46 protein-coding genes (1 of these 46 running past the window's edge) are annotated in these 57,671 nt (G+C 53.7%); 13 read left to right on the top strand and 33 right to left on the bottom strand.

All coding sequences use genetic code 11. The annotated features are described in order from the left end of the window. Both V5T82_RS13965 and V5T82_RS13960 read right to left on the bottom strand, forming a co-directional pair. Positions 1-221 carry the start of a MurR/RpiR family transcriptional regulator gene (locus V5T82_RS13965; RefSeq protein ID WP_332896272.1) on the bottom strand. The gene continues 679 nt to the left of window position 1, outside the view, so the window shows 221 of its 900 coding nt (coding positions 1-221); the start codon lies at positions 219-221; its stop codon lies off the left edge, out of view. A 180-nt stretch (positions 222-401) separates the two neighbouring features. Then, the gene (locus tag V5T82_RS13960) at positions 402-1,151 is read right to left on the bottom strand and encodes a FadR/GntR family transcriptional regulator (protein WP_332896271.1); all 750 of its coding nucleotides are present in this window, start codon (positions 1,149-1,151) and stop codon (positions 402-404) included. A gap of 454 nt (positions 1,152-1,605) precedes the next feature. On the opposite strand from V5T82_RS13960, the gene proS reads away from it, so the two are divergent. Together proS and V5T82_RS13950 are read left to right on the top strand one after the other, a co-directional pair. Beyond that, positions 1,606-3,114, top strand: coding sequence for a proline--tRNA ligase (gene proS / locus V5T82_RS13955; RefSeq protein WP_332896270.1), 1,509 nt, complete (start codon positions 1,606-1,608; stop codon positions 3,112-3,114). Between the two features lie 9 nt (positions 3,115-3,123). Beyond that, positions 3,124-4,308: a BaiN/RdsA family NAD(P)/FAD-dependent oxidoreductase gene (locus V5T82_RS13950; RefSeq protein WP_332896269.1), complete on the top strand. Its 1,185-nt coding sequence runs from the start codon at positions 3,124-3,126 to the stop codon at positions 4,306-4,308. Positions 4,309-4,380: 72 nt separating this feature from the next. On the opposite strand, the gene V5T82_RS13945 is transcribed toward V5T82_RS13950, so the two are convergent. The 3 genes from V5T82_RS13945 to rsmI form a co-directional block, all read right to left on the bottom strand. Next, a complete protein-coding gene (locus V5T82_RS13945) occupies positions 4,381-5,562 on the bottom strand; it encodes a flagellin N-terminal helical domain-containing protein (RefSeq protein ID WP_332896268.1) in 1,182 nt (393 codons plus the stop codon). A 97-nt stretch (positions 5,563-5,659) separates the two neighbouring features. Then, the gene (locus tag V5T82_RS13940) at positions 5,660-6,643 is read right to left on the bottom strand and encodes an RsmB/NOP family class I SAM-dependent RNA methyltransferase (RefSeq protein WP_332896267.1); all 984 of its coding nucleotides are present in this window, start codon (positions 6,641-6,643) and stop codon (positions 5,660-5,662) included. Next, a complete protein-coding gene (gene rsmI, locus V5T82_RS13935; RefSeq protein WP_332896266.1) occupies positions 6,643-7,464 on the bottom strand; it encodes a 16S rRNA (cytidine(1402)-2'-O)-methyltransferase in 822 nt (273 codons plus the stop codon). Before rsmI ends, V5T82_RS13940 begins: the two co-directional genes overlap by 1 nt. A 169-nt stretch (positions 7,465-7,633) precedes the next feature. Between rsmI and V5T82_RS13930 the strand changes: the two genes are divergently transcribed. From V5T82_RS13930 to V5T82_RS13920, 3 genes are all read left to right on the top strand, one after another. Continuing rightward, complete coding sequence (locus V5T82_RS13930) at positions 7,634-8,512, top strand: DNA/RNA non-specific endonuclease (RefSeq protein ID WP_332896265.1); 879 nt, start codon at positions 7,634-7,636, stop codon at positions 8,510-8,512. Between the two features lie 82 nt (positions 8,513-8,594). Then, a complete protein-coding gene (locus tag V5T82_RS13925; RefSeq protein ID WP_332896264.1) occupies positions 8,595-9,884 on the top strand; it encodes a nucleotide sugar dehydrogenase in 1,290 nt (429 codons plus the stop codon). A gap of 7 nt (positions 9,885-9,891) precedes the next feature. Next, complete coding sequence (locus V5T82_RS13920; protein WP_332896263.1) at positions 9,892-11,472, top strand: acetate--CoA ligase; 1,581 nt, start codon at positions 9,892-9,894, stop codon at positions 11,470-11,472. Here the strand turns inward: V5T82_RS13920 and V5T82_RS13915 are convergent. Beyond that, positions 11,459-14,260, bottom strand: a complete 2,802-nt coding sequence (locus tag V5T82_RS13915; protein WP_332896262.1) for a bifunctional diguanylate cyclase/phosphodiesterase — start codon at positions 14,258-14,260, stop codon at positions 11,459-11,461. The two genes, V5T82_RS13920 and V5T82_RS13915, sit on opposite strands and share 14 nt — an antisense overlap. A gap of 508 nt (positions 14,261-14,768) precedes the next feature. On the opposite strand from V5T82_RS13915, the gene V5T82_RS13910 reads away from it, so the two are divergent. Beyond that, positions 14,769-14,978 (top strand): cold-shock protein, encoded by a 210-nt coding sequence (locus tag V5T82_RS13910; protein WP_332896261.1) that lies wholly within the window; start codon positions 14,769-14,771, stop codon positions 14,976-14,978. Positions 14,979-15,054: 76 nt separating this feature from the next. Here the strand turns inward: V5T82_RS13910 and V5T82_RS13905 are convergent, their stop codons facing one another. Next, the gene (locus tag V5T82_RS13905; RefSeq protein WP_332896260.1) at positions 15,055-16,584 is read right to left on the bottom strand and encodes a SulP family inorganic anion transporter; all 1,530 of its coding nucleotides are present in this window, start codon (positions 16,582-16,584) and stop codon (positions 15,055-15,057) included. Positions 16,585-16,871: 287 nt separating this feature from the next. Between V5T82_RS13905 and V5T82_RS13900 the strand changes: the two genes are divergently transcribed. From V5T82_RS13900 to V5T82_RS13880, 5 genes are all read left to right on the top strand, one after another. Continuing rightward, on the top strand, positions 16,872-18,539 hold the full coding sequence (locus tag V5T82_RS13900) for a Na/Pi cotransporter family protein (protein WP_332896259.1): 1,668 nt from the start codon (positions 16,872-16,874) through the stop codon (positions 18,537-18,539). Between the two features lie 179 nt (positions 18,540-18,718). Continuing rightward, on the top strand, positions 18,719-19,729 hold the full coding sequence (gene bioB / locus V5T82_RS13895; RefSeq protein ID WP_332896258.1) for a biotin synthase BioB: 1,011 nt from the start codon (positions 18,719-18,721) through the stop codon (positions 19,727-19,729). After that, positions 19,683-20,786, top strand: coding sequence for an 8-amino-7-oxononanoate synthase (locus tag V5T82_RS13890; protein ID WP_332896257.1), 1,104 nt, complete (start codon positions 19,683-19,685; stop codon positions 20,784-20,786). Before bioB ends, V5T82_RS13890 begins: the two co-directional genes overlap by 47 nt. Next, positions 20,783-21,397: a dethiobiotin synthase gene (gene bioD, locus V5T82_RS13885; protein WP_332896256.1), complete on the top strand. Its 615-nt coding sequence runs from the start codon at positions 20,783-20,785 to the stop codon at positions 21,395-21,397. The genes V5T82_RS13890 and bioD overlap by 4 nt, the downstream gene beginning before the upstream one ends. Continuing rightward, positions 21,394-22,659: an adenosylmethionine--8-amino-7-oxononanoate transaminase gene (locus V5T82_RS13880; protein ID WP_332896255.1), complete on the top strand. Its 1,266-nt coding sequence runs from the start codon at positions 21,394-21,396 to the stop codon at positions 22,657-22,659. Before bioD ends, V5T82_RS13880 begins: the two co-directional genes overlap by 4 nt. A 48-nt stretch (positions 22,660-22,707) precedes the next feature. Here V5T82_RS13880 and V5T82_RS13875 read toward each other — a convergent pair whose 3' ends face one another. The 9 genes from V5T82_RS13875 to V5T82_RS13835 form a co-directional block, all read right to left on the bottom strand. After that, the gene (locus V5T82_RS13875; RefSeq protein WP_332896254.1) at positions 22,708-23,865 is read right to left on the bottom strand and encodes a rhodanese-like domain-containing protein; all 1,158 of its coding nucleotides are present in this window, start codon (positions 23,863-23,865) and stop codon (positions 22,708-22,710) included. A 29-nt stretch (positions 23,866-23,894) separates the two neighbouring features. After that, positions 23,895-25,184, bottom strand: a complete 1,290-nt coding sequence (locus V5T82_RS13870; RefSeq protein ID WP_332896253.1) for a YeeE/YedE thiosulfate transporter family protein — start codon at positions 25,182-25,184, stop codon at positions 23,895-23,897. A 15-nt stretch (positions 25,185-25,199) separates the two neighbouring features. Then, positions 25,200-25,622: a hypothetical protein gene (locus tag V5T82_RS13865; RefSeq protein WP_332896252.1), complete on the bottom strand. Its 423-nt coding sequence runs from the start codon at positions 25,620-25,622 to the stop codon at positions 25,200-25,202. A gap of 198 nt (positions 25,623-25,820) precedes the next feature. Then, positions 25,821-26,426: a TlpA family protein disulfide reductase gene (locus V5T82_RS13860; RefSeq protein ID WP_332896251.1), complete on the bottom strand. Its 606-nt coding sequence runs from the start codon at positions 26,424-26,426 to the stop codon at positions 25,821-25,823. A 23-nt stretch (positions 26,427-26,449) separates the two neighbouring features. Further along, positions 26,450-27,706: a glycolate oxidase subunit GlcF gene (glcF, locus tag V5T82_RS13855; protein ID WP_332896250.1), complete on the bottom strand. Its 1,257-nt coding sequence runs from the start codon at positions 27,704-27,706 to the stop codon at positions 26,450-26,452. After that, a complete protein-coding gene (glcE, locus tag V5T82_RS13850) occupies positions 27,706-28,881 on the bottom strand; it encodes a glycolate oxidase subunit GlcE (protein ID WP_332896249.1) in 1,176 nt (391 codons plus the stop codon). Before glcE ends, glcF begins: the two co-directional genes overlap by 1 nt. Before the next feature lie 7 nt (positions 28,882-28,888). Continuing rightward, a complete protein-coding gene (locus tag V5T82_RS13845; RefSeq protein WP_332896248.1) occupies positions 28,889-30,376 on the bottom strand; it encodes an FAD-linked oxidase C-terminal domain-containing protein in 1,488 nt (495 codons plus the stop codon). After that, positions 30,373-31,647, bottom strand: coding sequence for a glycerate kinase type-2 family protein (locus V5T82_RS13840; RefSeq protein WP_332896247.1), 1,275 nt, complete (start codon positions 31,645-31,647; stop codon positions 30,373-30,375). Before V5T82_RS13840 ends, V5T82_RS13845 begins: the two co-directional genes overlap by 4 nt. Then, a complete protein-coding gene (locus tag V5T82_RS13835; RefSeq protein ID WP_332896246.1) occupies positions 31,640-33,658 on the bottom strand; it encodes a bacteriohemerythrin in 2,019 nt (672 codons plus the stop codon). Before V5T82_RS13835 ends, V5T82_RS13840 begins: the two co-directional genes overlap by 8 nt. 167 nt (positions 33,659-33,825) lie before the next feature. On the opposite strand from V5T82_RS13835, the gene V5T82_RS13830 reads away from it, so the two are divergent. After that, entirely contained in the window at positions 33,826-34,233 is a 408-nt protein-coding gene (locus tag V5T82_RS13830) for a bacteriohemerythrin (protein WP_332896245.1), read from the top strand. A 3-nt stretch (positions 34,234-34,236) separates the two neighbouring features. Here the strand turns inward: V5T82_RS13830 and V5T82_RS13825 are convergent, their stop codons facing one another. The 9 genes from V5T82_RS13825 to V5T82_RS13785 all read right to left on the bottom strand — a co-directional run bounded on the left by V5T82_RS13825 (position 34,237) and on the right by V5T82_RS13785 (position 46,282). Next, a complete protein-coding gene (locus V5T82_RS13825) occupies positions 34,237-35,343 on the bottom strand; it encodes a THUMP domain-containing class I SAM-dependent RNA methyltransferase (protein ID WP_332896244.1) in 1,107 nt (368 codons plus the stop codon). Positions 35,344-35,400: 57 nt separating this feature from the next. After that, positions 35,401-36,135 (bottom strand): transporter substrate-binding domain-containing protein, encoded by a 735-nt coding sequence (locus V5T82_RS13820; protein ID WP_332896243.1) that lies wholly within the window; start codon positions 36,133-36,135, stop codon positions 35,401-35,403. A 202-nt stretch (positions 36,136-36,337) separates the two neighbouring features. Further along, a complete protein-coding gene (locus V5T82_RS13815; protein ID WP_332896242.1) occupies positions 36,338-38,242 on the bottom strand; it encodes an ATP-binding protein in 1,905 nt (634 codons plus the stop codon). Positions 38,243-38,470: 228 nt separating this feature from the next. Continuing rightward, entirely contained in the window at positions 38,471-39,964 is a 1,494-nt protein-coding gene (gene glpK / locus V5T82_RS13810) for a glycerol kinase GlpK (protein WP_332896241.1), read from the bottom strand. Between the two features lie 82 nt (positions 39,965-40,046). Further along, a complete protein-coding gene (locus tag V5T82_RS13805; RefSeq protein WP_332896240.1) occupies positions 40,047-41,369 on the bottom strand; it encodes an outer membrane protein in 1,323 nt (440 codons plus the stop codon). After that, on the bottom strand, positions 41,369-44,152 hold the full coding sequence (locus tag V5T82_RS13800) for an MMPL family transporter (RefSeq protein ID WP_332896239.1): 2,784 nt from the start codon (positions 44,150-44,152) through the stop codon (positions 41,369-41,371). The genes V5T82_RS13805 and V5T82_RS13800 overlap by 1 nt, the downstream gene beginning before the upstream one ends. 85 nt (positions 44,153-44,237) lie before the next feature. Further along, a complete protein-coding gene (locus V5T82_RS13795) occupies positions 44,238-45,056 on the bottom strand; it encodes an outer membrane lipoprotein-sorting protein (protein ID WP_332896238.1) in 819 nt (272 codons plus the stop codon). A gap of 51 nt (positions 45,057-45,107) precedes the next feature. Next, complete coding sequence (locus tag V5T82_RS13790) at positions 45,108-45,854, bottom strand: UDP-2,3-diacylglucosamine diphosphatase (protein ID WP_332896237.1); 747 nt, start codon at positions 45,852-45,854, stop codon at positions 45,108-45,110. After that, positions 45,851-46,282: a Crp/Fnr family transcriptional regulator gene (locus V5T82_RS13785; RefSeq protein ID WP_332896236.1), complete on the bottom strand. Its 432-nt coding sequence runs from the start codon at positions 46,280-46,282 to the stop codon at positions 45,851-45,853. The genes V5T82_RS13790 and V5T82_RS13785 overlap by 4 nt, the downstream gene beginning before the upstream one ends. 241 nt (positions 46,283-46,523) lie before the next feature. Between V5T82_RS13785 and V5T82_RS13780 the strand changes: the two genes are divergently transcribed. Continuing rightward, entirely contained in the window at positions 46,524-47,252 is a 729-nt protein-coding gene (locus tag V5T82_RS13780; RefSeq protein WP_332896235.1) for an HAD family hydrolase, read from the top strand. A gap of 14 nt (positions 47,253-47,266) precedes the next feature. On the opposite strand, the gene V5T82_RS13775 is transcribed toward V5T82_RS13780, so the two are convergent. The 8 genes from V5T82_RS13775 to V5T82_RS13740 all read right to left on the bottom strand — a co-directional run. Beyond that, positions 47,267-47,608, bottom strand: coding sequence for a hypothetical protein (locus tag V5T82_RS13775; RefSeq protein WP_332896234.1), 342 nt, complete (start codon positions 47,606-47,608; stop codon positions 47,267-47,269). Positions 47,609-47,679: 71 nt separating this feature from the next. Then, positions 47,680-49,344, bottom strand: coding sequence for an urea transporter (locus V5T82_RS13770; RefSeq protein ID WP_332896233.1), 1,665 nt, complete (start codon positions 49,342-49,344; stop codon positions 47,680-47,682). Beyond that, positions 49,304-50,662, bottom strand: coding sequence for a type III PLP-dependent enzyme domain-containing protein (locus tag V5T82_RS13765; RefSeq protein ID WP_332896232.1), 1,359 nt, complete (start codon positions 50,660-50,662; stop codon positions 49,304-49,306). The genes V5T82_RS13770 and V5T82_RS13765 overlap by 41 nt, the downstream gene beginning before the upstream one ends. Next, positions 50,655-52,790: an ATP-grasp domain-containing protein gene (locus V5T82_RS13760; protein WP_332896231.1), complete on the bottom strand. Its 2,136-nt coding sequence runs from the start codon at positions 52,788-52,790 to the stop codon at positions 50,655-50,657. The genes V5T82_RS13765 and V5T82_RS13760 overlap by 8 nt, the downstream gene beginning before the upstream one ends. Beyond that, the gene (locus tag V5T82_RS13755) at positions 52,777-53,055 is read right to left on the bottom strand and encodes a PqqD family protein (RefSeq protein WP_332896230.1); all 279 of its coding nucleotides are present in this window, start codon (positions 53,053-53,055) and stop codon (positions 52,777-52,779) included. The genes V5T82_RS13760 and V5T82_RS13755 overlap by 14 nt, the downstream gene beginning before the upstream one ends. After that, entirely contained in the window at positions 53,052-56,453 is a 3,402-nt protein-coding gene (locus V5T82_RS13750) for a tetratricopeptide repeat protein (RefSeq protein WP_332896229.1), read from the bottom strand. Before V5T82_RS13750 ends, V5T82_RS13755 begins: the two co-directional genes overlap by 4 nt. 116 nt (positions 56,454-56,569) lie before the next feature. Beyond that, positions 56,570-57,232 carry a GNAT family N-acetyltransferase gene (locus V5T82_RS13745; protein WP_332896228.1) on the bottom strand — a complete coding sequence of 221 codons (663 nt, stop codon included), beginning with the start codon at positions 57,230-57,232 and terminating at the stop codon, positions 56,570-56,572. Positions 57,233-57,322: 90 nt separating this feature from the next. Next, positions 57,323-57,671 (bottom strand): hypothetical protein (locus V5T82_RS13740; RefSeq protein ID WP_332896227.1); only part of this gene is annotated, 349 nt, incomplete at its 5' end.

Below are 57,671 nucleotides of genomic sequence, written 5' to 3'. Positions count from 1 at the left end.
AACGGTTCTTGGAATTGGGCGTGTCCATCAAACCCCAATTCGCGCGCCAAACGCACCATGGTGGATGGGTGAACATCGGCCTGAGCGGCAAGTTGGCGCATGGAATACAGCGCCACATCATCTGTGTTTTCCATCACATAACGCGCCGCGCGTTTCAGTTGCGGCGAAAGACGGTCAAAGGTCTCTTCCATTTTTGCAAGGGTTTCATCGAATTTCATCATATGCGCCCGCGTTCCTCCCGCCCGATGTTTTTCGGGTCGTTAGGAATTATAATACGCTTGAAATGCAACAAATGACACACACACTTGTTACATTTGTTGCAAAAGTTTCAACTCAGCTGGGCACAAAAAAAACCGGGCAAAGCAAACGGCTTGCCCGGTTTTGTTTTGTCGATGAGAGACTTACTGAACGGTTTCTTCCATCAAAGACGTAACACGATGCTGCGTTGCATCAAGAAGTGCCGTCATGGCGCTTTGAGCCGCAGCGCTATCGCGCGTTTGAATGGCTTCCAAAACAGCTTTGTGCAGACGCAAGGACTCTTGCTTGGTTTCCGAGGTCAGAACACGGAACGAAACGCTTAAAGCAGCTTCGGTCAAAGTGCCTAACGGTGCCAACAGCTCGTTGCCGCTGGCGTGGAAAATGCCTTGATGGAAACGTAAATCCGGAAGCACGCCGGCTCCGATGTCAGACCCGGCCAATTCCATGTCGTCGTAGGCTTGCTTGATCACCTGCACGTCTGCATCCGTGGCACGCTGAGCCGCCAAAGAGGCTGCCAGAGGTTCAACGGCCCGACGAAATTCAACCAAATCGTTGAGGAACTTGTGCGGCTGCCCGGAGCTCAACTGCCAAGCCATGACGTCTGGGTCCAGCATGTTCCATTCATTGCGGGGGCGGACACGCGTCCCCGTGCGGGTGCGACTGGCCAACAGGCCTTTTGCGGCCAATACTTTGATGCCTTCGCGCAACGCCGTGCGGCTCACCGCAAACGATGCACCCAATTCCGTTTCGTTCGGCAGGACGGCACCTTCGTCAATATCGCCGGTGACGATACGTTTGCCTAATTCGTGGACCACTTGTCCATGGAGGCTCCGGCTAGAATATGTTCGCTGACCCATTGCCAGCTTCTTCATATCTTTCCAATCTTGTTTCACGATCAAATCCCCTTGCTTTGTCAGATCACGCCACAACCGTGGCGCTGATACGTGTGTATGTGGTTCTAGAGATTGACGAGCCCCCTCAAACTCGACCTCGCTCGTATGATAATACAGATCATACTAAATTGCCAGAAATTACTCTACTTTAGTATTAGACTCAGTCCCACCTGAAGAACATGCATCACAGGGCAAAGGCCAATGATTCTAGGGTCTAAGCTAGCCTTTTGATACTTTGAATAAAAAATACACTTTTTATAATCATCACAAAAATTGAATGATACCTGAGGTTTCTGCTTGGTTATATATCGATCCGTAAATTATGTAATTTTTTATCGACCAGAAAAGCTCTGAAACGTTTTCTCATCGAAATCTCCATCGGTTCTTGATTTCCGGCCCACTTTGCCCGATACCAATCCTCTTAGTTTAAAGACTCATCAAATTGGTAGAGCACATGTCCCAAAAGCCCAAAAAGACCGCCATCCGCATCACCCGCGAAAACGACTTCCCCAAGTGGTATCAAGAGGTCATCAAAGAAGCCGACATGGCCGAAAATTCAGGCGTGCGCGGCTGCATGGTGATCAAGCCGTGGGGCTTTGGCATTTGGGAAAACCTGCAACGTCGTTTGGACCAACGCATTCGCGAAACCGGACACCAGAACTGTTACTTCCCCCTGTTCATTCCGTTAGAGCTGATCGAAAAAGAAGCGGCCCACGTGGAAGGCTTCGCCAAGGAGATGGCCGTTGTCACCCATCACCGCTTGGTCGCCAAGGACGGCAAGCTTGAACCGGCAGGCGAACTGGAAAGCCCCTTGGTGGTGCGCCCGACGTCCGAAACCATGATTGGGGAAAGCTTTGCCAAATGGGTGCGCAGTTATCGCGACCTTCCGGTGATGATCAACCAATGGGCCAACGTGGTGCGCTGGGAAATGCGCCCGCGTTTGTTCCTGCGCACGTCCGAATTCCTTTGGCAAGAAGGCCACACGGCCCACGCCACCGAACAAGAAGCACGTGATGAGACCGCGACCATGCTTGAAGAGTACCGCAAGCTCGCAGAAGACTGGCTGGCCGTTCCCGTCATCCCCGGTGAAAAGTCCGAGTCTGAGCGCTTCCCCGGTGCCGTCGAAACCCACACCATCGAAGCCATGATGCAAGACGGCAAAGCGTTGCAAGCCGGCACATCACATTACCTCGGCCAAAACTTCGCCCACGCCGCCGACATCAAGTTCCAAGACAAGGACGGTGGTGAAAGCTACTGCCACACCACGTCCTGGGGGGTCTCAACCCGCATGATCGGTGCCGTGATCATGACCCACGGCGACGACGACGGCTTGCGCGTGCCGCCCACCATCGCACCCTATCAAATCGTCATCCTGCCCATCGCCCGCGACGACGAAGCCGCCGCACGCGTGCTGCCAGCCGCCCAAGAGCTCGCCGACAAGCTCAACAACAACGTGGCGTTCGGCAACGTTGTCCGCGCCCACGTGGACAAGCGCGACATGAACGCCGGTGAAAAACGCTGGAGCTGGATCAAAAAAGGCGCGCCGATTGTCGTCGAGCTGGGCCCGCGCGATCTGGACCAAGGCTCCGTCATGGTGACCGAACGCACCGACGTTTACGGCAAAGGCAGCCAAGACGTGGATGCGTTTGTCGCTGGCATCACGGACCAACTCGGCGCCATCCAACAAAAGCTGTTCGAAGAAGCCAAAGCGTTCCGCGATGCGCGCGTCAAAACCGACATCGAAGACTTCGAGGCTTTCAAAGCCTACTTCGCCAACGAAACCTTTGGCGAAACGGGCTTCGTGCGGGCGTACTGGTGTGAAAGTGCTGAAAGCGAAGAAATGCTCAAAGACCTAGGCGTCACCATCCGCTGCCTGCCCTACGACCAGCCGGAAGTGGACGGCGCGTGTGTGCTGACGGGTGCAGCTGCAAGCAAGCAGGCGATATTTGCGAAGTCTTATTAAGAAGCCGTCATGAAACCCTCTGACAGCCCCTTCGACACCATCATCATCGGCGCAGGGGCCGCTGGCCTCATGTGCGCGGGCGAGGCTGTTAAGCGTGGGCGGCGGGTGGCTGTGATTGATCATGCACAAAAGGTCGCGCAGAAAATCCGCATTTCGGGTGGCGGGCGGTGCAACTTCACCAATTTAGATGTCACGCCCGCGAATTACCTGTCCGACAATCCGCGCTTTTGCACTTCAGCGCTGAAGCGCTACACCCCGTACGATTTCATTTCCCTGATTTCAGAGTACGAGATCGCGTGGCACGAACGTGACCACGGACAGCTCTTTTGCGACGACAGCGCTCAGCACGTCATCGACATGTTGGTGAAAGAAGCTGAAGGCACGGACATCTTCACCGCCACCAAGGTCGAGCGCCTGTATAAAGACGGCGACACCTTCCATGTAGAAACCGACCACGGTCTTTTCACCGCCCCTGCCCTGGTAATTGCCACGGGCGGGCCGAGCATTCCCAAAATGGGATCGAGCCACTTTGGCTACCAAATCGCCAAGCAGTTCGGCCTGAACGTCATCGAGCCCCGCCCAGGTTTGGTGCCCTTAACCTTCGAGATGGATATGCTCAAGCAGATGGAGGGACTGTCGGGCATCTCTCTCCCCGCCACCGTGAAGCTTGGAAAAGTGAGTTTCACAGAAGCCCTGTTGTTCACGCATCGGGGGCTAAGCGGCCCGGTAATCTTGCAAATCTCTAATTATTGGCAACCGGGCGACACGTTAAGTGTCAACCTGTTGCCGGGCACCGATGTGTATGGGCGTCTGAAAGACGCTAAAACAGCTCAACCGAAAAAGGATGTGCACACCGCGCTGGCACAGCTTCTGCCCAAAAACTTGGCGGCACGACTGGCCGATTGGTGCGGATGCACAGGCAAACTTGCCGAAACACCGGACAAGACCCTGCGCAAACTGGCCGAGCATGTGAACGCTTGGGCTGTCACCCCCAACGGGTCCGAAGGCCTGCGCACCGCCGAAGTCATGGTCGGCGGCGTGGACACCAAAGAACTGTCGTCCAAAACCCTGGAAGCCAACGCCGTTCCAGGGCTTTATTTCATCGGTGAATGCGTCGACGTCACCGGACACCTGGGCGGCTTTAATTTCCAATGGGCCTGGTCGTCAGGCTGGGCGTGCGGGCAGGTGGTTTAGCCTCGTCAAAACAAAACCCCAGATGTCCATACACCTGGGGTTTTAGAGATAAATTGAAAACCTGTGGTCAGATTAACCAAACAGGCTCAGCACAGATTGTTCGGACTGTCCCGCGAACGAGAGAGACTGAATACCCAATTGTTGACGGGTTTGCAGGGCCAAAAGGTTTGCACCTTCTTCGTTGATATCGGCCAAGGTCAGTTTAGAACCACCTTCGTCCAAGGTGTTCACATACGATTCTGTAAAGTCCAGACGGGTTTGCAGCAATGCAACGTTGTTACCCAAGCTAGATGCTTCGGTGCGCAGCGTGGTCAAAGCTGAGCTCAAATCCGTGATCGCAGCATCGATGGAAGTCGAGTTGCTTTCACCGATATACGTTTTACCGACGGTTCCGGCAGCCACGGTTGCACCAGCACCACCAGCGGAGGCACCAGACATTTGTGCAGAGAACGTTGTCGAGGTCACTAGGCCAGCAGCAGCGCCGCCGCCAGCAGCGGTGGTTGCACGGATCGTGACCGTATACGTCGCACCCTGCGTCAAGGTGGCAGAACCGCCAGCGCTCATGGCAAGCGTAAGCGTAGCCGTACCATAGGTCATGGTCTGGTTCGCAGCCGTGGTGACGGTCACATCCGGACCGACATAGGTCAATGAAACCGTATCGCCACCCGTCAACGTCGTCGCGGCGACAAAATCAGTGTGGTTCATCGCCAGCACGTTGGTGCCGAGGGTTGTGATGTTGGTCGTGGCGTTCACATCCATACCATTGGCCGTCACGTCAACCGAAGACACAGACAACTTGGAGGTCGTTTTGTCGGAAAACTCGACAGACAAAGTCTGCCCGGTTCCGTTAATGAGGTTGGTGCCTTGGTAGGTCGAGTCCGTGGTCAGCAAATCGATTTGCGAGCGCAAATCATTGAACTGAGTGAGCAAATCAGTGAACTGGGTCCCCGTTGCCGATTTCATCGAGTTCGCAACACCTTTGAGTTGGTTCACGATATTTTCAACGGCTTCAATACCGTCAACCGCAGCGCTCAGAGAACTGATGCCTTGGTCAATACTGTCTTTTTTCTCGGTAAAGTCAGACGCGCGATCCGTTAGTGTTTTTGCTTGGAAGAAAGCAACCGGATCATCAATAGCAGACGACACCTTCAATCCTGTCGACAGACGGCTTTGCGTCCGGTTGATCAGGTCGGTAGTGCTTTGCAAGGACAGCAAACTGCCGCGGACAGCAGCGCTCAAAGTGACATCGGCCATAGTCTTGGATCCTATTCCTCAAGTGCTCACTTTATGGAAAGTGATTCGACACACTTCATACATTACAGCAAACAATCCTAACATCACATGAATATCATCAGATATTTGCCTTTTTCAGTCGGCACACAAAAAAACCTTCGAGGTGCGGCGATGGCAAAACCCGCACCGCGTGTTTGAGATCCGTATGAAAAGGCGTCCCACCCCAGGACTTCAGCCCCGACTTGCGCCCGGGTATATCTAGATTGATGGGCTCGATGTGCGCATCGTCATGGTGTTTTAAATGGCGCGAAACGGGGCCTTCGTTTTCTTCCGGGCCAAACGTGCAGGTGGAATACACCAGCGTGCCGCCGGGTTTTAAGAGCTTCCACGCGGACGTGAGCATTTTTTGCTGCAGGTAGCTCATCTTAATGACACGCTCTTCCGACCAAAAACGCAGGGCGCCGGGATGGCTGAGGTCTTCCATCCCCTCCCCCGAACACTGTGCGTCAAGCAAAATCCGGTCAAACAGCTCGCCACCAAGATGCTCCAGGTGCCGGTCGATGAACTGACCTTCAAAGTTGGTGATGGTTGCATGGTTGACGTGAAAGGTTGTGAGGACCTCTTCTAATTTCTTCAGACGCGGCTTCATGGCGTCATTGGCGACGATCGTCGCGCGCCCACCGGCAAGCGCCTGAATATGCGTGGTCTTACCGCCGGGCGCCGCGCAGACGTCCAAGATGCGATCCCCCGCCTGCGGGTCCAATGCCAACGCCGGGATCAGGCTGGACGCGTTTTGGATGTAGACGTGACCGTCTTGAAACAGATCGCTTTCAGAAATGGCGCGTTTGTCGGAGTGGAGGTGATAGCCTTGCGGACACCAGTCAATCGGTGTGATGTCGACACCCAGGTCTGTCAACTTGTCCAGAATTTCGGGTTCACTGAGCGGGGAAAGCACATTGAGGCGCAGTGAGCTTTTGAGCTGGACTGAGGCCATGTCTTGGGCCGCCGCTTCGCGCACCCCAAAGATGCGCGACAAGCGCTGTAGATAGACTTTGCGCTTATTGCCTTTGTTGCCACCAGCCGTCTTCTTACCCCGCGCCACTAATCCACATCCCCGTCTTTGCGTGATTTGCGCCCAAGCCCTTCAATAAGAACTGTGATTTCACCTTTGGGTTTGTCTTCTGCAAATTCTTCGGCCAATTCAGGTAACGTGCCGCGGTGGTAGCGTTCAAACTTTTTCGTGAGTTCCAACGCCACAACGGCTTTACGATCGCCTAAGACCTCCGCCGCATCTGCCAAAAATGCACCAATGCGGTGGGGGCTTTCGTAACAGATCAGGGTATGCTCCGCATCGCGTTCGGCTTCCAACATCTTTTTGCGCTTTCCGCCTTTGCGCGATGGAAAGCCCAAAAATGTGAAGCTCGACGTCGGCAGGCCCGACGCCACCAAAGCCATGGTCGCCGCATTGGGACCCGGCAAAACTTCAACGTTGACGTCTTCATCGAGCAAAGTAGAAATCATGCGATAACCGGGATCGGAAACCCCAGGCAGCCCGGCATCGGACACCAACCCCACGGCGCGTCCTTCATCGATCAAGGACCGCACACGCCCCAATGCGCGCGCTTCGTTGTGTTCATGACACGAGAAGGTTGGGTGCGGCTTGTCCACCCCCAAATGGCTCAACAGTTTCGCCGTGACGCGCGTGTCTTCACACGCCAACGCATCAACGCCTTTCAGGGTTTCCACAGCCCGAAACGTAATGTCGCCCAAATTGCCGATGGGTGTGGCGATGACATAAAGGCCTGGCTCTAATTCCCCTTTGGGTGCGGCGAGCGGTTGAGGCACGCGTTCCGCGCCACCGCGCCCACGCTGAGAACCGCCGCCTTTTTTAAAGCCGCCTTTGGGTGGGCGTCCATGAGACATGGGGAAACCTTTCGTCCGAAATCCGGCTCCCTTGATAGCACTTCGGAACATACCCTGACCAGTACATCAGTAAGTTGCAGGAATACAGCTACACACTTTTTGTTTGCAAATCGCCAGCAACTCCCTACATAATTGTAGAGTTTATTAGATACTCTTTTTTGGTGCATGTATGTTTACGCTTCAAACTCGTTATCTTGTCTTGTTGGTTTTCGTGTTTGTCGCCTTGCCCTTTAGCTTCGCGTTTGGCGGTGGTGGGGCACCATTTCAGGCTTGCCGTGCTTTGTTCCCCGGCGAAGTCATCCCCAATGGCCCAACTCACAACACCTTGGAGCTGTGCAAAACGGCCAAAGACGCTAAAAACGCGCCCATTTTTGCGGCCTTACATAACACCAAAACCAAGGTTGCCGTGTGGACAGCGCACCGCCTGACGCCGGAACAACTGAACGTCATCCGTGAGAGCCCTGCTTACCCCGAACGCACAGACTTTTTCGATGAAGACCCTGACGTGCCGAAGAATGAACAGGCGCAAATCAAAAACTACCGAAACAGTGGCTTCAATCGGGGGCATCTGGTTCGGGCTTTGGATTTGAATTGGAGCAAGAACGCCTATGAGACATCCTATGTGATGACCAACATGGCGCCCCAAACATCCCATTTGAACAGCGGCGCTTGGCTCGGTCTTGAAAAACAATTTCAAAACTGGGTGGCCGAAAAAGGGATTGGGCTGTGGGCTTTTGCAGGAAGTTGGGGGCAAAACGCAGACCCTGCGAGCCTGCAAAGCCAACCGGGCAACGCTATCGTTCCAGCCTGTTTTTTCAAGATCGTTGTCGCCCAAGACGCAGAAAAAAACTACAAGGTGCTTAGCGCCGTATTTCCAAACAATCTTCCCAACCAAAAACAAAAGGTGTGGGTGAACTACCTCTCGACCCTCGACATTGTTGAAAAACGCTCCGGTTTGGACTTCCTCAGGGGGCTTTCCCTAGAACCTGAGTTTGACGCAGAGTTTTGGGGCGTCGAGGCCCCCTCCAAGCCTTCTGATTGCTCATAAAAACGGTCAAAACGGTTGCAGAGCAACCACGTAGCGTATAGACAGTCTCCTAGCGCCGCGCGCGCTGTGAAGGAGAGCGTTGATGAGCCATAACCGCCGAGTTTCCGTCATAGGCCTGGGATATGTGGGCCTGCCCGTAGCGGTATCGTTCGGGCTGAGCTCTGAACACCCGGACCCGGTCGTTGCCTTCGACATTTCCGTCCCCCGCGTAGACGGGCTAAAAGCCGGGCACGATGTCACCGGAGAAGTTGAAGGCAGCGCGTTGTCCAAAGCCGACATGGTGCTCACCACTCATGTGGAAGACATCGCCCAAGCTGATTTTCACATTGTCACGGTCCCCACCCCGGTTGACGATGCCAATCGCCCGGACCTCTCTCCGCTGGTCGCCGCTTCAACCACCTTGGGCGGCGTACTCAAAAAGGGCGACATCGTCGTTTATGAAAGCACCGTCTTTCCCGGCGCCACCGAAGACGTCTGCGTGCCTGTTTTGGAAAAGCTCTCTGGCTTGTCGTGCGGTCCTGACTTTAGCGTTGGCTATTCCCCCGAACGCATCAACCCAGGCGACAAAGAGCACCGCTTTGAAACCATCACGAAGGTGGTATCGGGCCAAGACCAAGACACTCTCGACGTTGTTGCCGCCGTCTATGGTTCGGTCGTCAAAGCGGGCGTGCACAAAGCCCCCACCATCAAAACCGCCGAAGCCGCCAAAGTTATCGAAAACACCCAACGCGATCTCAACATTTCCTTGATGAACGAACTGGCGCAAATCTTCGACCGCTTAGACATCGACACGCGCGATGTCTTAGACGCTGCGGGAACCAAGTGGAACTTCTTGAAGTTTTCACCGGGGCTAGTTGGCGGGCACTGCATCGGTGTGGACCCTTACTATTTGACTTACCGCGCCGAACAAGCGGGATATCATCCCCAGGTGATTTTGGCCGGTCGTGAAATCAACGACGGCACCGGCGCTTTTATTGCCCGGGAAACAGTTAAGTTGATGCTTCAAAATGGTGGCGGAAAATCCGTGACGGTTTTGGGGCTCACCTTCAAAGAAGATGTGCCGGATCTGCGCAACACCAAAGTCGTCGATGTGATCGCCGAGCTCCAGCAATACGGCATGAGAATTCAATTGCACGACCCTATGGCGTCGAGCGAAGAATCTCAGCACGAATACGGGGTTGAACTCACCCCAACCGACAAACTGGAACAAACGGACGCAGTGGTGGTTGCCGTGCCGCACAAAAGCTATGTTGACGGTGGCTGGGATCTGGTCACCGGATTGCTCAAAGGCGGCGCAGGTGTTGTTGCGGACGTACGCGGTGTTTTAGACCGCGACACCACACCAGACGCGGTGCGTTTGTGGCGCTTGTAGGGTTGTTATGACGCTCGAAACCAGCATGTTCGACCAAGGCCTTCCCGAACCTTGCCCGCATTGTTTTAATGCTGCTGAATATTGTTTATCTGCTTCCGCAAACTCCAGTCCAAGCAAAACCGCTTTGATCGTTGTGAGCGATCCTGAAAGCTTAGAGCCTGCCGAACGCTGGACGTTTCGCCAACTGGACGATGCCGTGCGCCGTATGGCGGCCGGACTGAAACTGGCCGGTCTTGACCCGGGTGATCGCGTCATGCTCAGGCTGGGCAACACCAGCGCATTTCCGCTGATCTTTTTTGCCACCATCGCCGCCGGCGGCATTGCTGTGCCGACATCTTCGCAACTGTCCGCACGCGAAGCACACTTCATCTTGGAAGACAGTGGTGCAAAGTTTGTCTGCACGTCCCAAAACTTAAAAATCGACGGTGTCCCGGACGGCACGCATCAGCTTTTGGACGAAGACATTCGCGATTTGATGAGCTGTGAAGACATCACACCTTATGCCCACACGCACGCCGATGATCCCGCCTACATCGTTTACACCTCTGGCGCGACATCGCGCCCCAAAGGCGTCTTGCATGCGCACCGCGCCGTGTGGGCCCGGCGCATGATGTATGACGGCTGGTATGGCTTAGGACCAAAGGACCGCATGCTGCACGCGGGCGCGTTTAACTGGACCTACACATTGGGCGCAGGCCTGATGGACCCTTGGGCCGTCGGCGCCGGGACCGTAATCTACAACGGCCCCAAAGACCCCAGCGTCTGGCCAAGGCTGGCGGGCAAGCACGACGCGACTTTGTTCGCTGCCGTGCCCAGCTTGTACCGGCAAATGTTAAAACACGCCCACCACATTTCCGAAGGCTTTGCGAATTTGCGTCATGGCTTAACGGCGGGTGAAAAATTGTCTGAGGTCGTGCGCGAACAATGGAAGCTCGCCACCGGAAAGCCTTTGTATGAAGCACTGGGCATGAGCGAATGCTCCACCTATGCGTCCTCCTCCCCTTCGGTTCCCGTTAAACCTGGATTTTGCGGCAAGCCCCAACGCGGGCGCCGGGTGGCTATTTTGGACATGGACGATAACGCCGCCACAACCGTTCCCGTGGGCGAATGCGGGCGTTTGGTGCTGCACAAAGACGACACAGGGCTGATGCTTCGCTATTGGAACTTGGAAGCTGAAACGCAGTCGGCATTTCGCGGTGATTGGTTTTTGACGGGCGACCTTGCGGCTTTGGATACAGATGGGTATCTCCAATACCTTGGCCGGGCAGATGATTTAATGAACGCACAGGGCTATCGCGTTTCCCCCCAAGACATCGAAGATGTGCTGAGCCATCACCCGGCTGTTCAAGAATGTGCCTGCGCCGAAGTGCGGGTGCGTGAAGACCTGTCTTTGATCGGTGCGTTCATCGTCCTAAAACCGGGCACCCAGGCCAACGCAGAAATGCTCAAAGGTTTTGCCAGAGACCGCCTGGCCAGCTACAAAGTCCCCAAAGAATACGTGATCGTCGACAGCCTGCCTCACACGGCAACAGGAAAGGTCTTGCGTCGAGAACTGTCCCCGTTATACGAACGGCTTAAACAAGCTTAAAATTGGGTTTGTCTTCGTCTGACTTGCGGTTGTTGACCAAAGCACTGAAGGTTTGTTCATCCACAGGACGCCCATAGAGATAGCCCTGGATGATATCGCACCCTTGGTCTTTCAACCATTCGGCTTGGCTTTGTTCTTCAACACCTTCGGCGATGACTTTGAGGTTTGAGCGTTCCGCCAACGCCAAAACCGTAGAGACCAAAGAGCAGCTGTCTTCACTTTCGGGCAGATCTTGCACAAACATGCGGTCGACCTTCAAGGTCGTGAACGGGAAGCGTTGCAAGTAGCTGAGCGATGAATACCCTGTGCCGAAATCGTCGATGGAGATGGACACGCCAATATCAGCCAACTCGTCCAAAATCTTCTCGGCCTCAAGCGGGTCTTTGATCAACAAGCCCTCGGTAATTTCGATTTCCAAGGCTTCGGGCGGTAATTTGTTTTTCAGCAGTGCCGACTGCACCGTGGAAACGATATCTGCACCGATCAATTGCACCGGGGAAATGTTGACGGCAACATGGAAGTTGGGAATGGATTTGCGCCATTCACTGGCAAGTTCGCAGGCTTGATACAACGCCCATTCACCGAAATCGATGATCAATCCTGTACTTTCAGCCACGGGGATAAATTCCGCCGGGCCGATGGGGCCAAGCTCCGCATCCGTCCAACGCATCAAGGCTTCGGCACCGATAATGCGTTCCGATTTTGCGTCGACCAAGGGTTGGTAGTTCAAGAAGATGTCGCCACGGCCTTGCGCCCCGGCCAAACGTGTCTGAATAGCAAGACGACGCGCAGCGTCGTCATGCATGGATTTGGAAAACATCCGGAACGTATTGTGCCCGGCGTCCTTTGCTGCATACATCGCTGTATCCGCCATCTGCAACAAACCCGTTGCTGTATCGTCTTTGTGCTCGGTGAACGCAACGCCCAAACTGATCGACGAATACAGGCGGTGTCCCGCGACCTCCAGTGGGCGTTCGAAGGCTTGCAAAATGGACTGGCTGACTTCTGCAGCCACATCACGATTACCACGGCATGGCACCACCAATACGAATTCATCCCCGCCAAAGCGGCTGGCAAGGCTGCCGGCGGGCGCTTTTTGATAGATTCTGCCTGCGACTTCTTTCAGCGCCTCATCCCCGACCACGTGCCCCAAGGTGTCGTTGACGATGCGGAAATCATCCAAATCGCCCAAGATCACCGCATAAGGTCCGTCCGGGCCATGATCACCCTGGAGGACATCGCGCAAGTGTTCCAACAGCAACACACGGTTCGCCAAGCCCGTCAGGGGATCATAGTTGGCCAAGCGCTTAAGGCGCTCTTCGTAAGACCTGCGCAAGGTGATATCCCGGATAAAAACCGAAAAGCGCGTGTTGCCTTTGGTGTGCACCGGGGTCGACGTTATTTCTGCCGGGAAACCATCGCCTGTACCTTTGACGGCGTAGGTCTCGAAACGTTCGCGTTCTTGCAGGCGGTGTGTTCCGTCCGCGCTGCGCAGGGCGATGGTTATGGGCTCCATCAAAAATTCCGTCACCTCTCGCCCGATCAAGTCTACGGCGGGAACGTTGAAGACCCGCTCTGCAGCTTTATTGGCGTGACGAATAAGCCCTGTTTCCGTGCACATCAACACCACATCGTCCGACGCCTCCACCACAGCAGTGGAGCGGTGCTCGCTTTCGCTCAAAGCCTCTTCAAGCTGGCGTTTGTAAACCCCGTCCGACTGGCTGCGTGATGCACGTTGATAAGACAAACGCCAGCTGAAATAACCAAGCCCCAGGACAATTGCCAAGACCACCAATGCCCCTGGGATGTGGTCAAGCAGGCGATGCTGATACCAAAAAAATTGCGGGGCACGTGAAATCAAAACCCAATAGGGATCAGAATTTTGCGACACGACCACGTTCAATGGCGGCGTGATTCTAGCCGTTGTAAATATGCCATCGCCGGTGGATGTTTGCGTGATTCCATCTGACACATTGCGCCAGACTTCGGGATAACGGCTCTGTACCCTGTCAGAGCGGTTGAACATAAAGCCCCATTCAACATCCCGTGAAGGCCCGATCAGCCAGTGGCCCGATGCATTGGTGAGCCAGCCATCGCTTTCCTGACCGGTAAACACCCGGCGCACCTGACCCAAGACGTTTTCCGCCAAAAAATTGAACACCAAAACGCCACCCCGTTGCCCGTCCACATCAACGGGCGCGGTCAAACGGATCATCGGCTTGTAGGGAATTTCTATGCGTTTGTTTTCCAGGTTTAAGTCCAAACGTGAGATATATATTTGCCCTTGCGCCAAATCCATGGCATCGCGGAAATAGTATCTGTGGCGTTTATTTTGTAGGTCTTCAGAACCAACAATGACCGGAGCCTGATCCACCAAATCGATGCGGATCCGTTCTTGGCCGGTGGCGTCTATGAAGCGGACTTGATCAAACACATTTTTCGAACGTGAAAACGCCGCAAACCCGTTCTCAACACGCTGACGGTTGGCTGGGGATGGGGAAAGGATAAAGTCTCTCAATCCCGCTCCGCTGCTTAAAAACCGTAAATCACCTATGGCCGTATTGAGCGCATTGTGAATGCTGATTTGGGTGATGTGGATCTTTGCGGCCTCCCGATCAACGATTTCATCGTGCTCATGCTCGATATGTAGCGCGAACATGGCGATACCCACCGCAATGACAGCGACGAATACAGGCAAAAACAAAGGCAAGAAGTATGAACGCACGAGACGGACACTCGGCGCTGGGGCTTGATCGCTCAACACATGGTCATTGCGGGGTGTGCTCACATGGATCACCCTGTCAAAATATGTCTTGCGCCCTATAAAATTAAGTCTGAACCGATTTGAGCTTCTTTGCACGCGAAAAATCGCATTTACGTTTCCCCCCTATGTGCGCTTCCAGATCACGCAATCCCCAAAACACACGTCTTGAATGCAAATGCCCGCATAACTGCTGTGGTTTTCGCACCGCAACACCACCCAATACACACGCATAATAAGAGCATAAACGACCGTGTACCAACTATTTATAATAGGAAAAATTTGAAAACCTCTGCGTTTTCTAAGGCTTTCATGATTTTGTAACACTTTTCTTAATTGAAATATTCTTTAAATTGAATACAAGCAGTGCAAAATGTTCAAAAATGTCGTATAACACTATTCGTTGCTGAGTAGGTGATGTGGGCCTTCAGGCTCCAGGGTGTACACCGTTCACCGATGCGGCAGCATAAATGCTCTGCTGGCCGCCTATCTTGCACGTAGGGTATGAACGTTTTGCCTATATTAAGGAGTACCCATGGCAACCGGCACAGTTAAGTGGTTTAACACCACCAAAGGTTATGGCTTTATCACCCCCGATGAGGGCGGTTCCGACGCGTTTGTTCATATTACAGCTGTTCAACGTTCCGGCCTGCAAGGTCTGAATGAAGGCCAAAAGGTTGAGTTCGAACTGGTCGAGCAACGCAACGGCAAAATGGCCGCTGAAGAGCTAAAAGCAGTCGACTAATTTCACGACAGCTCAAAAATGAACAAAAACGCCCCCATTTTGAGGGCGTTTTTTTCTTGGCTGTTTGTGAGTGAACTTACGCCAGCTCGTCCGTCGCAATGTGATAGTTGGGGTCTTCGATAACGTTGACCTCGACCAAGTCTTTTGCGCGGCTTAACAGCTTGCGGCATTCCGGGCTTAAGTGTTTGAGGTGCAACCGCTTGCCCCGGCGTTCATAGCGTTCGGCCAGGCTGTCAATGGCTTCTAAGCCAGAGTGGTCAGCCACGCGCGACATGCGGAAATCCACCACCACATCGTCTGGGTCGTTTTCCGGGTCGAACAAATCGCGGAACGATGTCACAGAACCAAAAAACAGCGGGCCTTGCAGTTCGTAGACTTTACCGCCTTGATCGTTTTTGGACGTATAGGCCTGAATGCGGGTCGCGTTGCCCCAGGCGTAAACCAAGGCCGAAACAATCACGCCGACCACCACGGCCACGGCCAAATCGGTAAACACCGTCACACCAGACACCAAAACCAACACGAAGGCATCCGCGCGCGGGATCTTGTGCAGGATGCGAAAACTCGACCAGGCAAAGGTCCCCAGCACCACCATGAACATAACGCCCACCAGCGCGGCCAGCGGGATCATTTCGATAAGGCTGGAGGCAAACAGGATAAAGATCAGCAAGAACAAAGCCGCTGCGACACCCGACGTGCGCCCGCGCCCGCCGGAGTTCACGTTGATCATGGATTGACCGATCATCGCACACCCGCCCATGCCGCCGAAAAACCCGGTGACGATGTTGGCGGTGCCTTGGCCCACACATTCGCGGTTGCCGCGACCACGCGTGTCGGTGATTTCGTCGATCACCGTCAAGGTCAGCAAGCTTTCGATCAAACCGATGGCGGCCAAGATCAAGGCATAAGGGAATATAATGACCAGGGTTTCCCAGGTCATGGGAACCGCCGGAATAGCAAACTCAGGCAAGCCACCCGCGATCGATGCCATGTCGCCCACGGTGCGCACATCCAGACCAAAGCCCAAAACCAAACCCGTGACCACCAAAATGGCGGCCAATGGGGCCGGAATCGCCGAGGTGAATTTTGGCAAGAAGTGAATGATCGCCATGGCCAGCGCAACAAGGCCCAACATCACAAAAAGCATCTCACCCGTCATCCAGGCCAAACCGCCATCGGGGGTTTCAATCTGGAACTGGCGAAGCTGGGCCAAGAAAATCACAATCGCCAAGCCGTTGACAAAGCCCAACATCACTTGGTGGGGCACCATGCGGATGTATTTGCCCAAACGCAACGCACCGGCCAGAACCTGCAAGATGCCCATCAAAACCACGGTGGCGAACAGATACTGCACGCCGTGATCGGCCACCAAGGCCACCATAACCACAGCTAAAGCACCCGTGGCACCGGAAATCATGCCAGGACGCCCGCCGACGACGGCGGTGATCAAACCGACCATAAATGCGGCATAAAGACCTGTCAGCGGGTTCACACCGGCAACAAAGGCAAAGGCGACAGCTTCGGGGACCAAGGCCAACGCCACGGTCAAACCGGATAGAATGTCGGCCTTTAAGGAAACGACTTTGTTGTAGTGAAATTCAAACATGTGACTTCGGGCTCTCTCGCTTCAGGGCATAAAAAAACGGCCAGGCGCAACACGGCAACTGCGTTGCATCCCCAGCCGATTTAGAATCATTTTTTATTGATTGTGCTGTTCATACCAGTTGGTGGGACAAAACCCCACCCCTGCAGGGACATACCTTACATGCACTGAACGCATATCTGGGTAGCTACCCAATTTCATAGGGACTTCAAAATAAACAAGAAACCCCTTCACAGGGTCATTACATATGACATAATTGTGTCATAGAGAGATCAGAAAAGGGATCGGATGTGCTCTCACTTACTTCCATAGGCCAGTTGATGGGCGGTGTCGGGCTGTTTTTGCTCGGCATGATGCTGATGACCGACGGGCTTAAAGTCGCCGCAGGGCGCACGCTTAAACAAATTTTAGAACGGTGGACGGATTCAGCCGCTCACGGTCTCTTTTCCGGTACGGTCCTGACCGCCTTGGTTCAATCGTCCAGCGCCGTCACGGTGGCCGCCATCGGCTTTGTGAACGCGGGCATGTTGACGCTGGAACGCTCCGTCTGGGTGATCTTCGGCTCCAACATCGGCACCACCATGACCGGTTGGCTAGTGGCTTTGATCGGCTTCAAGATCAAAATCTCACTGTTTGCCCTGCCCATGATCGGCGTGGGCATGCTGATGAAGCTCACCGGAGGAGACAGCCGCCGCGGTGCGCTGGGCATGGCATTGGCCGGGTTTGGGCTATTTTTCATTGGTGTCTCGGTCCTCAAAGACGCATTTGAAGGCGTAGCGAGCACCATTGATCTGTCGACCCTCGCCGCCACCGGCTTTGTCGATTACGCCATTTTCGTCGGCGTCGGCTTTATGATGACGTTGCTGACCCAATCAAGCAGCGCTGCCATTTCCATCGCCTTGGCTGCCGCCGCAGGGGGCATGATCCCATTGGAACCCGCCGCGGCCATGGTCATTGGTGCCAACATCGGCACCACGTCCACCGCCATGATTGCGGTCATCGGTGCGACACCCAACGCCAAACGCGTTGCGGCCAGCCACGTTGCGTTCAACTTCTTGACCGGGATTGTCGCGCTGATCTTGTTGCCCTTTATGCTGGGCGCGGTTTCAACCCTACAGAACACGTTTGAAATGACTGCGGACGTGGCCACATCCTTGGCGCTGTTCCACACGATTTTCAACATTTTGGGGGTCGTCTTGATTTTGCCGGTGGCGCACCGGATGGTGGAATACCTCAAAACCAAGTTCGTGAGCATGGAAGAAGACTTGGGCCGCCCGCGCTTTTTGGACAAAACCTCCCTGGTGGTGCCGTCCTTAGCCGTGGAAAGCTTGATTATGGAGCTGTCGCGCCTGCAAGAGATTTCCACCACCATGGTGCTGACGGCCTTGGACCCTGTGCTGCCCAAACATGAAGACCTGCGCCAACGCTTGGCCGTGACGGAACGCCTGTCGCGCAAAATCGGCGAGTACGCGCGTAAAATGCACCAGGCCGAACTGCCTGCCAACGTGTCCAGCGCTTTGGCCCATCCCTATCGCGCCTTGCAGCACTTTGAAGAAATTGCCCGCATTGCCGCCGAACTGCCGCAGATGCGCGCCCATCGCCCCGCGCTAGAGGCCCACGCCGAAAAACTGTTAGAAACTTACATTGCTGTCGTGCATGCGGAGCTCAAACGTATGATCTCAGCCGACCCAGCACCGGAAGAATGGAAACCCAAAAAGGTTCGGGCATCGATTAAAGCTGCCTACGATGATTTGAAAAAAGAACTGCTGAATTTGGGCGCACGCGGGATCCTCAGGTACGACCAGTTGGAAAAGACGTCGAGCTTCGTTGATCAAATCCATGCCTGCGGTGTGCGCGCCATCAAAGCCCAGCGCCGTTTGGACCGCATCCGCGTTGCGGTTGCAAATGCCGAGTTCGATGACGAAATAGATGAAGAAGAGCGGACCAACGACGGCTGAAACCAAAGCCCCGTGAATGTTGCGATGCAATAATTCCCTTGCCCCAGCCGGACAGTCGGATTATTTTGCGCCCAACTCCGCACCACGAAAATGTGCCTAAAAAAAGCCCGAAAAACAGGGCAAATTGGCAAGCGGTTGACATCAATAATAACATTGGAAATCACTGGGGCCACAACACCATGACGAACTTGCGCCACGATTGGACCGTCGAAGAAGTTCAAGCTCTTTACGACCTGCCGTTCATGGAACTTCTGCACCGTGCACACACCGTGCACCAGGAAAACTTCGATCCGAACGAAATTCAGTTCAGCTCTTTGATGTCCATCAAAACCGGCGGCTGCCCCGAAGACTGTGGCTATTGTCCGCAAAGCGCTCACCACGGCACGGATTTGGAAAAAGAGCGCCTCGCGGAACTCAACGCCGTGTTGGAACAGGCCCAGGCTGCCAAAGACCGGGGTGCGACGCGCTTTTGCATGGGGGCTGCGTGGAAAAACCCCAACGCCCGCGACTTCCCGCTGGTGCTGGACATGATCCGTGGTGTGAAAAAACTCGGCCTTCAGTGCTGTGTGACCTTGGGCTCCTTGACCGAAGAGCAAACCCGCGACTTGAAAGAGGCTGGACTGGATTATTACAACCACAACCTCGACACCTCGCCGGAGCACTACGAAAACATCATCACCACGCGCAAATTCCAAGACCGCTTGGACACGTTGGAACATGTGCGCGATGCAGGCATGAGTGTCTGCTGCGGCGGCATCTTAGGCCTGGGCGAAGACGAAAAAGACCGCTCCCGCTTGCTGCAAGAGCTCGCCAACATGCCCCAACACCCCGACAGCGTTCCCATCAACTTGCTGGTGCGCGTCAAAGGCACGCCCTTGGAACATGCCGAAACCATCGACCCGTTCATCTTCGTGCGCACCGTTGCGGTGGCGCGCATCATGATGCCGAAGTCCCACGTGCGTTTGTCGGCGGGCCGCGAAAGCATGGACGACGCGACCCAGGCCATGTGCTTTTATGCAGGTGCCAACTCCGTCTTCTTTGGCGAGAAATTGTTGACCACGCCGAACATGCAGGCAGATAAAGATCTGGAACTGCTCGAACGCCTCAATTTGCGTCCCCAAGAACTGGCTCAGGAGTCGGAGAGTGACGAACCCGTTTCAAGCGAAGCTGGACACGCTCTCTCAGCTTGAGAAACGGCGTGAACTGATTCCGCTGGGCGGGATCGACTTCAGCTCCAACGACTACTTGGGTTTGGCAAACCACGACGGCATCCGCCAAGCCTTAAAAGATGCGCTCGCGGACGGCGTTGCGCTGGGGTCCGGCGGCTCGCGCCTGTTACGTGGCAACCATCCCGAACATGAAAACCTGGAAAGCTTCGCCGCCGATTTTTTTGGCTGCGAAGCCGCGCTCTATATGGCGACGGGCTATTTGGCCAACGTCTGCATCTTCACAACATTAGCCGAGCGCGGCGATGTGATCTTGGTGGATGAGTTGGAACACGCCAGCGCCAAAGAAGGCGTGCATGCGTCCCATGCCAAATCATTTAAGTTCGCCCACAACGATGCAAACGCGTGCGAAGACGCTTTGAAACGTGCGCGGGAAAACGGTGCAAAAAACATCTGGATTGCTGTGGAAAGCGTCTATTCCATGGACGGCGACACCGCGCCCTTGGACGATTTGATGGACATTGCCGATCGTCATGACGCTTACCTTGTCGTAGACGAAGCCCACGCCACAGGCATTTGGGGACCGGGCGGCAAAGGCTTGGCGGCAAAGTTCGAAGGCAAAGAGAACTTGGTCGTGCTGCACACCTGCGGCAAAGCCTTGGGCCAAGCGGGTGCATTGGTGACCTGCACCGATGTGCTCAAAGACTACATCGTCAATACGGCACGCAGCTTCATCTACACCACCGCACCGACACCTCTGTCGGCTTTGGCGGTGCAAAAGGCTTTGGAAGCTGTGCGCGACGAGCCGGAACGGCGCGAGAAGCTTCACATGCTGTGTGAACACGCGCACCGCTTGTTCCCGAGCGACATCTCCACCACGCAAATCATCCCGCTAATCATCGGCGAAGATGGTGCCGCGTTTGAAGTGGCGAAAAAGTTGCAAGCCCAAGGCTTCGACATCCGCGCCATCCGCACGCCGACGGTGCCCAAAGGCTCGGCCCGTTTGCGTCTGTCCGTCACTACGAACGTAACGCCAGAAGACTTAGACGCCCTGGCCCAAGCCTATCAGGAGCTCACATGACGCAAAGCTTCATCGTCACCGGAACCGATACGGGGCTGGGCAAAACCGTGGTCTCAGCCATGTACACCCTGGGTCTGGGTATGACGTACTACAAGCCCATCCAGTCAGGCATAGAAGACGAAACCGACCGCGAGGCCGTCCAGCGCATGACAGGCCTGGGCGATGACCGCGTATTGGCCGACGGCATTCGATTGACCCAACCCTTGTCCCCTCACCGCTCCGCCGAGTTGGATGGTGTTGAGATAGATATCAACGCCGTTGCGCCGAAGGGCGACAATCTGTTGGTCGAAGGTGCAGGCGGGCTCATGGTCCCGGTGAACCGCCAGACGCTCTACATCGATGTGTTTGCGGACTGGGGCCTTCCGGTCGTGCTGACAAGCCGCACGGGGCTGGGCACTATCAATCACACCCTGCTGTCTTTGGAAGCTTTGCGCAAACGAGGCATCCAAATTCTCGGCGTGGCGTTTATTGGTGACGACAATCCCGACAACATGAAAACGATTTCAGAAATGGGCGGCGTCAAAGTTTTGGGCCGTGTGCCCATGATGGACAACATCACACCGGGCGCGCTTAAAACCGTTTTTCAAGACAACTTCGGAGGCACCCTGTGAGTTCCCCCATCTGGCACCCGTTCACCCAGCACGCGCTGATCCCACAAATGCAAAAGGTGGAGCGCGGCGAAGGCGCATACCTCTACACCCCCGACGGCAAACGCATCACCGACGCGATATCGTCGTGGTGGGTGGTGACACACGGCCACTGCCATCCCAAGTTGGTCGAGGCCGCACGTGAACAAGCCGGTAAGCTCGACCAAGTCATCTTTGCCGGACACACGCACGAGCCTGCCGAACAGCTGGCCGAAAAACTGGTGCGTCTTGCCCCCAAAGGGCTCAGCAAAGTCTTCTTTTCCGACAGTGGCTCCACCGCCGTAGAAGTCGCCCTCAAAATGGCCTTGGGCTATTGGCATAACCTAGGCCAAACCCAGCGCCAAAAAGTCATTGTCATGGAAAATGGATATCACGGGGACACCATCGGCACCATGAGTGTGGGCGAACGCGGGGTCTATAACGCAGCTTACACGCCGTTGTTATTCGACGTCGAAAGCATCCCCTTCCCCACCCCCGGCAAAGAAGCCGAAACGACTGCGGCGTTGGAACGCATCGTGTCTGAAAACCCGGACCAAGTCGCGGCCCTGATCCTCGAGCCCTTAGTTCTGGGGGCAGGTGGCATGCTGATGTACGCGCCCGACGTGCTCAAAAGCCTCAAGTCCATTTGCGAAAAGAACGACGCTGTGTTCATCGCCGACGAAGTCATGACCGGGTGGGGCCGCACGGGCACCATGTGGGCGTGTGACCAAGCGGGCATTGAGCCGGACATCCTGTGCACCTCCAAAGGCCTCACGGGCGGCTTCATGCCCTTGGCCGTGACGCTCTGCCAAGACCGGTTCTTTGACGCGCACTATTCCGAAGACCGTTCACGCACGTTCTTCCATTCCAGTTCCTACACCGCCAACCCCATCGCGTGCGCTGTGGCTTACGCCAACACGCAGATTTGGAAAGACGAGCCCGTGCAAGAGCGCATCGACGCGATTGCGGCCTTCCACTCCGGGCGCCTGAAATCGCTGGCCCAAAACCCACGCTTCGAAGGCTTTCGCCAACACGGCACCATCGCGGCCATGGACATCATTGTGTCGGACCAGGGGTATCTCTCCAACATCGCACCGAAGCTATACGACCACTTTCGCGAAAAAGGATTACTGCTGCGCCCCTTGGGCAACACGGTTTACATCCTGCCGCCCTATTGTGTGACAGAAGACGATCTCAGCGAAATCTACGACACCATTGAAGCCGCACCCGAGGTTTTGGAGCTCTAAAAAAAGGGCCGGAAAACTCCGACCCTTTTCCAGTTTCCAATGCGGCTCTCATGCATTGGGTTTGATGATGTAGCTTCCATCTTTGGCAAACGTGACTTCGGCATCCAAGAAGAACGCTGTGACACCTTCGGCGAGCATGGAGACGGTGTCATATGCTTCACCGGCACGCCCACCTGTCGAGCAGAAGAACACCACGGGACGATCTTTGGGCAGTGTTGCCATTTTTTTGTCCAATTCGCCGACCGGAATAACGACCGCATCCTTGAACGTGCCGTCCCGTTTGATTTCGCTGGCATCGCGCACATCAACGATCATGGCTTTGCCTGCATTTTCATTCATCAAAGCCTTGAAGCTGGCCGCTGTAATTTGGCCGGGCTTTTTAGTTTCGATGAAGGCATAGGATTTGGTTGCGCCAGCTTTGGGCTTAGAGGCAACCATGGCGGCTTTGGCGTCGGGAGCAACGACCATTTCCACCAATCCTGTAGCTTTTTTCCAATCGGGGTAACCGACTTGGTACAAAGCGACTTTGCTGTAACCGAGCGCTTTGGCTTTAATCGCGCTTTTGGCACTCAGCGGGCACTTCAGACCGCCGCAATAGAAAAACAGCGGCGTGTCTTTATTGGCCGGAAGCAATCCGGCATATTTGTCGAACTTGCTGTCGGGGATCATCAAAGCCCCCGGAACACGCCCGGCTTTAGCTTTGCGCAGTGGACGCGCATCAACGATGGCGATGGGTTCACCCGATGCCATCAAGGATTTGATGTGCGTGGTGGCCACGGATTTAAGTCCGCCGTTCTTGACCCAGTCCGGCATCCCTGCGGCATACACGGCAACTTTGGTGTAGCCCAGGGCTTCGGCTTTGGTTGCCGATTTGTGGCTAAGCGGGCATTTGAACCCACCGCAGTAGAAGATTAACTGCAGGTTTTTGTCCTTCGGCAGCAAATTGGTCATTGTGGCGAACTTGCTGTCGGGAATACTCACGGCCATGGGAATATGGCCGACTTCATAGCGCCGGGCATAGGGCCGTGAATCGATGATCATAACGTCGTTGCGGATCGGTGCTACGGCGAACGGAGCAACGAACTCATAATCGACGATGGTCTTGTACCACTTGCTTTTGTCGAAGCCTTCGGCAGCCGTGGCTGCACTCAGTGGGACGGCAATGAGCAAGGCGGCCAAAACGACGAATAAGCGTTTGAACAACATGGCTAGGCCTCCTCTTCTCAAACGTTGACTTAGAAAATGGTAAATCGGCCAGTGCGTTCGTTGTACGTCACCAGCAGATACCAAACGGCCAGTATGGCGAAGGTCACCGCATAGGTTGGTCCCCAACCGCCCAACATGGCCGGCCAATGCGCTTGAATACCCAGCGCACTTTCTTCAATCATATCCAAGTTCATATCAGTCACCGTGAGCCCGGTTTTTTTCATCAGCGCATAGAAGATCGATCCGGACCAGGCAAAAAAGAACGCCGAGGTCCAAAGCTTCATGTGCCCTTCGCCCATACGCCAAAGCGTACCCGTGGCGCAACCACCGGCGAGCACCATACCAATGCCAAAGATGAACCCACCGCCGAGCGAGCCCATCCAAAACCGCGCTGGAATGGCCAAGTACGGATCCATCACGCCACCGCTGAGCAAGATCGAGCCCACCGGAACGCCCAACAAGATGGCGAGCATGAAGGCTTTGGTCATATCGCCTTCCCCCGTCATCAATGGTTCGCGCACCACACGCGACATGCAAAAGCGTGCACGGTGCATAACAAAGCCGATGGCAAAGCCGCCCAAGATGATGGTCGCGCGCACCGCCAATTTGGCATCCGGTGCAGTAATCCATTCCACCGCCCACAGACCAATCAAGACGGTTATGCCCACACCAACACACGGGAAGTACCTGCGCCCAGGCATTTCACCCAGTTGCGGTGGGGGCTCGGTTCCCCATTCGATATTTTCCATACCCCAAAGCATGATTTTCAGCCCGATCCACGCACCTGCGATCAATCCGGCCAACATCACCCATCCTGTGGGCGAGCCAAACATCAACGGGGTAAAGAAGCCACCAACATTGCAGCCACCAGCAAGCACGGCCCCAAGCCCCATGAGCGTCCCGCCCACGCCACCCCAAACGTATTCGATTTTGGGAGCTGGATTGATGCGAAACTGTTTTGAGATCAGGGCAGCGACCGTGGCACCGATCAACAGTGCAATGTTCATCAGAGAAATCTTGTGCATGAGGGGGCTGGCGAGGTTTTCGGAAATGCCCAAGGCCGGGGCCAAGCCGATGAGGGTGTTGAAATAATCTCCCCACAGCTTAAACCCACCGAAGACACCCCAAAAAACTTTTTGCCCCATCAAGGCAATCACAATGATCACCAATGCCAACGCGGCGACGTAAGGCGACCATTGTTCGATAAAGACCTTCGCACCGTCTTCGCGCACCCCGTCAAACCAACTGGGCCATTTAAAAAGCGATTGGACGTGCTCGTCTTTTCGTGTTTTCGCAACAGGTTCGTTCAGCGTGCTCATGACAACCTCCCGAACCTATTGGCAGCTTGAAGCCGTGTCGGAGTCTTTCGCGCCATAGACGGCCCAGGCCCGGATGTGTTGAGCCATTTGTTCGTCCGGCATAGTCAAAAACTTCGCCGCTGCTTTGTTGGTGTCAGCGATGGACGAGCGGTATTCACCAGAAGAGTAATACTCAACAGAGCCTTCGGCTTTGCCCGTCGCATCGTGTTTGTCAGCGTCCAGATAGGCGCGCCATTCGGCTTTGGTCAATTCATTGGGTGAAATGACCTTACCCGCCATATCCTTGTGACAAGATGTGCAGACGAAACGATAGTATACGCGTCCAACTTTCCAGTTGCCGACTTCCGCGTCTGCGGCCGGAACTTCGGTGGGGGTGAGAGCCATGAGCAAAGCCATGGACAGTGCGCCCAAACCAGATGCAAACCTTGAGACCGTCATCACCGCCTCCTATCCAAGGTCCATCGCACCAGCTTTGGTTTTTTTGAGAGCCTGAAGAGCCGTGCACCAAAGCAAGTGCTCACTTACCACTCTTGCCTGATTTGGTTTTGTGGTTCTGAAAATTATAACATGACGCAACATTATTTTACATAAATTTTGTGTATATAAGTACGATGATATATATTAAAATTTGAATATTCAGCCTTCTGCGAGCAGCGCGCGCAACATGGCTTTCGCTTCGTCGGAATACCAGTCCGTCATGCCAATGACACCCCCGCGCATGTTGCCGTTTTTATCCAGCACAAAAGTGGTCGGCAGGGTTTCGATGTCGAACATGCGCAGGAATTCCGAGCCTGGATCGTAGTATGTCGTCAGGGCATCTAAGTTGCGTTTGCGCAGGAACTCGGCAGGCTCTTCCGTGCCTTGTTTGCCGCTGGCGACGGGCACGACGATGAAGTCTTGGTCCTTAAATTCCACTTGCAAGCTGTTCAAGTCCGGCATTTCGCGAATGCACGGCGGACACCAGGTGGCCCACAGGTTGAACACCACGACCTTGCCTTTGAATTTGTCGAACGTCACCGTGTTGCCCGCTTCGTCCAGCATATCCACACCGGGAATAGGCGGCATGTTGGTGAGCAAACTAAAGCCTTCCAACTGGTCGGCGGCTTTGACAAAGCTGATATCACCGTCAACGGGTTTCGCATAATCTTTGCCCAAATTGGGCATGGCCAAGTAATACCCCACCCCGCCCACGGCGAAGCTGATCAGGGACGCAATGACGAATAAAGTCGGGAGCCGCATCATATTTTTCTTGCCCTTAAGATACGTTAGAGCGGCGAAGGACCGCCGGTGGCCCAGTCTAGCAGTTCCACCGCGTGAACAACAGGTGTTCTGGCGTACTCACCAATCTGGATCAAGCAGCCGATGTTGGCCGTGGCGATTACTTTAGCATTTAAAACCTCAAGGCTTGCGCCCTTACGCCGGCCAAGTTCCGCGCCTAAGTCAGGCTGCATGATGTTGTAGATCCCCGCCGACCCACAGCACAAGTGTGCATCTTTCGGCGTTGAGACCGCAAAGCCCGCCGCTTGCAAGAGGTCCACAGGCCCTTCGACATTTTTTTGACCGTGCTGCAAAGAACACGGGGCATGGTAGGCCACAGCAGGCTTGGCAAAGTCTTTCACACCGTCCAGACCCAGCTCGGCCACCAATTCATTGATGTCACGGGTCTTGGCGGCAATGGCCTGGGCGCGTTCGGCCCACGCCGGCTCGTCTTGCAACATATGGCCGTAGTCCTTAACCACCGACGAACAGCCGGACGCGGTGATGGCGATGACGTCGGCACCTGTGTGCTCCCACACGTCGATGTTGTGCTTGGCGGTGGCGATGGCTGCGGCTTCCTTGCCCATGTGGTGGGTGAGCGCGCTGCAGCACTGAATGTCTGCGGGCTCCGTCACTTCACAGCCCAACCGCACCAACAGCCGTGCGGCGGCGGCGTTAATGCGCGGCGCAAGTGTCTGTTGCGCACAGCCGGGCAAGAACGCGACCTTCATGCGGGTTTGGCCTTGGGGCACGTGTGTGCCGATGGGTTCGGCCTTGGGCAAGCTTGTGGGGGCTTTCGCCACCATGACCTTCAAACGTCCCGGCAGTAATCCCTTAAACGGTTTGACCAGGCGCGCGCCCAACATCGACAAGCGAAACAGTTTTGGATTGGGCAACACGGTCGACAAAACCCACCGCAAGGCCCGTTCTGGAAAAGGCCGTGTATAGGTCTCTTCGATATAATTGCGTGCATGGTCGACCAAATGCATGTAGTCCACACCCGACGGACAGGTGGTCATACACGACAGACAGCTCAAACACCGATCCACGTGTTTGACCGTGTTGTCTTCGGCAGGTTTGCCCGATTCCAACATGTCCCTGATCTGATAAATGCGTCCCCGCGGACTGTCCAATTCGTCGCCCAACACCACATAGGTCGGGCAGGTGGCCGTGCAAAAACCGCAGTGCACACACTTGCGCAAGATGTCGTTGGCGATCTTGATGGGCGTTTGGTGGAGCTGCTTGTCTGAAAAATGTGTTTCCATCAGCCCCCTCCCATCCGGCCGGGATTGAGAATGGTGTGCGGATCAAACCCAGCGCGCACGCGGTTCATGAGAGCGGCCAATCCGTCGGACTGGGACTGAAACACAGGCATTGAGCGTCGCATGTCTTTGGATCCCCGCATCAACGTTGCGTGGCCCGACGCCATAGCGGCTCGTATACGCTGAGCATCTTCGCCCGAGGCTTGCAACCAGATTAAGCCGCCCGCCCAATCCAAGAAGTAGGTGCCGCCCAACTGGCTTGCAATTTTAACACCCTCGGCGGGCGGGACGGATAAGCGCCATAAATCCGCGTCACCTTTGAAAAACTCAACGTCGCGCACTTCGCGCCACAAGGTTGCGGAATTGTGGGTATGCAGTTCTTCCACCTCACCATACGCGCCCAACACATCGCGCAAGGACTGACAGCGGACTTCTACAGAGGGTGCAGGGCCTTCGACACGCACGGCAACGATGCCAGCCCCTTTGTCTTTGATATAAGACACTGCCGACTTCGCCGCGATATCTGTGGGCAAGTGCGCAACGCCGGACACTTCATAGGGCGAGTTCTGTGCATCCAGCATGGCACGCTGGGCATCGGTTGGGTCGAACACCAAAACCGTGCGCGTTTTTTCTGGTTTGGGCAGCACCTTGAACGTCACCTGGGTCATCACCGAAAGCGTGCCCATGGACCCCGCCATCAATTTCGATAGATCAAAACCCGTCACGTTTTTAACCACGCGCCCGCCGGACTTAAACACCTCGCCCCGTCCACTGATGGCTTCAAAGCCCAGCAAGTGATCGCGCGCACTGCCCGCCAAAGGCCTTCGCGGACCACAGACTGCGGACGCGAACAAGCCACCGACCGTGCCGCCTTCAGTCCCATAGAGAGCCCCCGGCTGCCACGGTTCAAACGCCATCATCTGCCCGGCTTCGTCCAATGCGGCTTGAACCTCTGCAACAGGCGTTCCCGCCTTGGCGGTCATGACCAGTTCGGACGGTTGATAGAGCTCAATCCCGCTCAAGTCCGAAAGGTCGAGGATATGCTCACACGCGCTTGGTGCGCCCAGTCCCGACTTGGTGTCGTGCCCGCACACCTGCAGCGGTGACTTTTCCGCCACCGCCCATTTGATCAGACCTAAAATCTGGGCAACGTTATCCGGTTTGAGAATATCTGTCATGAGAACCTCAAAACCGGGGAATGTCAGGAAATGGGATGTTGCCATCCGTGACATGCAAGCGGCCCAGCTCCACACAGCGGTGCAGCGTCGGATAGACCTTGCCCGGGTTGAGCAAGCCAGAGCCGTCAAACGCGCATTTCAGGCGTTGCTGTTGTTTGAGATCGTCCTCGGTAAACATCTCCCCCATCAAATCGCGTTTTTCAACACCGACACCGTGTTCGCCTGTCAACACACCGCCAACGGCGACACACAGGCGCAAGATGTCGTGACCGAAGGCTTCTGCCTTGTCCAGTTCGCCCGGTTTGTTGGCGTCGAACAAAATCAGTGGATGCAAGTTCCCGTCACCCGCATGGAACACATTGGCGACGCGCAGACCGTGTTGCTGGGACAGTTCGTTCATGCGCGTCAAAACGTCGGCCAAACGATGGCGCGGAATGGTGCCGTCCATGGTCATGTAATCCGGTGAAATGCGGCCGACGGACGGGAACGCCGACATACGCCCCTTCCACATCTGTTGGCGTTCTTCGTCACTTTCGCTGACCCGCAAATAGGTGGAACCGACGCTCGCGGCAATGTCCTTCACACGGTCGGTCAGGTACTGGACTTCGGCTTCGGGCCCGTCCAGTTCCAACACCAAAAGGCTCTCCACGTCCAACGGATAGCCGGAATCGACAAAGTCCTGCATGGCGCCGATGATCATCTTGTCCATCATCTCCATAGCCCCCGGTATGATGCCGGACCCGATGATCTTGGCCACGCATTCGCCCCCAGCTTCGACCGAGGGAAAGCCCACCAAGACACCGCGTGCGACTTCAGGCTGTTTCAAGATCCGCACAGTCACTTCGGTGATCACGCCCAGCAGACCTTCGGACCCCGTCACGGCGCCCAGCAAGTCCAAGCCGCCCGCGTCCATGTGTTTGCCACCCAAACGCACGACCTCGCCGCTCATCAGCACCATTTCGACGCCCAAGACGTTGTTGGTGGTCAGTCCATACTTCAAGCAATGCATGCCGCCTGCATTTTCGGCAACGTTGCCGCCGATGGTACACGCGATTTTCGACGATGGGTCCGGGGCATAATAATAGCCTGCGTCTTCTACAGCCTCGGTGATGGCACGGTTGGTGACACCCGGCTGAACCACGACGCAGCGGTTGTCATAGTCGATGTCGATGATCTTTTTGAACTTGCCCAGCCCCAGCGTCACAGCATCGGCCAAGGGCAATGCCCCACCAGACAGTCCTGTCCCCGCCCCGCGCGGGACAATTTTGACGTCCATGTCATGACACGTTTTTAAGACGGCAGACACCTGTTCGGTCGTTTCCGGCAACACCACAATCATCGGCAATTGGCGGTAAGCCATCAGGCCATCGCACTCATACGCTTTTAGTTCGTTTTCATCGACAATCACGCCTTCACCCGGAACGATGGCGCGCAGACGTTCGATGATTTCACCACGGCGTTTCAGCGTGTCCGCGTTGGGTGTGGGCATCTTCATGCGGAAGCGTCCTCGATGATGATTGCGCGAAAATCGTTGACGTTGGTTTCGGTCGGCCCGGTCATGACCAAATCACCTAAAGTTTGGAAAAACGAATAGGCGTCATGATGGTCCAAATGCGCCCGTGCATCCAGCCCCAAAGTGCGTGCCCTATCCAGTGTGTCGGGGGTCAAACACGCGCCTGCATTGTCTTCAGACCCGTCAATGCCGTCCGTATCACACGCCAGGGCATAAACACCGTCCACACCGTCCAACGCCAAGCCCAACGCCAACACAAACTCTGCATTGGGCCCGCCGTGCCCGCTGTCTTCGCCCAGGGTGACTGTCGTCTCCCCGCCCGACAAAACCACAGCTGGCGGCTTGATATTATGCTCACCCGCCCGAATTTGGCGCACCAAGTCCGCATGATCGCTCGCGACATCCGAAGTTTCACCTTCCAGGCGATCGCTCACGACAAATGGCGCATAGCCTGCTTCTTTGGCCACCCGCGCTGCCGCGTCCAGCGCCATTTGCGGGGTGGCGATCAGGACATTTTCCGTGTTGTCGAGGCGGGGGTCCCCCGGCTTGGGTGTTTCGTTTGGTCGCATATCCAAAAGTTGGCGAACGCGGGGCGGAATTTCAATGGCATATTTGGCAAAAATGGCTTCGGCGTCTGCGTATGTCGTCGGGTCAGCCACAGTTGCACCGGAGGCAATCACAGACAAGTCATCGCCCGCCACATCGGAAATCACCAAGGCCACCACTTTCGCCGGATGGCAAGCCGCAGCCAACTGCCCGCCCTTGATGGCAGAGAGGTGCTTTCTAATCGTATTGATTTCCGAAATTGTCGCCCCACAGCGCAGCAAAGCATCGGTCACGTCTTGTTTGTCGGCCAACGTGATGCCAGGCGCCGGCAAGCTCATCAAGGCCGACCCCCCGCCAGAGATCAAACAGATAACCAAGTCGTCGGACGTCAGATTGGAAACCAAGTCGAGAATGCGCCCAGACGCTTCCACGCCCGCCTGATCCGGCACAGGGTGAGAAGCTTCGACAACCTCAATCCGTTGGGTCGGGATCCCATACCCGGTGCGCGTCACAACCAACCCGGAAAGCGGGCCGTCCCAGGCTTGTTCCAACGCGTGCGCCATGGCGGCTGAGGCTTTACCTGCACCAACGACAACGGTGCGTCCTTTGGGGCTCTGGGGGACATGGGCAGGGACGCACTGAGACGGCTGCGCAGCCTTCACTGCGGCTTGGAACATGCGCTCGAGAAGCTCTTGAGGCTTAGGCACTCTGCTTCAGTTCCTCCAACGCGGCGCGGATTGCCTTGCCTTTGCCCTTGGTGTGCGGCGTCAATGTTGTATCCACGTTCATGATGTGATCGGACAACCAATTGCGCAAAAATGCCCGCAACGTGGTCAAGGTTTCAAGACTTCGTTCGCGGCGCCAAGCATCTGCCAACTCCATGACCTGGGCGCACAAGCGTTCATGAATTTTCATGTGGGCTTCACGGTCAGGGTAGTTGCAAATCTCCATGATGAGCTCTTCGCGACGGAAGTGATACTGGGTGTAATCGATCAGGCTATCCATCACCTCTTCCAAGGCGTCCGCTTCGACATTGCGCTGTGACGTTTTGTTGAGAAGGGATACCAACACTTGATGGTCTTTATCCACCGCCTCCACACCGACACGCATATTGTCGGTCCACAGCAACGTTTCTTTGTTATTGGTCAGGGGGATTTCGACCCAAAACGTGCTGCCTTCGCCTTCGGTTGAATGAAGACCGATTTGCCCGGCCATGCGTTCAGCCAACAGCTGAGCAACGGTCAGGCCAATCCCCGTTCCTTCACGCGCCAAAAATGGATCAGCCCCAGCACGGTGAAAGGCTTGAAAAATTTCTTTCTTATCTTTTTCTGGAATACCAACACCGCTGTCAGTGATGGAGATGCGTAAAAAACCGTGTTCGTTTTCTTGCCCCTCGACAATCACGCTGCCTCCCGGTTTGTTGTACTTCACGGCATTGGACAGCAAGTTCATCAACACTTGGCGCAATCGCACGGCATCGGTACGCATCGGCGTATAGCTTTGCCCGGCAACCTTATTGGCGAGTCTAATGTTACGTTTTTGCGCCTGAGGCTCAATCAGCTTGATGCAGTCACAAATCACATGCGTGGGGTCTACCTCACCCACTGACAAGACAAACTGATCGGCTTCGATGCGCTCCAAATCCAAGATCTCGTTGACCAACCCCAGCAAGTGTTCCGCACTATCCAAGATATGATTGACGTTTTCATCTTGGGCTTCGCTTAACTTGGATTTGGGGTCGTATTGCAACATTTGCGCAAAGCCCAAGATCGCGTTCAAGGGCGTGCGTAATTCGTGACTCATGGCCGATAGAAACTCGGACTTGGCTTTGTTCGCATCTTCGGCTTCGGTTTTGGTGCGCCGAAGGTCGTCCTCGATTTCCTTGAGCTTGGTGATGTCGACAGCATTGCCGACCAACGCCGGTTCACCGAACGCATCGCTGTCGCACGCGACCTTGACCGATTGCAACCAGCCCAAATTGCCATCCTTGTCATGATAAGGCTGTTGCGCAACATGGAGCTTGCCACCATTTTCAATGACCTTGCGGTCGTCTTCCGCCATGCGCTGCATATCTTTTGGGTATGGATAGAGGTCGCCATGGCGCTCGCCCACAACTTGATTGAGCGGTAGACCGAGATTGTCCGCCACGGCTTTGTTGGCTGCTAAAAAACGACTTTCGGCATTTTTGACGAAGATCATCGACGGAATGGCGTCCATAATGGTGCGCAAACGTTTTTCCGAAGCCCACATGGCCTTTTCAACTTTGCGGCGCTCAGAAATATCGCGCACAATCACCACATTGGCGGTCAGGTTACCTTGTGCATCCTCAATCGGTGTGCCGAAGGTTTCGCCTAAAAATGTGGTGCCGTCTTTGCGCTTAAAAGAAATTTCATAGGGGTCACGGATAAAGTTGGATTCGCCTTCAATGTGGACCTGGCTTGGCTGACAGAAATCTTCAGGCGCGACATAAAAGTCCAGCACGGAAGTGCCGAAGGCTTCGTCTTGGGTGTAGCCGAACATCTGCATGAAGGCCGGATTGACCATCACAACTTTGCGCGCCTTGTCCGAAACCATCATTGCATCCGGCACATCGCTAAATATGCCCAAGAACAGGGCGTTGTTGAGCTCTAGTTCTTGACGTTGTGCAGGCACCACTTTGTTCATCATCGTCGCCCACATCGTGCTCAGGCCTGACAAAAATCGAGTGTCTTTTTTCACAATTTCCTCAAATAAGCTCGCACAAGCTTCATCCCCTCTAAAAACGATAGCACCTTATGAAAGTGAGCCGAAATGTTTTCGTCATAATTGCGGTTCTTTACTGCGAAAAGAACGAATATCGACTATCATATTGCATAATCCGCACTCAGCTATGGGAGGGATTAACTATGTCGTTGATACTGTGGAGCGATACGATGAAGGTCGGGGTGCCTTCGATTGATCACGAACACGAACACCTCATCGATGTCATCAATAAGCTTGGCGAAGAGATTGAGCTGGGCACATCGCCCGACATGCTCGAAACCCTGTTGGGGGAAATCTATGCACAAGTTGAATCACACTTCACCATTGAAGAACGCGTGATGCGGGAACATGCCTATCCCGGTTTTTCAGCCCACCGCAAAGATCATGAAACGTTGCTCGACTCCATCCAGACCGTCATGGATGAAGTGTCGTATTCAACATCGTCGGAAATTTCAGGCGCACTCGGGCGCAAGATGAGCATATGGTTCACCGAGCACTTCCGCACGCGCGACCGGGATTTTTCACAGTTTGCGAGCGACCACCGCCACTGAGAATCAGTCCGTAGCGTACACTTTGACTTTGATACCGCCGTGGGAAATCGGATCGCTGATTTTGTCAAAACGCACCCCCGTTGCTTTCGCCAACGCATCGGAATTCGTAACCAAACCGAAACGCCACCCCGCAAAGTTTTGCTTCACCGTCTTGCCCAATGTTTTGTAGATTTTGGCGACCTTTCCGTTTTCACCAATGCGTGTGCCGTAGGGCGGATTGGCAATCAGCAACCCACGTGGCCCGTTTGGAGCGGACAAATCGGATAGATCTTGTTCAGCAAAGATTGTGTGATCTTCAACCCCTGCACGCTTCGCATTTTCCAATGACATGCGCACCGCGCCGGGGTCTTTATCGCTGCCATAAAACCGGATGTCCGTGTCCGCAAGGTTTTGGCGGGCCCGGAGTTCTTCCCACTGGTCACCGTCAAATGTTGCCAAGTTTTCAAATGCAAAAGAACGCGAGCGCCCCGGATTGAGACGCCGGGCAATCTCAGCCGCTTCAATAACAAACGTTCCAGAGCCGCACATGGGATCAACCACCGGCTCTTTCCCTTTATAACCACAAAACCGCAAAACCATAGCCGCCATGGTTTCGCGCATTGGTGCTATATTCACGGCCTGTTTATGTCCCCGCTTATGCAAGCCCTCCCCAGAGGTGTCGATGCTTAGGGTGCATTGGTTTTTAAATATGCGTGCTTTAAGAACCAGATCCGCATCATCTTGAACAGGTGCCCCAAATTCTTGGGCTATTGCTTTGCTCAGGCGTTCTTGTGCGGCCCCGCTGTGGTAGATGCGTGACTTTTTGCAAAACGCCTCAATGCGAATGGGAACGTCAGAACGAAAAACGTCTCCCCATGCAAACCGGCGTGACTGTTTATCGAGCTGGGCCAAATGGGAAGCCGGAAAAGAGCCAATGCGCGCCAAAACCTTAGAGGCGCCACGCATTTCCAAGTTGGCGCGCCACACGTCCACCCAACCGCCGCGCACGGTCACGCCGCCGGACTGGATTTTGGGCTTTTTAAACCCCTTCTCCACGGCTTCAGCACACAATAGGCTTTCCAACCCGGGCACGGAGACCAAAAAGATTTCAAACGTCGGTTTTGAGTCCATAAATCCATGTTTCACAAAGACGTCATCCAAGAAATATGGAAGCGTTACAAATGACGTTCACTTCGACCCAGGCGGAACGACAAACTCGTTGACATCCAGGGTCTTGGAAATCTCTTCCAGTTTCCTCATGACTTGCTCTGCATTGGGGTAGTCCTTGTGCAAAATCAAGAACACATCCGTTTGCGAGACACTATCGAATGTGACATCGTCAATGGGACGTTTCGTCAGGACTTCTTCAGCAGGCCCGGCATAATCCAAGACATAATCCGCGCGCTCCGCCGCCAACATGGCGAAAGCTGCGAAGTGATCGCCTGCCACATTGTTGGTAATATTGTTGGCCGGCTCGTTGATGAAGTTACGCCAACCCGCATAACTGTAGCCACGGATGGTGATGACGTTTTTGCCCTTCAAATCGTCCTTGGTCAGAACGGGCGGAGCCCCCTTGCGCCGGTACATGCGGATTTCGACAACCGCCACACGGTTTTTGCTCAGCAGACAACACCCTGCCAATATTTTCTTTGCGTTGACCAACATGGAAAACTTCGATTGACCTTCGCGCAACCGGGTAAACATCCGTTTCGCCGGATAGGCTTGAGGCTTCCATTCAATCCCGGCTTTTTCAAACAAGGGATCAGCCAACTTCACCAGCGGGTTTTTGAGTGTGCCCGTTGCGTCACGCTCAGTGGTCCACACGGAAATATCGGGATAGGCGTATTCCAACGGCTCCGCCGCTTGCGCGGGGGCAAGCAAAACAAAGGCCGAGGCCAGCCAGACGGCTGAGGCCAATGTCAAAGAAAGTATCCGTTGTGATGGAGAAATATTATGCACGTTTCGTCTTCCATAAGCTGACATGAGGATATCCTTCCACGTAAGTGAGAATCCCCCCACATCGTAGACACGAAGCCAAGCCCTATCCCAAGCCTTTAGGCCTGTTGTCATTGGCTTTCATCATACCCTTATTTAGAAGTCTGGCAAAGCACGTGTTACGTGCAGCTTAAGGTGCTAGCGGCAGTTCGAACACAAACGTCGTGCCTTCCCCCAGTTGACTGTCGAAGGAAATTTTACCATCCATCATTTCGATCAGTTTCAAGGTGATGGACAACCCAACCCCCGTCCCCTCAATACCGGAAGATTCAGCATCCAAGCGGTTGAACGGGACAAATAGTTTGTCGAAATATTCCGGCGCAATGCCAATGCCCGTGTCGGAGACAGAGACCCGCAACATCTGTTGCGGTGTGTTTTGCAACAAGATACTCACCCGCCCGTCTTCGCGATTGTACTTGATGGCGTTGGAGCACAAGTTCATCAAAACTTGGTTGAGCCGTGTGCGGTCTGCAAGGACACGAAAGCGCTCTTCATACCCATATCGGTCAAACTCAACGTGAATCTGGTGCTTTTGGGCCATGGGCTGCAAAACTTCCAGGCAGGTTTCAATCACCGCGATGGGTTCTACCGGCTCGATCTTGAGATGAACCTTGCCGGCCTCAATCTTCGAGAGATCCAAGATGTCGTTGATCAGCTCAAGCAAGTGTTCCCCGGCCACACGGATTTGCGAGACATATTCGCGTTGCTGTTCGCCCAGCTCCAAGTCAGGGTGCATTTCCAACAATTGCGCAAAACCCAAGATGCCGTTCATGGGCGTGCGCAGCTCGTGGCTCATGGAAGAAATAAACTCGGACTTTGCACTGTTCGCGCGTTCCGCATCATGCTTGGCACGTTCCAATTCGGCGGCGTGAAGCACGTAATGGGTTATGTCGCGTGCGGCCCCGCGATAGCCTAAAAACTCACCGTCTTCACCCCAAAACGGCTGGCCTTCCAGTTGAACGGTCATGGGGTCTTTATCGGGAAAGAACAGCTGATACTGGAAATCTTTGATGGTTTCGTGGTTATGCAACACAGTTTGAAAAGCTTCCCACTTGTCGCGGTCATCTATGCCTAAATTGCGTTCAACCAAAGCAAAGCGGGTTTTGCCGAGCAAGTCGTCTGAGGTAAGCCCCGTCGCTTCATAACACCGGTCAGACAAGTAGGTAAAACTGTGAGTTTGATCCGTTTCCCAAAACCAATCAGAAGCCGACTGGGCAATGTCCCGAAAACGGCTTTGACTGTCCACCAAGGAAATTTCTGCGGCTTTGCGTTGAGTGATTTCGTTTTGCAGGTGCTCCGTGCGTTCTTCAACGCGGCGCTCCAACTCTTCATTGATGATGCGAACTTCTTCATAAGCGCCCTGAAGCTCAAAGTTGCTGGATTTCAGAGCCTCCATCGTCATCTCAAGCTTATGCGAAAGCTCGCGAAATACGGTACTGACGGCTTCGATTTCATCCGGCTCCTTGTCAGCCGTTCCGCCACCTAGGTTGTTCTGGAGTTTCACGTCCAAAGCTAAGTTTTGTTCTAACTCCCGGACATCCTGAGCCAATGTTTCGATACGACTGGTGACATATTTGTAAAACAGGAAATACATGAACAACGCGACCAAGAACGTCTTCACGCCGTTACTCAACAGAATGCTCAGCGCCTTGGATACGAGTTGGTCGTAGATCTCATCAATGCTTGCAACCACGCGCAAGGTGCCAAGGTGCTCTTTTTCACCTTGCTGGACAAAGACCAGAGGATAGTTTTCTTCGACGATGCGTTTGGACACAAGTTCGCCGGCAGACCATCTGTGGCTTTCGTCAACCGTGACAACTTCAACAAATTCAATGTTCTTCAGATTGGCAAAGGCGGTTAAGGACAGTTCAACCTGGCGATTGTCGAAGGTCCAAACGCTGGCCGACAACGACGGGACCGAAACCGAGACCTGGGTGAGCAGTTCATCCAGGTTTGCGCGCTCGTCTTGATAATCTTCCAAAAGCTGAACAGCGGTGATCACAAAGGTAATGGCAGAGCTGAGCGCAATGATCATGAGGATCAGCTTGCGCCCTATACGGTTTGAAGATGTCAAAAAGTCCGGTAAAATCGGGACTATTCGTCTTAATTTCAAGGCGTTAATAGCCATTTTAGTCGTCAACCCAATTTGCCGCCACATCCTCTGTGGAATCATAACCTAACCCAGCAAAAGATGTGTAATTATTTAGCCTCAAGCCAGACAAGCTCAATCGCGTCCCTGCCTAACCGGCCCATCTCAAACCATTTAGCTGGAGAGTGTGCGGCGCACGGCATCCTGCCAGCCCTTGTATTTTGCCTCGCGGACGTCACTGTCCATGTCCGGTTCAAAGCGCCGCTCTAAAGCCCAGGTCTGGGCAAAGCCTTCCGGGTCCGGGCATATTCCCGCTTTCCATCCCGCTAAATACGCCACGCCTAAAGCCGTCGTTTCCAAGGTTTGTGGCCTGTCCACCGGCACGCTTAAGATGGAGGACAAGAACGACATGGCCCAGTCCGAAGCCGTCATCCCGCCATCGACCCGAAGCACGGTTTCGGCATTGGACAACCCTTCCCAATCACCCTGCATCGCTTCGAGCAGATCACGGGTCTGGTAGCCAACACTTTCCAGCGCCGCGCGGGCCAGTTCGGCTGGCCCGGTATTGCGTGTCAGGCCATAGATTGCGCCGCGTGCATGGGCATCCCAATGCGGCGCGCCGAAACCGACAAACGCAGGAACCAAATAGACGTCCTGCGTGTCGTCGGCGTCTTGGGCAAGGCTTTGGGTTTGGGGAGCAGACTCGATAATTTTCAAACCATCGCGCAGCCACTGAACCGTCGCCCCTGCCATGAAAATCGAGCCTTCCAGGGCATAGGTCGTTTCCCCGTTCAAACGGTAGGCAATGGTTGTGAGCAACCGGTTGTTGGACGTTACGGGGCTGTTGCCCGTATTCAACATCGCAAAGCAACCGGTGCCGTAAGTCGATTTGATCATGCCCGGGGCAAAACACGCTTGCCCCACGCTAGCCGCCTGCTGATCCCCCGCAACGCCTAAGATCTTAATCGCACCGTCAAACAGCTCAGAAGTCGTTGCGCCAAAATCGTCAGCACTGTCGAGAACGTCGGGCAACATAACGGCGGGGATGTCAAACAGGTCCAACAATTCGCCATCCCATTGATTGGTGTGAATGTTGTATAGCATGGTCCTGGATGCATTGGTCGCATCTGTGGCATGTACCGCGCCACCGGTCAGCTTCCACACCAGCCACGTATCAATCGTGCCGAACAGAACGTTTCCAGCTTGGGCCGACGCGCGCGCGCCATCCACATGATCCAATATCCATTTCAGCTTGGACCCACTAAAATAGGGGTCCAAGAGCAATCCTGTGCGTGCGCCAATCAGGGGCTCATGCCCTTGCCCCACCAACTTTTTACAGTCATCCGCTGTTCGCCGATCCTGCCAGACAATGGCGTTGTGGAGCGGCTGACCGCTGTCTTTGTCCCAAACCACCACGGTCTCGCGCTGATTGGTGATGCCGATGGAGGCAATTTCCCCAGCGCTAAGGCCAGCTTTGGCTATGGCGTCGCGACAGGTCGATAGAACGCTGGCCCAAATTTCGTTGGCGTCATGTTCCACCCAACCCGATTGTGGGAAATGCTGGGTAAATTCTCGTTGGGACACGGCCGCTATCGTCAAATCTTGGCGAAAGACAATGGCGCGCGAAGATGTAGTACCCTGATCGATCGCAAGAATGTAGTTGGACATGGAAACAACTCCGTCAAAGAACTGAGAGTCTGTTATACCAAGTTACAGAAACATTGACCTGATGAGACGGCACCGCGTTTGACTAGAATTTATATTCAACGTTCAGTTTCAAAACGTCATTACGCTCCCAGTTGCCGTAAATCGTCCCGGTTGAGCCACTGAAATCGGTATAGCTGGCTCGCACCCGCAGATTGTCCGAATCTTTATATTCGACGCCCATGCCATAGGTGTAATCGTTATCTCGTGCATTGATTGCAGCCGAGAGGGTTCCCGACCAGGTGTCATCGACCTTGATCTCTAGCTTCGGCAAGAAGGTGTCTTGGTTTTGTCGATACGTGTACGAATTTTGCGAAATATAAGGACGGATTTTTTGCTCATCCAAAACCACTTCGCCGCCATACTCCAGATAGTACGTGAGCTCTTCCATGCCCATTTCGTTCGCCCAGTCCGTTTCACGGTAACTGAACCCAATAGTGTACATCAGGTAATCTTGATCGAGGGCATGTTCCGTAATTTGAACCAATGTCTCAACGACAAATTTCCATTCTTCCTTGACCGCAGAAGCGCCACCACCGAATGACCAAGCGTTTGGCGTTACGGAGAAGGTATCCGTCACAGCACCGCCCGGGTCCCGTGTCACGATGGGGTAGGCTGCTTGGCCGTGATGGGCGAGGACGAACCAATCGTAACCCTGCCGGACCGCGTTGTAGCTGATCAAATTGCCCACATTGCGCCACTGAAATGGTTCGACCTGAGGTGCGCCGTTTTGGGCAATCAAGCCTTGCCAACGGTTCTTGCCGTTTGCACTGGCCCCGCGTTCATGAAGCGGGATAAACCGATATTCAAAGTGATCGTCGCCTGAATAAACTTTAAACCCAGCCTGCCAAACGCCATGCGCATCGGCTTCAGTGGGGTCGACGGCAACGCTCATGGCAAAACGATCGGTGGGGGAATAGTTTTCGGCAACCCCAAACTCGATAAACTCTTTGCCCATGATCAGCTCAACATCGCCGTCCATAATTTCCGCATGATAAGCCACCCGTTTGGCATCCAAGAAGTGTGCGGCAGATTGGCTCGCATTGGGTTTGCGAAAAACGCCCTGCCCGACCTGATGCAGCGTGCCATACATGGCGACCAGTTCCAGGTTGAGCCACGAATAAACATCATCATCCGTGATAACGGCCTCAGTTTCGAGGCCCAGTGTGGAGAATATCTCGTTGGTGTTTCGTTCAAGTGTCGTGTTGCTTGACGCAAGCGGATATCGGAAATTGGAATACGTTGCGTTCAGCTCAAACGCAGCATTTTCGACAAGCTCGGTCACAATGCCATCAGCAAGGGCTGCTGACGTCATCAGCGGCAAGGACATGGCAATCGAGCAAAAAGCGCGGATAGATTTTTTCATCATCAGGTTGATCCAATCGACTTGCGGACTTCTGCCAGATCTTCCGTCGTTTTGGCCAAACGTTCGCCCAAAATTCTGGAGATATTGGAGTTCAGCATAGAAGCAATGCGCGGATAGAACTTGAGGCCCTTTTGGGTAGATTCCCATTCCATCGACATAACCGTCACAGGCTCAAGCGCGCGGACCGTTGCCGTGCGTTCAATCCCTTTTCTCACGAAAGCAATTTCACCGATCACACTACCCGGACCCATTTCTGCCAACCGGATTTCACTGCCACCGGACGTGCGCACGACCTCTACGCTGCCTTCCAAGACAACGAGGAGTTTGCGGTCAACGTCACCTTGCTGCAACAAAGCATCTTGTTCCTCGAACGAATGGATTTGGGACAAAAGGATCGACTTTTTGATCTGGTACGGCGACATGTTGTCGAACAATGGACACGAATCCAAAATCGTCTTGCTGACTTTCATCGACACGATGTCGTACATACCCACGATCCGCACGCTGCGCAGGATAATCGGTGTGACCAACAAATCCGACAGCAACGCATACATCATGGTTGCGGCCGCAAGGAACCCAAATTGAGCCACAATCTGGAAGTTGGAAATCGCGAGGATACCAAAGCCCAGTGCCAACGAGATGGATGTGGAGACGACCGGTACAGCCTGACTGCGAACCGTCAACTTGGCCGCTTTTTTCTGGTCCGTTTCCTGTCGACATATCTCGGCGTATCGGGTCATTAAGTGAATCGTATCATCGATGGCAATACCCACCGCAATCGCCGCCACCGTAGCCGTGCCCGGGTTAAGCGGAATTTCAAACAACCCCATGACGCCGAAGTTGAACACAACCGGGATCAAGTTCGGAACCAAAGAGATCACCCCAGCGACAATCGACGTGTACAGGGTCGTCATGATGAACAAGATCAAAACGATCAAGATCGCCAAACTTTCAATCTGGCTCGAGAACAAGCTTTCCGCGGCCCGGTTGATCATCAGGTTTTCACCTGTGAACTGATACGTCACGTTCTCGGGAAGTAAGGGTTTTAGCTTTTCTTCAAACTCGTCGAGAACGGTGTTCAGGACGTGACTGTCCGAAATGTTGTGACGCACGACGATATTGAGCTTGGAATAATCGAAGGTCGAAAACCGTTCAACGTCGGAGCGCTGAAGCATCAACAGCAATTCGTCAATTTCGCGCCGGGTATCCGGAACACGGTAATGAGCGGCGTCGGCTTCTTTCATTTCGCGGTTCAACAACGCCACATAATCCGACAAGGAAATCACCTTATCAAAGGCTTGCTCCCCTCCCGTCACCGTATTCTCTTGATCACGCAAGGCGTCGGCAATGCTCTCGATCGCTTTGAGGTTTTCAGGCTCTCTGAAGAACTGATCTTTTTGGCTATTGAACGTCAGATAAAAAATCTGCATCCCAGACAAACCGTCATGCAAGGTGTCGGCATTGTGCACAAGAGGGTTAGAGCTTTTGAAATAACTCAGCGGGTCATTGGATACCCGCACCGTTGTCGCCGTCCACCCCAAAGCCACCAGCAAGATCGCGGTCGTGATGACAACCTTCGGGCCGTGCTTGTCGCCGATGTTGTCCAGAACTTTGAGGATTTGGCCGACAAGACCTGTCGGTTCGCCATCTTCTTCACCCAAAGGATTTTTGCGCGGACCCGCGACGGCCAACATCAGCGGCACCATAAGAACAGTACCCAAAAGGTTCGCCAGCATGGAGAAAGACGACGCGTAAGCGAAGTGCTGGATCAACGGGATTTCAGAAAGCGCGTTGGAGAAAAAGCCGATTGCCGTGGTGAAGCCCGTGATGAAAATCGGCAAGCCAACATGCTTTGCCATGTAGCGAATGGCCTTGATGCGATCCGGTTTTTTGTTGTCGATGCCATGCAGATAGGCCGTCAACATGTGTGTGTCTTCGGTCGAACCAATGACGATGACCAACGACGGTACAATTGCCGTCAGCAAGGACAACGGAATACCCATGTGCCCCATAAATCCAAATGTCCATAGAATGGACAGACCGGATGTCGTCATGGGAATGATGCACGAGTAGCCGGTTCTCAAGAAAAACAGAATGGAACCGAACAGCAGCAACGACGAAATCGGGGTGAGGATCGTAAGGTCCTCAAACATGGACTTTTCAATTTCTACATTCAACCGTGGCGGGCCGACTTGAAAGACATCACCAAAATTCTCGCGGACCGGAACCAATAGGTTCTCAACCTGCTCATAAAACGCCAGGTTAAATTCGGGTTCGCGCTCGCTGCGATCGACCGTGACGTTGATCGCTGTGATATTGCCCTGTTCCGACAAAAGATTGCGTTTGATCAAAGGAGAATAGAGCGCCTTCTCCTTAACCATGTCCGTTTCTTCTTGGTCATACGGCGCGATATCCATCAGCGGTGAGGCGTCCAAGAAGCCCCCGTCATCGCGAATGGACAAGGCACTGAACAGGCTTTCGACCTTTTCGACCTTATCTAAGTCTTCCAAGCCCCGGACGAGCTCTTCGAGCATAAACAGCTTATCGGGGGTCCAGAGGGCCTCATCTTTGACATAGATGATGGTGGTGTTGTCCGACCCAAAGTTTTCAACGGTTTCGCTGTAGATCGGCCAGCCCGAATCCTCTTTGGAGATCAAGCTTTCATAGCTGGTGTCAATTTTGAGTTTCAAAAGGCCGGAGACGGCAACAACAGTGCACAAGATCACCATAATAATGGACAGAAGCTTATGACGGTGACCAAACTCTAAGACGTTCTCTACACGCATATTCAATACTCATTGTTGCCACGGACTGCGCTGAGCAGTCCTGATCTGAAACAGAAACTGACTGGATTATCCCACCCGTTCGCGATTAACGAACGTGTTTGCCTGAAGTGATATAGCGTTGGCGGAAGATTTTCTTGTCCACGAGACTTTTCTCGAACGAACGGTCGTACACCGTTGTAATGGTTTTGTGTTTTTTCGATTCATTGTCGATAATTTGCGTTTTTGCACGCAGACCACCATCACCGATGTCTTCTAAGTCTTGAGACAGCTGACGTTTAATAAAACGCCCACGGCGATCGTAGTATTCCGTTTCCACAATAAAGGAGATGTCTTTTTGCACAAAGAGACGACGGTACTGATATCCGGTCGACCGCTTGAGTTTCTCATCCATGGGGTAAGCATCAATGACATAAACAGGTTTGCCTTCGCGCTCAGCATCTTCCTGACGCTTGTAGTCGAATTTGTCACGGGTTTCACTGATCAAATCTTCGAACGTCAGGTCCGTACCCATGAAATAATTGCGCTTACCGCTTTTCGCGATGCGCTTCATTTTTTTGCCTTGTGACGGCAGGTACAAGAACTGCTCGTCTTCCTCGACCTTGTGTTGCCACGTCAACAGCGCAACACCGCGCACACCTTGGGGAGCCAGGAACGAGACCAGATATTTCTTCTCGCCTTCACCAAAATCGTGAGTATAACGCCGAACTTCGCGTTTTTCCTCACCACCTTGCCGATCGATCAACAACATCTCTTGGGATTCAAACTCGTAGGGCCGATCATGGATGTCGGAAACCTTGTCCATAATTTGACGACCGGTCAGCTCTTCTGCTTGCGTCGGCAAAGCCGAAAACGTCATGGCCGCCAGGGCTGTGACGGAGAATAGGGTTTGTATGGCCTTCAACATGAGCACTCCAATTGTTGAGTTGTTGTCAGTTGTAAAGATGTCAGCTAGCGACTAAATCGAGCCCTTTTCCCAAAGGGCCAATTCCGCCTCTCCGTTCTCTATCTTGATGTAATGGTACGATAACATGAAGGATCCAGAATTATAATAGTGTTGGTCTTGCTCAAGCTCCACATGTCCACTGTGGTGCGTGTGCCCGAACACGACACTATCAAACCCCCGCTGAAGAATGACCTGGGCAGCTTTCGCAAACTCAGGGGCTTCCCCATTGATGCCTTGATGTTGTGTGTTTTTCCGGTTTTTCCCGTTTTTGATGTTCTCATAGAAAATCCACAAGCGATAAAAAGCGGGAAGAATCTTCAGGAAATACCCGCCTAAATGAACAAAGAATTCATAGACTTGCGGGTTTTTCACAAAGTTCTTGTCATACAAAAAACCGTGTTCAATTCGGATGCGTTTACCGCCCGATTCCAAGTTCAGGAACGGCGAAAATGCGAAATGACTGGTGCTGGTAAGGAACTTTTCAAACACCAAATCGTGGTTTCCCACGACATAATACAGTGACAACCCTTTTTCTTTGAAGCGGCGCAGCGCCGCCAACAAAACGGGCAGTTCATTGGTGAGTGTGGGCAGGGACGTCTGCATAACATCGATACCGTCACCATTGATGCAGACCGAATAGCCTTTGTCGATGGCTTCGTTCAAAAACGAAACCAAGTCCTTCTTAATGTCACAAAAAGGGTTTCCGATGTGCAGGTCGGAAATGATCAACATACGCTCTTCTTGGATGTCGATGATCATTCCACACGCTCCCATTTTCCAGGGGCGTCCACCGGGTCAAGATGGCGCTGTCCCAGCTCACGCTTGAGCTCGGTCAACTGGTGATTGGTTGAGCGGATCTTGTGGCTCATTCGTTTAATAATTTCAAAGGCAAAGGTCGGATCACGGCGGATCCGCAACAGAAGCGTTCCAGAATGAATCGTGAGGACGCTCGTTTCTTCAAGACAGCGGACGGTCGCACTTCTTGGCAGGGTCTCCAGCAACGACATCTCGCCAAAAAAATCCCCACGCTCAAGCGTAGAGACCTGGTGCGGTTCCCCATCGATATCAATGGTGACTTCCACAGATCCGCTTTGAATCACGTACATTTCGTGGCCGAGATCACCTTCAGAGAAGACAACTTCCCCAGCTGAAAACGTTCGGCTACTTTCACCCTCAATAATCGACATATTTACGAGACTTTTTTATTCAGATTATTAGATATTTAATGTTTAATCAGAAAATGAGCGCTTGTCTCTATCTTTCGCATGCGCAGCATGTTTTTTCTACGGCTGGGCAGAGAACGGCTTTCATATACCGTCTAACGCCTTGCCCGCAAAGCACACCTCAATTCCCTCCCCCACAACATTAGATTGCGCCACACATATGCCCCCAAAACCACTTCCTGCGATATGGCCAACGGATATCCGGGTGGTCTTTAGTGACATTGACGACACTTTGACATGGGAAGGGCGCCTCCCCCCCGAAGTTTTGCAAGCGCTTCAGCGTTTAAAGGACGCCGGTATCATCGTCGTGCCCATAACCGGGGGGTGTGCGGGCTGGGCCGATTGCTTCGTGCGAACCTGGCCTGTGCAAACCGTCATCACTGAAAATGGCAGCTTTTGGTTGCATCAAGACCACAACAACCATGTGCACCGCCATTTTTTGTGTGGTGAGGCAGAAAGAAAAGCCAATTTCGACAGATTGATGGAGCTCAGCGAAGACTTTCGAAAACGCTTCCCCATGATCGATTTTGCACAAGATCAAGATTTTCGACTGACAGATATTGCTTTCGACATCGGTCAACAAGCCAGCATCGCGCGCGAACTCGCCGAACAAGCCACCCATTGGTGGTTGGAACAGGGCGTAACCGCGCGCTTTAGCTCAATTCACATCAATGTCTGGATTGGCGATTACAACAAGGCAACGGCGGCGAAGGCTTGGCTCGACCAACAAGACGGCATCACGGCGGAACAATGTGCCTTTATCGGCGATTCCCCCAATGATGAAACCATGTTTGCCGAATTCAAAAACACCATCGGCGTCGCCAATATCCAGCGATATTTAAAACTGATGCCACAAGGCCCGAAATTCATCACCCAGGGAAAAGGCGGGTTTGGTTTTTGTGAGTTTGCAGAAAGTTTGCTAGCGCGCACATAATCGCCCGGGTGGCATCACCCTTGTTTGACAGTGAGATAGCCCCGTTCAACGGCTGTCTCCAAGGCTTGATGCGCGGCAATCATCTCTTCGTAGACTTCGCGCATACCCTGAAGCTTCTTCAGTTCTTCCCCCTTCGGGAAGTCGCCTTCGGTGTGTTCTGCAATATAAAAAAACTGCTTGAGATAAGCGCCGCGAACCTTCGCCGTTAGGTCGACAAGCTCTTCGAAAGCGTCAAGCGTCAATTCTGGAATGAGGGGATCGATGACTTCGCGGTTCTTTTCGCGGGTGTACTTCTTCAGCCGTGTCACAAAATCGCGGCTTAACACTTCATTGGAGGCCATAACCGTATCCTTCATATCTTGCACCCCCGACAGCATGGCATAAGATTGAAAATCTTCGAAACATTTCTGTGCCTAAAAAGAAAAACTCAAATTGTCTCTTTGCAATCGAGTAACGTTGCCATACTCGGCAAGGCCAACTCCGCATAAAACGGCAAAAAAATATCTCCGTCAAACACTGGAACCCCGACCTCTCCAAGGGTTAAGAAAATAAATGCGCCATTGTTGCGGCGGGCCTCAACAACAAGCGTCGCCGAGGACGTAATGCCAAGTTGAGAGCCCACGACCAAAACCACAGAGGCATCTTTCACCTGATCCCAGGCTTGCGCCCAAGTGGCCGCAGGGATGTTTTCCCCCATGGCGACAACGGCCGGTTTGACCAGCCCACCGCAATGCGGACACGCCATTGGCGCCGGCGGTTCGGGCCATGGCCCCTGCCAGACACACGAAATGCAACGCACGTGCTCCAAAGTGCCGTGCAGATCTGTCACATGGTGGCTGCCTGCGGCTTGGTGAAGCTGATCGACATTTTGCGTCACTACGCTGTCGATAATCCCGCACCGCTCCAGGGCCGCAATGGCCGTATGGGCAGGGTTCGGCTGCGCCGCAGATACGATATCGCGAAAGTGAGCACAGGCCGCCCAATACAAGGCGCGGCTTCGCTCATAGGCTTGGAAATTGACAAAATTATAATCTTCGACCGGCACACCGGGTGGCAACCATGCCCCGGTGGTGTAATCCGGAATGCCGGATGCTGTGCTCGCCCCAGCCCCCGTCAGAGCAACCACCTTTTGCCCTTTGGCTTTGGCCAAGCGGATCATTTCAACGGCTTGCATTAAGCTGGGATACAGAACGGCCCCACGGGTCTTTTTCAAAACCAGAATTAAACTCACCCAAACACCGATAAAGATCGGTGCCAGCAAGGGTGGGACATAAACGCTAAGACCGGTGAAGTCCCAAACCATCCAGACTGCACAAGCAAGGACCCCAGACAGCACACCCGCTGTAACCCCCAAACGATTGTCCGGAAGATAAGCGCCCGCCAAGGCAAACGTCGCTGGAGCAACCGCAAAGGCCCAGAGACCCGCAGGGCCTATGGGGCTGGCTGTGTCATACACCAGCCCTGCGCCTAAGGCACTCACCCCCGTCATCACCGCACACACCAGCGCCCCTTTCCAGGAACGCAAGAACAAGGCAACGCCGACAAGGCCCACAGCCACCACGATGGCGATCTCACCAAACGGCAACAGCCCCGGATGGTCCCAAAAGTTTGCCCCAAACGCGCTGAAGAGCCCCGCGCTGAGCCAGCCCATCAGCAAACCCGATGAGGCCATGGGCGGCAGTTGCCAGCGCCACATATGCACCTTGAGATACGGTTGCACAGCCAAACATGCCAGCAAAGCCACGGGGAAGAAAACAACGGGCGCGCCACCTTGGCCCAAGGCACCACCCCACAGCAGCCCTAAGATTGTGGTGTCATACCCGCCAAGCCCTGAGGCTTGCTCTTCATCACTTTGACCAAATCGCGCGCCGAAGGCCACACTGGCAAAGGCCCCGCACAACGCACCGACGGCACTCATGGGGGAAAGAACCGCCGCAGCGGACAACAACAGAAGGCCTTGAACGGGTGTTTGGGTAAAACCCACTTGAGCTATGCTAACAAGCACGCGTCGCGCGGCTTCGCGCAGTCTATCGCTCAGCCCACGGTCCACGTTAGGACAAACCTTTTGGAACCACGTCGAGATCAAACACATGCTCCCATGTTTCTGCACGACGGATCAGTTCCGGCCCGTTTGCGCCAAGCATAACGGCTGCAGGACGCGGTTGAATAAACTGCATCGATTGAGTAATGCAATACGCCCCGACGTTGGACACAACCAATTGTGAGCCGACATCCAAAGGCGGCAGCAAAATCCGATCACGCAGCACATCGATTTGCATGCACAACGGCCCAAACAAACTGACAGGCCGCAAGTCCCCTTCCGGTGTGTCGTCAATCACTTTGATGTCGTGATCGTACCAGTATGCCGTGGGGATGATATTGACCCCCGCGTCAACCACAGCCGCAGGGCCACGGTCGGGGATGTCTTTCACAGCAACGACACTGCACGCCAATTGCATGGTCGCGTCGACCACGGAACGTCCAGGTTCAAAAATCACACGTGGCCGTTTGCCCAAGACTTTTTTGGCTTTTGCGACTTTACCCATGATTTCTTCGGAAAACCGGGCAAGCGGTCGCTCTTTGGCGTTTGAGCCACCGACAACATCAAAATCCGGCTTGAGCTGATTGCCCGACGGATAGCCTCCCCCTAAGTCGATGGTCGTGGGCTCCAGCCCCAAATTCCGGGCTTGTTTGGCCACTTTGGTCAAGACGGTGACGGCTTGTCCATAAATTTTAGGGTCGACTTGAAACGTACCCGAATGGTTGTGCAAGGCTTCAAGGTTCAGGTACTTCTCGTTCGCTTTGACGTCTTTCAATGCGGCACGAACTTGTCCCGTGTCAGAGCTGAACCCAAACTTGGTCCAAGGTTGAGCGCCATACTTAAAATTGATGCGAAGACCCAAGCGGGCTTTCTTGCCAACGGCTTTCGCGACTGAGATCAAAGCGTTCAGTTCATCGAAGCCGTCAACGTTGATCAAAGCACCGTCCTGTACGGCGCGTTCGAGTTCATCCCTGGATTTGTAAGGACCATTGAAAATAATCTTTTCGCCGGGAACGCCCAATGAGCGCGCCAACGCATATTCCATACCCGAGACGACTTCCGCCCAAGCCCCTTCGTCATGCATGATTGCGCAGACGGCTTTGAGATAGTTCGTCTTATACGAATAGCCAACAACCGTATCAATTCCGGGGGCGGTAAACGTTTCCATAAACGATTGGTATTGCTGGCGAAGCTTTTGTTCCGACAGCAAAAACAATGGCGACCCGAATTCGGCCATCAAGGCCTTATAATCAATGTTTTCATCCGGCCATTTTGAGCTGAGCGCAACATCCGTCACACGGTGTTTGCCCATGTGGCGCGGCGTCAGGCGCTTAATCTCTGGCCGCTGATAGGGGCGTTTCTTAGCCATGATGCAACTCTCCCCGGTTTGCAAACAGGGCTAAGGCTTGACCCGTGGTCGGGATTTCTTCGCTGGCGCGCATAAACAACATCTCTTGTGTGCTCTCAACAGGGACGGCTTCTTGACCGGAGGCCAAGCGCACGATTTGGCGCGCCAAATGCCCACCTTGCAAATCGGAAAAACCACTCCAGGCCGGAAGGCGTGGATTGATTTCAATGAGATAATACCGGTCGCTCATGGCATCGCGAATAAATTCCGCATCGGCCGGGCCAGACCAGCCGACCGCTTTCATAAAGGTCTGTAAACTGTCGTGAACTTGGGGCAAATCAATCGACACAGCCCCCCAGGTTTTACCACGTTCACACAGCAACAACTTTTTCATCGTCAAGGATTCAACAATTGTGCTGTTTTGATCGCACACCATACCGATGCCGACTTCTTCGCCATGAATAACCGGCTGGGCAATGACGACGGGTTCGTCGTCTTGCTGGTAAGCTTCCCAAATCTCTTCAGCTTCAGCGAGACTGAAAGCCGTCAACGCGCCGTACTGGTGACCTTTCAAAATAAGGGGCGATCCATATTCCTTCCAAGCCGCCTTCACGTCACGTCGCGTTTTCACAAGACGCGACGGCGTGAGCTGAAAGGCACCCCAGTCTTGTTTTTGCTTCGGCGAAAACAATTTGTCTTTACGCAGGGATTTGGCGGCCTTCTTCGTCGGCAACAACATCGTAATGCCGAGCTCTTTTAAAGCCGGAGCAATGTTTTGAAACCGCTCCAACTCACCGTCCAAGGTCGGGATAATGATGTCGAGTTTCGCGCGATCCTGAATGTCCGTCAAACGCGCCAAGAGCTTCTCATCGCTTTGTGTATCCGGCGGTATCACATAACCCGATGAAAATGCCGAAGAGCGCTGAAGCCCCGTGTCGAATGAACCATACGCCAGCGCGGTCAAAGAATTGACTTCAGGTACATGCGATAGCATCCGTGCAATCCCTAAGCCCGGCTCGGTTACTTCAAAATTGCTGATGCCCGTAATGCCGACATTCAACGTTCCAGGTTTTGTTTTAAACGCCTTTTGCTTTGGCGGCGTGACGGAGCCAAAACGTTGCAGCTGACGTAGCGTTTTGATCGGCACGATGGCCTCTTCAACGTCGCGAACATAAGCTGTCCCGGTTTTGCTATTTTTCCGCATTTTGCGCGGAGCCCCCAGGATTTCATTTAACAGCAAGGCCGGAAGGTTGTTCCCTGCAAAAGTGCTAAGATGGATCCAGGACGGAAAACGGCAGTTCACTTCCAACAGATAAAAACGCCCATCACGTTCGGACTGAACAAACTCCAATTCCAATGGACCGCGCCAGTGCAGTTTCGAAAAAATACTTAAAGCCTGTTTGCGCAGGTCGGGATTGTCGACGGCTGCGCCAACCACACCTTTGCCGCGTTTGTTGACCCCAAGTTTGCGCACCGGCGTCATCGCCAAACATGTTTCATCGGCTCGGCCAATCATGGCAACCACGTATTCTTGCCCGTCGATCGCCTCTTGCAGCAACACGCCACCGCCCCATTTGGCATTAAACTTTTGTGCCGCATGCAAGGCTTCGATGCTGTTGTTGACCTTTTTCGCACCAGCGACGGTGCCTTTTACAAACAAAGGAAAACCAAAACGGTCCGCATAAAGCGGAACATCTTCTAAGTCGCGCACAAGCATGGTTCTGGGGGTGCGGATTTTATGTGTGTAACAAAACCCCGGCAAATTCGATTTGGTGACGGCTAAAGCATCTTCGGGGGCCGGCAACAAAGTCCTTATGCCCATGCGTTCCAGACGTCGACTGAGCCGGGAAATGGCCGGCACTTCCAGATCTAGGTTCGGAATCAAAACATCGAATTTATGTTTTTCGTGGATTTCAGCCAGACGCGCAAACACAGCTTCATCGCCCAAGGAAATGGGGGTCGCCATGTGGAGGCGATCGGCAACGCCGGGCATCCATCCACCAGTGTCCCAGACGTCATAACACAGGGCTTCGATTTCGAGCGGGGCGTTCCACCCTGCCCGCAAAGCACGTGCAACGGCCAATCCCGGTTCAGGGTTATCCAATCCGCCAAAGCCTGTTAATGCGACCTTGGCCTTAAGCTTGCTCACGGACATACTCCTGTTGCGTGAGGTCCTTGAGCAAAGCAACTACGTCTGCCCGAGCCTCTTTCTCTTTGACATCGAATTGATCCATCAACAGCTTGGACAGTGTTTCCACATTGCCCCCCTTCTTCAGCGCCTGCAGAAGAACGAGGGCGGTATCGTTACATGTGGAGGTGGCGGCTGTATGGGAATCAAACAGCACCCCACCGTTCGCACCATTGTCTTCTTCAACGGTCACGCGTGATGTTAATTTAAAAACCGGTTTCTTCATGAAGCCTCGGACATTTTCAGGCCTTGGTTGGCGTCCGGATAATACGGTGAAACGCCAAGGGCCTTGGTAAAGGCTTCTGCAGCACGTTTGTTATCCTTCAACTCCAACAATGTGTAGCCGTAACCGGTCAACGCATCCACCCAGAACGGGGTTTCTTGGAGAACGTCTTTGAAGTGCGCTTGTGCTTTTTTCACATCGCCGCTGCGCAAATACGCCCAAGCCAAGGTTGATGCGGCCGAATAGCGGATCGTCCAGCTCTGATTGGTGCCCGGAATCGGCACGATCTCATCGATCGGCAAGAGCTCTTTGGGCTCAAGCTTCATCGCAGCCTTCAACAGCGGAATGGATTTTTTGTAGGCCCCGCTGCGAAACAGTGCAAAGGCTTTGCCGCGCTTGCCGTTCGGATCGTCATAGCCCGCTTTAAAGGCTTCTTCAAAACGCTTAAGAGCACCTTCGTTGTCACGTGCGAAATAGAGCCCCCACGCCAAGTTGACGAGACTGTCTTTGGCATCCTTTTTCGACAAACCCAAATCATCAAACGCAGGGTTGATGTAGGTTGGTGCGAGAGACGCCGCAGCCGCCGCCCACAAACCAGCCGTTTTCTTGTCGTTCAAACCGACATACACCTTGGCCATTTGGAAATTGATGTCCGCCGAGCTGGGATAGATTTTAAAGCCCAGGTCCAACAGCTCTTTGGCTTGTTTGTATTTTCCGGCTTTGATCAAGTCTTCGGCCGGAAGGGTGTAAGTGGTGGCCGCTTGATAGGGGTTGAGAAGAACGGATTCAACAACCTTCTTCACCGCTTCGTCGTGCTTGCCTTGTTTCAAGGCCACAAAACCTTCGCCTTTCAGCGATAAGTAGGCACTTGGCGTACCTTTGATAACTTTGGCAAAGCCTGCTGCCGCTTTGTCATAGTCTTTCTTATAGAAATCGATCCAAGCCAAGCCGTCATCGATCAGCCACATAAATTCGTCTTTGGCTTCCTTACGCGCTTTTTCAAAGTTTTCAGCCGCCTTGTCAAAGAGCCCGGCTTCGGATTGCGCCCAAGCAATGTTGTAGAGATTGAGCGCGGCGCGTTCAGCAGCGATCAAGCCACTTTGGGAATAGGTGAAGTCTTTGTCGATTTTGAGTGCGGACTTAAACGCTTTTTTCGCATCTTCGTTTTTGCCCATGGCCAAGAAGGTCCAACCCCGACCGTCTTCGGCTGCCGGGTTGTCTTTGCGATCGGCAGCGCTGCGTTGCGCATCAAATGCTTTTAGAGCTTCTTCATATTCGCCTTTGTAATAAGCTTCCCAGCCGTCTTTCACCAATTCTGTTTTGGAAAACTGAATGCTGGCCAAACCGGTTTGTGCACTGATGTAGCCTGGGATCAGCTTTTGCGCTTTGAGGAAGTAACGTTTTGCATCGCTTTCGTCCTCTTGGCCCAAGTTGACCCAACCCAAGCCGGTCAAACCGTCAGCCGTTTCCTTATCGTCCATGGCTTCTTCGAAGTCGTCTTCAGCTTTGTCATACTGTTCCATCGCCAAGTGCGCCCAGGCCCGGCCCGAATAGGCAGACACGGACTCAGCACCGGAATCAAAGTATTGATCAAAGCGCTCAATCGCTTTTTCAGATTGCCCGGCGTAATAAAGCCCCCAGCCCAAAGACAACAAACCGTCTTTGCGCAGTTCTTTAGCAACGGCGATATCGTCAAAAACAGGATCGATATAGGACGGCGCCAAATATGCAGCGGCATTGGCTTTGGTCGAAGCCGTTAAGTCGTCTTTCAATCCAAACGCAGCACGCGCATACAGGAACTGAATATCAGCCGACGACGGATAGGTTTTTTCCGCCAGCTCTAAGAGTTCTTTCGCCTGTGCATATTGACCTTCATCCACAAGAGCTTTCGCCGGGGTAATGTAGGTCGAGATCGCTTGATAAGGGTTTTGCAACAAAGACGCGGTCAGCATGGAAGACGCTGTCGCATAATCTTTTTTCTGCAAGGCCACCATACCAAGGCCCGTTTTCGACAAATACGCCTTATCGTTCATCGCAACGATGGATTTGAACGCCGCTTCGGCTTTATCCGCATCGCCTTTGTAATAATCAATCCAGGCCAGGCCGTCTTCCACCAGCCACTGCATATCTTTGGGCGTTTCTTTGCGCGAACGCTCAAAGGTTTCACGGGCTTCATCGAAGCGACCCGCATTGGTGAGGGACCAGGCTTGGTTATACAACACCAGCACTGCGCGTTCGGCAGCGATCAGACCGCTTGAGGAATAGAAAAATTCCGGGTCCATATCAATCGCAGCCCGAAAAGCCATGCGGGCTTCTTCCGGGCGGTCAAGGGCCAGCAACGCCCAGCCACGACCATCTTCAGCAGAAGGGTTTCTCTTCGCCAAAGCGAGGGGCGCTTTTTCGGAGAAGATTTTCAGCGCTTTTTCATAGTCGCCGCTGTACTGCGCTTTCCAACCGTCAGATACAATGTCCGTTTTGCGGTATTGCATGGACGCAATACCAGATTGTGCCGCCGTGTTTCCAGGCTCAACTTCCAAAGCTTTGCGGAACAACGCTTCAGCCTTGTCTGCATCACCTTGGGCAAGGTGTACATAGGCCAAGCTAGAGACGAAAGCCGCTGTTTTTTCGTGTTCAGAAATCAGTTTTTTATAAACTTCGATGCTACGCTTAACATCGTTCAGGCCAATCAAAGACGACGTCAGCAATCCTTGAAGTCCACCGTTCTCCGGATTGATCTTCAGGCCGGTCAGCGTCTGGGTCAGGGCTTCTTCATAGTCTTGCTTGTTCAATGCAACACGGGCCAAGCCGTCACGACAGAAGAAGCAATCCTTACTGCGATTGATGCCGCCTTCGAATTTTTTCTTGGCAAGATCCCACTTACCTTGACGGATCGCCAACCAGCCTGTACTGACACTGTAGTCCGGGGCGGGATCTTGGTAAGCTTGATAGACGCGGTCTTCCATACTGAAGTGATCGCCTGCGGTTTCCAAATCGCCTTGCTTCATGGCCAACCAGCCGCGGGCGTCATAGACCATGAACTGTTGCCAACGTTTCGAATAGCGCAACGCACGGTCTAAGTACTCTTCAACAATACCGTATTGCCCAAGCTTGATGCCGCACCATGCAATGCCGAGGTTCGTGTCGAAATACTTGGGGTATTCTTTTTCCATCATGCGGAACTGAGCCATGGCCGAACCATAGTCGTCCAACATGAAATAGCTCCAGGCCTGGATGCTCAAAGCTTCCTTGGTATCTGCTTTTTGCGCTTCCTTAAGGGCGGCTTTGTAATCTTTTGCGACGAACTTAGACGACCAAGTGTCGATGGTAAAAGCCGTTGATTCGGTTGAAAAGCTAAGCAATCCAACGGTTAAGGCAAAAATAGATACGCTTCGTTTAAGCATGAGAACCCCTCGTCTGAGCTGACCTGTTACATGTAAAACATACGTTAATTGCATGTTATTTTTGCAAATTATGGCACAAAGCCGGAAAGCCTTACAATTGAAATGTCAGGGTTTTTTTAATCTTCATCTGTTTGTCTCAAAGCTAAGAGCAAATGGTCAACCCACTGACCATTCCGCCAAGCGTCTTCTCGCAAACACCCCTCAACTTCAAAGCCAAGTTTTTTGTGAACGGCCAAAGATGCTTCATTTGGGGCCAAACAATTCGATACGATCTTGCGCAGCCCCAAATCCGTGAATCCCACGTGGATCACCTCGCGCAGCACCGCCTCGCCAAGGCCTTTGCCCCAAAGTGCCGGATCACCGATGACAAAGAAAAAACGGGCAACACCCCGGGCAAGGTCAGGCTCTTCCAACCCAGTCATACCGATAAAGCGCCCCTGAAACTCAATCGCGCGGCGAAACCAGGCGGGACCAAGAACAAAATTTTCAATTTGCGGATAGGTCATGGGATACTGGCAAGCATCCTCGAGCCATATGGTGACTTTTGGGTTTTGCAAGTACTGGAAGTATATCGGCACATCTTCAACCACAGGAAGGCGAAGGGATATGCTTATGTTTGCGGATTCTTTGTGTTCCATATCCCTCAGTATGATTGGAAGGGTCATATTTGTGAAGGCTTTGCCTTCATCCTTATCGCTTTCACGCTTGCGGGCCGGTGCTGGCGCACCGTCTATCGGTCGGGCTTCGCCCTCTCTCACAAACCGGTAGGCTTCTCTCATCCACCCCCGCAACCGACGTTATTTGCACCTTGACTACTCCCCTTTTCCGAAAACCACGTTTCGATCAGGCACGTCATAAAATTCATTTATTTACAATTCATTCGGCAACACACAAGCTGAATTTAGGGAAAGCAGACATTCATGTTCTGCTTTGCCGTCAGCAGCGGAAGAGTTGAAATGCCCAGAAATCTGGTGAAAAATAGCCATATGTATGGACCGGCTGCATTTCGCAATGGAGATGATTGCAGGATTTCGGAAGTCGCTGATATGTATCCGGCCTGTTTGATCGGCACGCGGGCCGTGGCCACGATGGGAATACGCACGCTCCATTGATCTCTTTAGCGGACAGGTCAGATTGTGACCATTCTGGCTAACAGATTTTGAGGGCGTTTCTTGATCCGTTCCATGCATTTCTCTCTGTCGCGAACTCCTAAGAAGT

Source organism: Magnetovibrio sp. PR-2, assembly GCF_036689815.1.
Lineage (GTDB): Bacteria > Pseudomonadota > Alphaproteobacteria > Rhodospirillales > Magnetovibrionaceae > Magnetovibrio.
Note: the sequence above shows the minus strand (reverse complement) of the source record. Positions and strands in the feature narration are given on the sequence as shown.

Coding starts and splice junctions, on each gene's coding strand:
- proS (WP_332896270.1), top strand. CDS start 1,606: ATGTCCCAAAAGCCCAAAAAGACCGCCATCCGCATCACCCGCGAAAAC.
- V5T82_RS13950 (WP_332896269.1), top strand. CDS start 3,124: ATGAAACCCTCTGACAGCCCCTTCGACACCATCATCATCGGCGCAGGG.
- V5T82_RS13945 (WP_332896268.1), bottom strand. CDS start 5,562: ATGGCCGATGTCACTTTGAGCGCTGCTGTCCGCGGCAGTTTGCTGTCC.
- rsmI (WP_332896266.1), bottom strand. CDS start 7,464: ATGTCTCATGGACGCCCACCCAAAGGCGGCTTTAAAAAAGGCGGCGGT.
- V5T82_RS13930 (WP_332896265.1), top strand. CDS start 7,634: ATGTTTACGCTTCAAACTCGTTATCTTGTCTTGTTGGTTTTCGTGTTT.
- V5T82_RS13925 (WP_332896264.1), top strand. CDS start 8,595: ATGAGCCATAACCGCCGAGTTTCCGTCATAGGCCTGGGATATGTGGGC.
- V5T82_RS13920 (WP_332896263.1), top strand. CDS start 9,892: ATGACGCTCGAAACCAGCATGTTCGACCAAGGCCTTCCCGAACCTTGC.
- V5T82_RS13910 (WP_332896261.1), top strand. CDS start 14,769: ATGGCAACCGGCACAGTTAAGTGGTTTAACACCACCAAAGGTTATGGC.
- V5T82_RS13905 (WP_332896260.1), bottom strand. CDS start 16,584: ATGTTTGAATTTCACTACAACAAAGTCGTTTCCTTAAAGGCCGACATT.
- bioB (WP_332896258.1), top strand. CDS start 18,719: ATGACGAACTTGCGCCACGATTGGACCGTCGAAGAAGTTCAAGCTCTT.
- bioD (WP_332896256.1), top strand. CDS start 20,783: ATGACGCAAAGCTTCATCGTCACCGGAACCGATACGGGGCTGGGCAAA.
- V5T82_RS13875 (WP_332896254.1), bottom strand. CDS start 23,865: ATGTTGTTCAAACGCTTATTCGTCGTTTTGGCCGCCTTGCTCATTGCC.
- V5T82_RS13870 (WP_332896253.1), bottom strand. CDS start 25,184: ATGAGCACGCTGAACGAACCTGTTGCGAAAACACGAAAAGACGAGCAC.
- V5T82_RS13865 (WP_332896252.1), bottom strand. CDS start 25,622: ATGACGGTCTCAAGGTTTGCATCTGGTTTGGGCGCACTGTCCATGGCT.
- V5T82_RS13860 (WP_332896251.1), bottom strand. CDS start 26,426: ATGATGCGGCTCCCGACTTTATTCGTCATTGCGTCCCTGATCAGCTTC.
- glcF (WP_332896250.1), bottom strand. CDS start 27,706: ATGGAAACACATTTTTCAGACAAGCAGCTCCACCAAACGCCCATCAAG.
- glcE (WP_332896249.1), bottom strand. CDS start 28,881: ATGACAGATATTCTCAAACCGGATAACGTTGCCCAGATTTTAGGTCTG.
- V5T82_RS13845 (WP_332896248.1), bottom strand. CDS start 30,376: ATGAAGATGCCCACACCCAACGCGGACACGCTGAAACGCCGTGGTGAA.
- V5T82_RS13830 (WP_332896245.1), top strand. CDS start 33,826: ATGTCGTTGATACTGTGGAGCGATACGATGAAGGTCGGGGTGCCTTCG.
- V5T82_RS13825 (WP_332896244.1), bottom strand. CDS start 35,343: ATGGACTCAAAACCGACGTTTGAAATCTTTTTGGTCTCCGTGCCCGGG.
- V5T82_RS13815 (WP_332896242.1), bottom strand. CDS start 38,242: ATGATCATTGCGCTCAGCTCTGCCATTACCTTTGTGATCACCGCTGTT.
- glpK (WP_332896241.1), bottom strand. CDS start 39,964: ATGTCCAACTACATTCTTGCGATCGATCAGGGTACTACATCTTCGCGC.
- V5T82_RS13805 (WP_332896240.1), bottom strand. CDS start 41,369: ATGATGAAAAAATCTATCCGCGCTTTTTGCTCGATTGCCATGTCCTTG.
- V5T82_RS13800 (WP_332896239.1), bottom strand. CDS start 44,152: ATGCGTGTAGAGAACGTCTTAGAGTTTGGTCACCGTCATAAGCTTCTG.
- V5T82_RS13795 (WP_332896238.1), bottom strand. CDS start 45,056: ATGTTGAAGGCCATACAAACCCTATTCTCCGTCACAGCCCTGGCGGCC.
- V5T82_RS13790 (WP_332896237.1), bottom strand. CDS start 45,854: ATGATCATCGACATCCAAGAAGAGCGTATGTTGATCATTTCCGACCTG.
- V5T82_RS13785 (WP_332896236.1), bottom strand. CDS start 46,282: ATGTCGATTATTGAGGGTGAAAGTAGCCGAACGTTTTCAGCTGGGGAA.
- V5T82_RS13775 (WP_332896234.1), bottom strand. CDS start 47,608: ATGAAGGATACGGTTATGGCCTCCAATGAAGTGTTAAGCCGCGATTTT.
- V5T82_RS13770 (WP_332896233.1), bottom strand. CDS start 49,344: ATGTGTTTGATCTCGACGTGGTTCCAAAAGGTTTGTCCTAACGTGGAC.
- V5T82_RS13765 (WP_332896232.1), bottom strand. CDS start 50,662: ATGGCTAAGAAACGCCCCTATCAGCGGCCAGAGATTAAGCGCCTGACG.
- V5T82_RS13755 (WP_332896230.1), bottom strand. CDS start 53,055: ATGAAGAAACCGGTTTTTAAATTAACATCACGCGTGACCGTTGAAGAA.
- V5T82_RS13750 (WP_332896229.1), bottom strand. CDS start 56,453: ATGCTTAAACGAAGCGTATCTATTTTTGCCTTAACCGTTGGATTGCTT.
- V5T82_RS13745 (WP_332896228.1), bottom strand. CDS start 57,232: ATGAGAGAAGCCTACCGGTTTGTGAGAGAGGGCGAAGCCCGACCGATA.